Consider the following 57,671-nt stretch of genomic DNA (forward strand, 5'->3'; position numbering starts at 1 on the left):
TCAGCACGGCCCTGCCGAGCTTCCTGCGAGCGCTGTCCACGTGCTCCACCTCCTGGCTCTCTGAGGCCAGGAAAAGCCCGGGGAACACCGCGGGGACAGATCCACTCCGGCGCGCGAACCGGGCCCAAGTGGCTCAGCCGGCGATCACCCGGATCTCGAAGCCGTCGCCGCTCACCACCATGCCGTCGCGGACCTTACGGCGTTTGCGTAGCTCGACCTCGCCGTCGACCAGGACGTGGCCTTCGGCGATGAAGTGCTTCGCCTCGCCCCCGCTCTCGGTGATCGCGCAGTACTTGAGCAGGTCGCAGAGGGCGATGTAGTCGGATGCCAAGGTGAACGTCTCTCGCACCCGACCAGGATAGGCGTCACCAGGCGGTGGCCCAGGTGGCGAGGGCGATTCCGGCCACCAGCAGGCTGGCGGTGCTGAAGAAGGCCCTGATGTGGTTCCACCGGGTCCAGCGGGGGGCGAACGCGGCCCAGACCTGCGGGCCGGGGCCGGTGGCCTGGTCCAGGGCGTTGTTGAGCGGGATGTTGACGGCGATCGTGGGGATGAACGCGCCCGCGAGGTAGACGCCGGTGGAGACCAGGAAGAGGATCCCGGCGCCCGACTCGCCGTCGATCAGCAGGAGCACCCCGGTGATCACGCCGACCGGGATGGCGCCGAGGAACGACGCGAAGAACACCGGGTTCTGGATCTTGATGTTGATCTGCCGCATCGCGGGGACGGCGTGCTCAGGTCCGGCCGCGTTCAGGCCCATGATCACCGAGGTCGAGTACGTGTAGAAGACCCCCGCGATCCAGCCCGTGAGGATCAACGTCACGAAAGCCGCAATTGCCGTCAGGGCGAACATGCCCACCATCTCCCGTCGTGTCGTACCGACCCTACGAAACGATGGAACCGAACGCATCATCCCTTGGTCGCAGGATCTCTCCGACCTGGGGAGGAACCGTGAATGGCTGCTCGTTCGCGCGTGCCGAGGATCCTGTCGATCGCCCTGACGGTGCTCGCGGTCTACTCGGCGGTGATCGCGCTGATCCCGCCGCTGCGGCGGCTGCTCGGCGAGGTGACCCAGCTCGTGGACAGCTGGCTGTTCCCGGTCGCGCCCAACCTCGCGTACGCGGCGTTCACCGCGCTGCTGGCCGGGGCGCTGGTGCGGCGGAAACGGATCGCCTGGCGGCTGGTCGTGGTGCTGCTCGGGATCTCGCTGGCGCTCACCCTGGCGGGCGTGCTGGTGCTGCTGATGGTGCCGGGCGGCCGGGTCGAGGGCGGCAAGGCGACCCTGCCGGAGACCGCGTTCAGCCTGGTCGTCGTCACCCTGCTGCTGGCGCTGATGTTCTGGGCCCGAGGCGAGTTCTACGCCCGGGTCCAGCCCGCGTCGGCCCGCAAGGCGGTGCTCACCTTCGGCGGGCTGCTGGCCGTCTCCTTCGTGGTCGGCTACCTGCTGGTCACCGTGTTCCACGGCCCGCTCCCGCCCGACCGGCGGGTGCTGTGGACGCTGAGCCACACCCTCGGCGGGATCTTCGACATCCCCGGCGCGGGCCATCCGCCGGCCTGGGTGTCGTTCCTGATCGGGCTGATGAGCGCGATCGCGCTGATCGCCGCGTTCGCGGTGCTGTTCCGGTCCCAGCGGGCCAAGGCGGTGCTGGCCCCCGCCGACGAGGAGCGGATCCGCGCGCTGCTGGGGGAGCGCGACTCGCTGGCCTACTTCGCCACCCGGCGGGACCGCAGCGCGATCTTCTCCCCCAGCGGCAAGGCGGCCGTCTCCTACCGGGTCGTCAACGGCGTCTGCCTGGCCGGCGGCGACCCGGTCGGCGACCCCGAGGCGTGGGGCCCCGCGATCAGGGCCTGGACCGACCAGGCCGCCGCGTACGGCTGGACGCCCGCCGCGATCGGCGCCGGCGAGGATGGCGCCCGCGCCTACCAGCGGGCCGGCCTGAAGGTCCTCGAACTCGGCGACGAGGCGATCATCGACGTGGCCGCGTTCACCCTCACCGGCCGCGAGATGCGCGGCGTCCGCCAGGCGGTCAACCGGGTCGAACGCGCGGGCTACACGCTGCGCGTCCGCCGCCACGCCGAACTGACCCAGGCGGAGACGCACGTCATCATCGGCCGCGCCGAAGCCTGGCGCGACACCGAGACCGAGCGCGGCTTCTCGATGGCGCTCGGCCGGCTGGGCGACCCGAGGGACGGGTGCTGCGTGCTGGTGGAGGCGCTGACGGCGGACGGGAACGAGGCGGCCATCCTGTCGTTCGTGCCGTGGGGGAGTGGCGGGCTCTCGCTCGATCTGATGCGGCGCGACCGGGACGCCGAGAACGGCCTGATGGAGTTCATGGTCGCCGGGCTGGTCGCGGCTGCGCCGGAACTCGGGGTGACCCGGATCTCGCTCAACTTCGCGGTCTTCCGCGCCGCGTTCGAGGAGGGCGCCAGGCTCGGGGCCGGGCCGGTGATCCGGGCCTGGCGCCGGCTGCTGCTGTTCCTGTCCCGGTGGTGGCAGCTGGAGTCGCTGTACCGGGCCAACGTGAAGTACCGGCCCGAATGGGTGCCCCGGTTCCTCGCGTACGAGGACACCCGGGATCTCGTCAAGGTAGGCATCGCGTCGGCCATGGCCGAAGGGTTCCTGCGGGCGCCCAGTCTGCCGCAGCTGCTCAGACGGGGCGAGTCCTGACTTAGGGTGAGTTCCATGGATCTGACGCTGATGGCCGTGCACGCGCATCCCGACGACGAGGTGATCGGCACGGGCGGGGTCCTGGCGCGGTATGCGGCCCAGGGGTTCCGTACCGTGCTGGTGACCTGCACCAACGGCGAGGCCGGCGACGGCCCCGGCGGCGTGAAGCCGGGCGACGACGGGCACGACGGCGAGGCCGTGGCCGAACTGCGGCTGGCCGAGCTGCGGGCCTCCGTCGAGCATCTGGGCATCAGCGACGTGGAGCTGCTCGGCTACCGGGACTCCGGCATGGTCGGGTGGGATACCAACCAGGATCCCCGGGCGTTCTGGAACGTGCCGATCGAGGAGCCGACCGCGCGGCTGGTCGCGCTGATGGAGCACTACCGGCCGCACGTCGTGGTCACCTACGACGAACGCGGCAACTACGGGCACCCCGACCACATCCAGGCGCACCGGATCGCGGTGGCCGCCACCGAGGCGACCGGCATCCCGGCCAAGCTGTACTACACCGCCGTCCCCCGGGCCCGGGTCCGGCAGATGTTCGAGCACATGCGCGCGAACGGCGTCGACCTGGGCGACCTCGAACTGCCCGCCGACTTCGGCACCCCCGACGAGCTGATCACCACCATCGTGGACGTCTCGCCGTACGTGGACCGGAAGATCAAGGCGCTGCGCGCGCACGCCAGCCAGGGCGAGAACATCTGGCTGCTGCAGATGCCGCAGGAGGCGCAGCAGATGGCGCTCGGCCACGAGACCTTCGTCCGGGTCCGCTGCGAGGTCGCCGCCCCGGACCAGGAAGAGGACCTGTTCGAGGGTCTTACCGAGGGCTAGCACCCTGCCGGGGCCCTGCCGGGCCCGCCGAGACTGGCGGGGTGATTCTGGTCTGGCTGCGCCTCGAACTGAGCCGGCGCTGGCGATCGCTGGTCGTGCTGAGCCTGCTGGTCGCCTTCGCCGGAGCCACCGTGATGACCTCGGTGGCGGGGGCGCGGCGCGGTGAAAGCGCGGTCGACCGGCTGCTGGCCGGCACGCTGCCCGCCACCCTCGCCGTCCTGCCCAACCAGACCGGCTTCGACTGGGCGGCGGTGCGGCGGCTCCCCGACGTGGCCGCGGTGACCACCTTCCCCGGCTACACCGCGCTCCCCCTCGACGAGGCCCCCGACGACGAACTGAGCTCGTTCGTCCCGGCCGACGCCGACGCCATGCGCACGATCGAGCGGCCGATCATCCTCGCCGGCCGCCTCGCCGACCCGGCGAAGGCCGAGGAGGCCGTCGTCACCGCCGAGTTCGTCCGCGCCGCCGGCCGGGGCGTCGGCGACACGGTCACCCTCCGGCTGCCCAGCCTGGACCAGGCGGGCCCGGACCCGGACGCCAGGGACAACGCCGCGCCGCGCGGCCCGGTGCTGCGGATCACGATCGTCGGCGTGATCCGCTCCTTCTGGTACGCGGACGAGGCCGGCGGACACGGCAAGCTCATCCCTTCGCCGGGCCTGCTCGCCCGCTACCGCGCCAACCTGCTCGGCACCGCCGGCGACACCCCGCTCAACGGCCTGGTCCGGCTGCGCGGCGGCGAGCAGGGAGTGCCGCGCTTCCGCGCCGACCTGGCCAGAGTCGCCGGCGGGGCCAACATCGACATCGTGAACCGCGCCGAGGCCGTCCGGCACACCCGGGACGTCATCGGCTTCGAAAGCGCCTGCCTGCTCGCCTTCGGCCTGGCCGCTTTCCTGGCCGCACTGGTCCTGGTCGGCCAGGCCATCATCAGGTACGGCGCCGCCAGCGCCGCCGAGTTGCGCGCGCTCACGGCGGTCGGCCTGACCCGGACGCAGGGCGTGCGCCTGGCGATCGCGGGCCCGGTGCTGGCCGCCGTCGCGGGCACCGCCATCGCGGTCGGACTGGCCGTCCCCGCGTCGGCCTGGCTGCCGTTCGGCGCGGCGGCGGCGCGGGAACCCGACCCGGGCGTCGACGTGGACTGGCTGGTGCTCGGCGGGTTCGCCGTGCTCATCCCGGTGCTGGTGGCGGCCGGGACGGCGGTCGCGGTCTGGGCGGGCCTGTCCGCCCCGGGCAGGGTGCCGCCAGGGCGGCGTTCCGCCGTGGTCGCCGCGATGGCGGCGGCCGGGCTCCCCGTGGCCGTGGTGGTCGGGGCACGGTTCGCGCTGGAGCCGGGGCAGGGGGCGCGGGCGGTACCGGTGCGGCCGGCGCTGCTCGGGGCGGTCACCGGCGTGTTCGGAGTGCTCGCCGCGTTCACCTTCTCGGCCGGGGTCGCCGACGCGGCGGCCAATCCGGCCAGGTTCGGGCAGAACTACCAGCTGATGGTCATCTTCGGCTTCGGCGGGCAGGACTTCCTGCCGCCCCGGCCGGTGCTCGACACGGTGGCCGACGACGCCGACGTGCTCGGGGTCATCGACATGCGGGTCGCGGGCGGGCGGAGCGGCGAGCTCCCGGTGGTCACCTACACCTACGAGCCGGTGGGCGCGCCGGTGCCGCTGGTGCTCACCGAGGGCCGGGCGCCGGCGGCCGACGACGAGGTGGTGCTGGCCCCGGTCAGCGCGCGGCAGCTCGGCGCGGGGATCGGCGCGACCATCCCGCTGGCCGGCGACAAGGGCTCCCGCGCCCTGCGGGTGACCGGCATCGGCTTCGGCGTGGAGAGCTCCACCCGGGGCTACGACAGCGGCGCCTGGGTCACCGGACCCGGCTACGACCAGCTGTTCACCGGCTTCAAGGAACACGGCGGCCTGCTCGTGCTGCGGCAGGGCAGCTCCCCGGACGCCGTGGCCGCCCGCCTCACCCGGGCCGCGACGGGCCCGGACGGCATCGGCCCGCTGCTCACCGAGCCGTTCGCGCCGCGCCAGTTCGGCGAGATCAGGAACGTGCGGGTGCTGCCGCTGGTCCTGGGCGGCTTCCTGGCGCTGCTCGCCGTCGGCGCGGTCGGCCACGCCCTGATCGTCGCGGTCCGGCGGCGCGGCCACGACCTGGCGGTGCTGCGGGCCCTCGGGATGACCCGGGGCCAGTGCCGCCTGGCGGTGGTCACCCAGGCCGGCGCGATCACCACGCTCGGCCTGCTCGCCGGGATCCCGCTCGGCATGGCGCTGGGCCGGATCCTGTGGCGGGCCGCCGCCGGGATCATGCCGTTGCAGTACCAGCCGCCCACCTCGCCGTGGACGCTGATCCTGATCGTGCCGCTGGCGCTGCTGGTCGCGGCCCTGCTCGCGGCCGGTCCCGGCCGCCACGCCGGGCACCGCAACCTCGGCCAGGCGTTGCGAGCTGAATAACGCGCAATTCCGGAGATGCGGCAAAGATTGCGCGGGGCGAATCTGGTCAAGTCACATGATTTCGTCTGCGGAGGAGGCGTTCATGCCACACATCACCCTCAACTCTGATGAGCCTGGGATCCGTGGTCTGTTTAGATTCCGGCCAGAGACCGCGCTGCCCCTGAACGAGCTGGCGGAGGTGCTCCTGTGCGGGGAGAGCACGCTCTCCCGCGGTGAGCGCGAGTTGATCGGTGCGTACGTGTCGGCGCTGAACGCGTGCCGATTCTGCTACTCCACCCACGCGGCCATCGCGGCCGTACAGCTGGGGGAGGATCTGGTCCTGGTGGAGCGGATCCGCGCCGATGTCGCCAGCGCCCCGATCTCCGACAAGCTCAAGGCGCTGCTGGGCATCGCCAGTGCGGTGCAGGAGTCCGGCCAGAAGGTCTCCGAGCAGCACGTCACCACCGCCAAGGAGGCGGGCGCGACCGATATCGAGATCCATGACACGGTCCTGATCGCGGCGGCCTTCTGCATGTTCAACCGGTACGTCGACGGTCTCGACACATTCGCCCCAGACGACCCGGCAGTGTACGCCGCCAGGGCCCAACGCACTGACGGATATCTGGCCGTATTGGCCGATTCTCTACGTTTGGGATAGGACGCAATCTGCGGCATGAACGACCGGGGTTGACCGGTATGCGATGATCACCCACCCTGCGGGTGATGGCCTCGCCTGATCGCCTAGGAGTGTTCATGCCGCACATAGCGCTGGGGAACGAATCACCTGGAATCATCGGCCTGTTCGACTACCGGCCGGAGACCGCCCGCCCGATGAGCGCCCTCGCCGAGGTGCTGTTACGCGGCGAGAACTCGCTGCCCCGGGGTGACCGGGAATTGATCGCGGCCTACGTGTCCGCGCTCAACGACTGCCGCTTCTGCTACAACTCGCACGCGGCCTTCGCCGCCGCCCAGCTGCCCGAGGGCATGGACCTGGTCGAGCAGGTCCGCGCCGATCTGGGCGGCGCGCCCATTTCGGACAAGCTCAGAGCGCTGCTGACGATCGCCGGCGCGGTCCAGGAGAGCGGCCGCAAGGTCGGCGACGAGCACATCGCCGCGGCCAGGGAAGCGGGCGCCACCGACGTCGAGATCCACGACGCGGTCCTGATCGCGGCCGCGTTCTGCATGTACAACCGGTACGTGGACGGCCTGGCCGCGCTCACCCCGGACGACCCGGCCGACTACGCGGTGATGGCGCAGTTCATCGTGGCCGCCGGATACGCCCGGGACGAGGCCTGATGCACCGGTACCTCATCATCGGCGCGGGTCCAGCCGGTCTCCAGCTCAGCTACTACCTCAAACGGGCCGGCGCGGACTACCTCACCCTCGAACGCACGGAGTCCCCCGGCGCCTTCTTCAAGGAGTTCCCCCGGCACCGGCGGCTGATCTCGCTCAACAAGGTGCACACGGTCGAGGACGAGCCCGAGATCAAGCTGCGCTGGGACTGGAACTCGCTGCTCAACGACTCGCCGGAGCTGATGTTCCCGCGCTATTCGAGGGAGTATCTGCCGGGCGCGGACGATCTGGTGCGGTATCTCGCCGACTTCGAGCGCGAGCACGAACTCAATGTACGTTTCATGACTCCGGTCGACCGAATTGAGAAGATCGACGACCGATTCCTGGTGCACACGCCCGGGAAAACGTACGAGGCGGAATGCGTGATCGTCGCCACCGGCTGGGGCGGACCGAACATTCCGAACATTCCGGGCATCGAACTGGCGACCGGCTACGAGGACATGGAGGTCGACGGCGCCGCCTACACCGGCCAGCGCGTGCTCGTCATCGGCAAGGGCAACTCCGCCTTCGAGACCGCCCAGGCGATCCTCCCGCACGCCGCCATCGTGCACCTGGCCAGCCCGCACGGCGTCCGCCTGGCGTGGAACACCAAACACCCCGGCGACGTGCGCGGCCAGTACGGCGCCTTCCTGGACAGCTACTGGTTCAAGACCCTGCACGGCGTGCTCGAATGCGACATCAACCGGATCTGGCGCGAGGACGACCACTTCAAGGCCGCCATCACCTACACCCTCGCCAACGGCGAGCAGGCCCTGCTGGAATACGACTCCGTCCTGCGCTGCACCGGTTTCACCATGGACCGGAGCATCTTCGACGAGTCCTGCCTGCCCGCCATGGCCCCCAACGGCCGCATTCCGGCGATCCGCCCCGACTGGCAGTCCGCCAACGTGGACGGCCTCTACTTCGCCGGCACGCTCATGCAGGCCCGCGACTTCAAGCAGGCGTCCTCGGCGTTCATCGACGGCTTCCGCTACAACCTGCGCACCCTGACCGCGCTGCTCGCCGAACGCTACGAGAACACCCCGCTGGACCGCCAGGTGATCCCGCTCGACCACGAGAAGCTCGGCGCCACCATGCTCGACCGGGTCAACTGGAGCTCCGCGCTGTGGACCCAGTTCGAGTACCTGTGCGACGCGTACGTGGTCGACCGCGCCACCGGGCAGATCCAGCAGTACCAGGACCTGCCCGAGGACTACGCCGTCGAACGCTTCGGCGACCAGGCCGAGCTCTTCACCATCACGCTCCGCTGGGGCCGCCAGAACTACGGCGACGTGTTCAACATCCAGCGCGACCCCACCCCCGGCATGGCCCACGAGAGCGCGTTCCTGCACCCGGTGATCCGCAGCTGGCGGCACGGGGAGCAGGTCGCCGAGCGGCACCTGCTGGAGGACCTGCTGGCCGTCTGGCGCAACCCGGTCCGCCACGTGGAGCCGCTCTACGCGTTCCTATCCGAGCAGCTGAGCTGAGAAGTCCCTGACCAGCGCGTCGACCACGTCCGCCGCCGAACCCCGGCGGGCGTGGGCGGCGGCTTGGCGGGCCGCGCCGGTGCCGATCACCTGCAACCGGGCCAGCCGCTCAGTCACCAGGCTGAGATCGCCGGTCTCCTCCAGCGCCGGGCGCAGCTGCCGCAGCAGTTCGGCGACCTGCTCGGACGCCGGGGACAGCCGCCCGGTGACCGGGTCGATGGCGTCCCCGGCCAGGCCGTCCCTGGCCGCCTGCCAGTACGCGGCCCTGAGCAGCTCGCCGCGCAGCACAGGCCCGGGGTCGCCGCGCTCCACCCGGCCCAGCGCGGTCACCACCAGCCCCCGGACGATCGCGGCCAGCAGCGCCGACTCCCCGGCGGTGGCCGGCACGTCGGTTACCCGGATCTCCAGGGTGGGGAGCCGGGCCGAGGGCCGGATGTCCCAGAAGATGGTGCCCGGGTCGACCAGCACCTTGGCCTCGGTCAGTTTGCCGATCACCTCGTCGTACTCGGCGGCCGAGGCGAAGTACGGCGGCGGCCCGGCCACCGGCCACTTGCCCCAGGACAGGGTCCGCCAGCTGGCGTAGCCGGTGTCGCGCCCGCACCACAGCGGCGAGTTGGCCATCAGCGCGATCAGCGTCGGCAGCCACGGCCGCAGGTGGTTGCTGACCAGCACGGCGCGTTCCCGGTCGGGCAGGTGCACGTGGACGTGGCCGGCGCAGATGCTCTGCTCGTCGTGGAGTGAGCGGTAGTTGGCGATGCCGATGCCGTACCGGGGGTGGTCGGTGATGAGCGGCGGCACCACGTCGCCGAGCACGGCGGTGCCGGAGGCGACCATCCGCAGCCCCTCGTCGGCTGCGGCGGACGCGACGGCGGCGCGCATGCGGCGGAGCTGGCTCTCCAGTTCGGCGGTCCCCGCGCAGGGGCGGGTCTTGGCCTCGACCTGGTAGCGGGTGATCTCGGTGCCGACCTGCTCGCCCAGCACGGCCGCCGCCCTGGCGACCACGGCGGCCGACTGGGGGGACGCCTCCCGGGTCTCGGGGTCGACGACCAGGTATTCCTCTTCCACTCCGACGAGGGGACAGGCCGCGTCGTAGGGCACCACTTGCTCGATGTCGGCGGTGGCAGTCATGCCGCTCCTTGGCTCCGTACCTATGACGCGCGTAGGTTATCCACGCCTTCCCGGCTGACGGGCGGAATCTGGCGGAGGTGCGCACAAATTAGTGGTCCGAAAATTGCGGTGCATACCGACATATCGGGCATCTATCGTCAGGGCCATGAACAAGACCGTGACGATGGTGGACAGACGGGCGCTCGCCGCCGCCGGAGTCACCCTGGTGTTGTGGGCTTCGGCCTTCGTGTCCATCCGCAGCGCGGTGGCGTCCTACTCGCCCGGCGCGCTCGCGCTGGGGCGGCTGCTGGCCGGTTCCGTCACGCTCGTGGTCATTCTGCTGCTGCGCGGCGAACGGCTGCCTCCGAGGGCGGCCTGGCCGGGGATCGGGGTGGCGGGGGTGCTCTGGTTCGGGGTCTACATGGTCGCCCTGAACTGGGGGGAGCAGGAGGTGGACGCGGGCACGGCGGCGATGCTGGTCAACATCGGGCCGATCATCATCGCGCTGCTGTCCGGGTTCGTGCTCAAGGAGGGCTTCCCGCGCCCGCTGCTGGCCGGGCTGGCGGTGTCGTTCGGCGGGGCGCTGCTGGTCGGCTACTCGATGTCCGGCGGGGGGTCCTCGTCGGTGCTCGGCGTGGCGCTCTGCGTGGTGGCGGCCGTGACGTACGCGATCGCGGTCGTGGCGCAGAAGCCCGCGCTGGCGCACGCGTCCGCGCTGCAGGTGACCACGTTCGGCTGCGTGATCGGGACGGTGGTCTGCCTGCCGTTCGCCGGTCAGCTGGTCGAGCAGGCCGCGACCGCGCCGCTGTCGGCCACGCTCAACCTGCTCTACCTGGGCGTGTTCCCGACGGCGCTGGCTTTCACCACCTGGGCGTACGCGCTGGCCAGGACCACCGCCGGCAAGCTCGGCGCGACCACCTACCTGGTGCCCGCCATGGTCGTGCTGATGGCCTGGGTGTTCCTCGCCGAAGTGCCCGGCTGGCTCACCCTGGCCGGGGGCGCGCTCTGCCTGGTCGGCGTCGCGATCGCCCGCAGGCGGCCGTCATAGCAACTTGTCCAGCGTGATCGGCAGGTCCCTGATCCGCTTTCCGGTGGCGTGGAAGACCGCGTTCGCGACCGCGCCCGCCACCCCGGTGACGCCGACCTCGCCGATGCCGACCACGCCCAGCGGCATCGTCGGGTCGGGATCGTCCAGGTAACGCACGTCGATCACCGGGATGTCGGCGTGCACGGGCACGTGATACTCCGACAGGCTGGCGTTCACGATCCGGCCGTTCCGCGGATCGACCAGCGTCTCCTCGGTCAGTGCCAGCCCGATGCCCATCACGATCCCGCCGCGCAGCTGGCTGGCCGCGGTCTTGGCGTTGACCACCCGGCCGACGTCGAAGACGCCGAGCCAGCGGGAGATCCGCGTCTCGCCGGTGTCGGAGTCAACCAGGACCTCGCAGAACTGCGCGCCGCAGGCCGCCTTCACCCAGCGCCGCCGGTCCAGCAGGAACTTGGACATGGACCTGACCTGGTCGGCGATCTCGCCGAGCCGGGTGTCCGCGCCGACCCGGGCCTCGACCGACGCGCGGCCGGCGCGGCGCAGGATGTCGTGGTAGCTCTCGCCACGCGAGCCGTTGTAGAGGCCGCCGTCCCTGGCCGTCACGTCGGCCCGGCGCAGACCGCGCAGCGGGGAACCGGGGGTCTTCCTGGCCAGCGTGAACACGGCGCGGTCCAGTTTGGCGCAGGCGGCGAGCAGGCTGGCGGTCACGCTGGCGGTCTGCGAGGACGCGCCGGCGGTGGTCGTGTCGGGCAGGGCCGTGTCGCCGTACGCGACCGTGACGGCCGCCATCGGGACGCACAGGGCGTCGGCCGCGATCTGCGAAACAGCCGTGGCCGAGCCCATGCCCATCTCGTGCAGGCCGCACCGGATCAGGACGGTTCCGTCGTCCGACAGGCGTACCGTCAGGTTGGCGGGGAAGCGCCAGGCCGGGTGGTAGGCGGCGGCCACGCCCATGCCGATCAGCCAGCGGCCGTCCCGCATCGAGCCGGGCTCCTGCGGGCGGCCGGCCCAGCCGAACTCCTTGGCGCCCTCCTCGAAGCACTCCATCAGCAGGCGGTGCGAGAACGCCTTGCCGTCCAGCGGGTTGCGGGCGGGCTCGTTGCGGGCGCGCAGCTCGATCGGGTCCAGGCCCAGCTCGTACGCGAGCTCGTCCACGGTGGCTTCGAGCGCGAACGAGCCGATCGACTCGCCGGGAGCGCGCATGATCGTGTTGGCCAGCAGGTCCATCCCGACCAGGTTCTGCTGGACCTGGATGTTGGCGGCGTCGTACAGGTGGCGGGAGACCGAGGTCACCTGCTCGCTCCAGCCGCCGGTCCGGCCGACCTGGCAGACGCTGGTGTGGATGAGCGCGGTCATCGAGCCGTCGAGCTGCGCGCCGATGGCCACCCGCTGGATCGACGGGGTGCGCCCGCCGACCGTGCGGAACACGCCCTCCCTGGTCAGCATCATCCTGACCGGCCGCCCTGTCACCTTCGCGGCCAGCGCGGTGAGCACGGTCCCCGGCCACACGAACGACTTGCCGCCGAACGCGCCGCCGACGAACGGGGAGATCACCCGGACGTTCTGCTTGGGCAGGTCGAACCGGATCGCCAGATGGTCGCGCACCCAGGCGACGTTCTGACTGCCCTCGTGCAGGATCAGGTGGTCGCCGTCCCAGTAGGCCGTGGTGGAGTGGGGTTCGATGGCGTTGTGGTTGACCTGGGCGGTGGTGTAACGCAGGTCCAGCGCGAACGGCGCGTCCGCCAGGGCCGCCTCGGCATCGCCCTTCCGGCCGTCGGCCTCCGACAGCATGGTCGACTTCTGCGGCCGCGCGTTGCCCTCCTCGGCGGCGAAGTCCACCGCGGCCGGATACTCCGCGTACTCCACCTCGATCAGGTACGCGGCCTCCCGCGCCACGTCCAGCGTCTCCGCCACGACCACCGCGACCGGCTGCCCGTTCCAGTACACCTCGTCGGTGTTCAGGTAGTTGACCGAGGTCGCGGCGGCGAGCGTGCTCATGTCGAACTGGTTCGGCTTCGGCGCGGGCTTCATCTCGGGCGCGTTGCCATGGGTGATCACCGCCAGCACGCCGGGCGTCTTCCGCGCCGTCCCCGTGTCGATCCTGGTGATCCGGCCCCGGGCGATGGTCGCGTGCACCAGCGCGGCATAAGCCAGATTGGGGTACGGATACTCCGCCGAGAACCGGGCCGCCCCCGTGGTCTTGGCGACGCCGTCGAGCCGGTCGATCGGCTGCCCGACATACCTCATGCCGCACCCCCCGGCAGGTGCAGCTGCCGCAGCGTCGCCGTGACCGCCCGCCTGGCCAGCTCGATCTTGAAAGCGTTCTGGGACTGCGCCACCGCGCCCGCCAGCTCCGCGTCCGCCGCCCGCCGGAACGACTCCTCCGTCGCCGGCGCGCCCATCAGCGCCCGTTCGGCCGCGTGCGCCCGCCACGGCCGCGACGCCACCCCGCCGAGCGCCAGCCGCGCCTCGGTCACCACGCCGTCCCGCACCTCCAGCGCGGCGGCCACGCTCACCAGCGCGAACGCGTACGACGCGCGGTCCCGCACCTTGCGGTACCTGGACCGGGCCGCGACCGGCAGGTCGGGCAGCTCGATCGCGGTGATCAGCTCGTCCGCCGCGATCGCGGTCTCGTGCTGCGGCGCGTCCCCGGGCAGCGCGTGGAACCCGACCAGGGGGAGCCGCCGCACGCCGCGCACGCTCTCCAGCTCGATCGTCGCGTCCAGCGCGGCCAGTGCCACGCACATGTCGGACGGATGCGTCGCGACGCAGCTCTCCGACGCGCCGAAGATGGCCGCGTTCCGGTTGAAACCGCCGATCGCGTCGCAGCCGGAGCCGGGCTCGCGCTTGTTGCAGCGCGCGGCCAGATCCACGAAGTAGGGGCAGCGGGTGCGCTGCAGCACGTTGCCGCCGACCGTGGCCATGTTCCTGAGCTGGCCGGACGCGCCGGCCAGGAGCGCCTGGGCGAGCATCGGGTAGCGGGTGCGGATCAGCCGGTGCGCGGCGAGCGCGCTGTTGCGCATCATCGCGCCGATCCGGATCCGGCCGTCAGGGAGTTCCTCGACGCGGTCCAGCGGGAGACGGGTGATGTCGACCACGGTGTCGGGGCGTTCGACGTTCTGCCGCATCAGGTCGACCAGGTTGGTGCCGCCGCCGAGGAACTTGGCCCCGGGTTCGGTGATCGCGCGGACGGCGGTGGCGACGTCGGGGGCGCTGACATAGGCGAAGTCCTTCATCGGATGCCCTCCTCGATGGCGGCCACGATTCCGTTGTAGGCGCCGCAGCGGCACAGGTTGCCGCTCATGCGCTCCCTGATCTCCTCGGCGGTCAGTTCGATCTCCATGGTGGCCAGGTCGCCGGTCACCGCGCTGGGCGCGCCGGCCGCGTGCTCGGTCAGCATGCCGACGGCGGAACAGATCTGGCCCGAAGTGCAGTAACCGCACTGGAAGCCGTCGTGGCGGACGAACGAGCGCTGGAGCGGGCTGGTGACGCCCTCGATGGTGGTGATGTCGCGGTCGGCGTACTGGACGGCCAGCGCCAGGCAGGACACGATCCGCTCGCCGTCGGCCAGCACCGTGCACGCGCCGCACGCGCCCTGGTCGCAGCCCTTCTTGGTGCCGGTCAGCCCGAGGTGTTCGCGCAGCGCGTCCAGCAGGCTCACCCGTGGTTCCACGTCGAGTTTCTCGATCGAGCCGTTCACTCGCATACGGATGTCGGCCACGAGGTTCCTCCGATCGAATCCCCCTTCGACGCACGTTAACGGAACGCCGCTCTCTTAACAAGATTCAAAAGAACAGTGTTCTGTTAATTGACTGTATGCTGGCGGGGACATGGCACAGGTGACATTCATCCGGGCTCGGCGGCCGGAGCAGAAGCAACTCCGGCGTGAGGCGATCCTCCGGGCCGCGCGCGAGCTCGCCCTGGAAGTGGGCGTCCAGCAGGTGAGTCTGGGCGGTGTGGCCGCCGCGGTCGGGCTGGCCAAGTCCAATGTGATCCGCTATTTCGGGACCCGCGAGGAGATCTACCTCGAACTGGCGGCCGATGCCTGGCGGGAGTGGGCCGACGCCGCGATCCCGCTGCTCCGGGCCGGCGGCGACCCGATCCAGGTGCTCAGCGAGACCCTGGCCGCCCGCCGTCTCTTCTGCGACCTGCTCGGTCAGACCGCCGGCACTCTGGAGCACAATGTCTCGCTGGCCGCCGCGCGGACGTTCAAGCAGGTCATGCTTCAGGCCGTCGCCGAGCTGGGGGCCGAGGTGGGCGCGGCCCATCCCGGCCTGACCGGGAGCGAGGGCGTTGAACTGGTCATGGCCGCCGCCGCGCTGGCCGGAACGCTGCACCCGGTGGTCAACCCGTCGCCGGTGCTGATCGAGCTCTACGCCCAGGAGCCGGAGCTCGCCGCGGCCTGCCCCAGGATGATCCCCACCCTGGTGCGCACCCTTGCCGCGCTCGCGATCGGCCTGCCCGCGCTGCGGTGAGTCAGGGCAGTTCGGCGAAGCGTTCCAGCGATTCTGTGGGGCCGGAGACGATGATGATGTCGCCGTAGGAGAGCTCGGTGTCGGCGGTGGCGTAGGTGAACTTCTCCCCCGGGCTCTTCACGGCCACGATCGTGACGCCGTACTTGCGTCTCAGGTTGGAGCTGCCCAGCGGCATCCCGACGTACTCCTTCGGCGGGTGCGTCTTGGCCAGCGCGAAGTCCTCCTCCACCTGCATGAAGTCCAGCATCCGGCCGCTGACCAGGTGGGCCACCCGCTCGCCCATGTCGTGTTCGGGGAAGACGACATGGTGGGCGCCGATCCGGCGCAGGATCTGGCCGTGCTGGACGGTGACCGCCTTCGCCCAGATGTCGTTGATCTCCAGTTCGACCAGCAGCGAGGTGGTCAGGATGCTGGCCTCCAGGTCGCCGCCGATCGCCACCACCGCCCGGTAGAAGTCGGACACGCCGAGCTGGTGCAGCGCCTCCAGGTCGGTCGAGTCCGCGCTGGCGATCTGGGTGATCCGCCCGGCCAGCCCCTGCACCACCTTCGGCCGGCGGTCGATGGCCAGCACCTCGGTGCCCCGCCGGGTGAGCTCCAGCGCCAGCGCGGTGCCGAACCGCCCCAGACCGATCACGACGACGGGATCGCTCGACTTCTCAACCAACGATGACCCTCTCCTCGGGCAACTCGTAACGGCGGGTGCGCTCCTTGAGCGCGAGCGCGGAACCCAGGGTCAGCGGGCCGATCCGGCCCACGAACATCAGCATGAGCAGCAGAATGTGCCCGGCCGGGGAGGTCTCCACGGTGACCCCGGTGGACAGCCCGTTCGTGGAGAACGCCGAAATCGCTTCGAACAGCACCCGATCCAGACTGTACGGCGTGAGCACCAGCAGCGCATACGTCGAAACCGCCACCAACCCCACCGACACCAGCGTGATCGTCACCGCCTGCCGCTGGGTGGCCTCGGGCAGCCGCCGATGCCCCACGTTGACCCGGTTCTCGCCGCGCAACTCGGCCCAGATGATGAAGGCCAGCAGCCCGAACGTGGTCACCTTGATCCCGCCGGCGGTGCTGGCGCTGCCGCCGCCGATGAACATCAGCACGTCCATGACGAGCATGCTGGACGGATTCAGGGCGGCGATGTCCACCGTGTTGAACCCGCCCGAGCGCGGCATCACGGCCGCGAAGAAGCTGGCCATCACCTTGCCGCCGTCGTCCAGCGGGCCCATGGTCCGCGGGTTGTGCCACTCGGTGGCCAGGAAGACGAGCGTGCCGACGGCGATCAGGATGATGCTCACGCCGACGGTCACCCGGGTCAGCACCGACCAGCGGCGCGGCGTCCGCCACGAGCGGGCCAGCTCGAACACGACCGGGAAGCCCAGGCCGCCGACGACGACCGCGGTGGCGATCGGCAGGCAGATCCAGGCGTCGTTCACGAAGCCCATCAGATTGTCCGGCCAGAGGGCGAAGCCGGCGTTGTTGAAGGCGGAGATGGCGTGGAAGGCGCCCAGGTAGAGGGCCTCGCCGAAGGGCTCGCCGTACCCGATCATGAAGCGGGCGGTCAGGATGACCGTGGTGATGGCCTCGCCGGCCAGCGCGAAGAGCACCACATTGCGGACCACCCGCCGCACGTCGGAAATGCTCAGCGACTTGGTCTCGGTCTGCAGGGCGATCTTGGCGCGCAGGCCGAGCCGCCCGGACAGCAGGACGGTGAACAGGGTGGCCAGGGTCATGATGCCCAGCCCGCCCACCTGGATCAGCCCGGCGATCACCACTTCGCCGAACAGCGACCAGTGCGTCGCGGTGTCCACCACCACCAGTCCGGTGACGCAGACCGCCGAAGTGGCGGTGAACATCGCCGTCACAAGGCCCGCCGATTCACCCGTGGTGGTGGCCATCGGCAGGGCGAGCAGCACCGACCCGAGCAGGATGACAGCCCCGAAGCCGGTGGCGACCACCTGCGTCGGGTGATGGAACCGGTCCAGCAGAACGGAGCCCCAACCGCCCCGTTTCACGACCGAAGACCCTTGCAACTCACAGAGAGACGGTAGAGCACATGTGTGCTGCTTCGTCACCCTTGCTGATGGCTACCGGCGGGGGTCGAGGTGGATTTTCGGGGCGTGACCCCAGGAGGTGGGGCGGGCGCCGGACAGGACGGGGGCGAGTTCGTCCAGGCCGAGGGTGGCGGCGACCAGGGGGCGGGGGTCGACGGAGCCGGCGGCGTACAGGTCGATGGTTTCGGCCAGGCCGCCGGAGGCGCTGAGCACGCCGGCGACGGTGACCTCCTTGAGCACGGCGGTCCGGGTGTCGATCAGGCTGGGGTCGCTGGAGATGCCGATGCAGACCACTCGGCGGCCGGGTTCGACCAGGTCCAGGGCGAGGGCGGGCAGGTGTTCCGCGGTGGCGGCGTCGATGACGGCGTCCCAGCGGAGGGCGGGCAGGGTGTCGGCGGTCCAGACGTGAGTGAAGCCGAGAGAGCGGGCGAAGTCGAGGGAGGGCAGGTCGCGGCCGAGCAGGTGGACCTCGATCCCGCGGGCGGCGGCGATCTGGGCGGTGAGCAGGCCGATCGTGCCGGGGCCGAGGACCAGAACCCGTTCCCCCGCGACCACCTGGGCGGCCCGGACGGCGCGCAGGGCGTTGCCGCCCGGCTCGACCATCGCGCCCTGGACGGCGTCGACGGTGTCCGGCAGCGGGTGCAGGGCGACGGCCGGAACCGGGAGCTGTTCGGCCAGCGCGCCGGGCCAGCCGCCGCGGATGCCGATCTCGTACCGGTCGGCGCACAGGTACTGGCGGCCCGAGGCGCAACGGTCGCAGCGGCGGCAGCCGAGCATGGTGTCGCCGGTCACCCGCCGGCCGATCCAGCCGGGATCCACCTCGTCGCCGACGGCGGAGACCACGCCCATCCACTCGTGGCCGATCCGCATCGGGTACGGCGCATGCCCCGAATGGGTGTAGGCCATCTCACCCGAGAAGAACTCGGCGTCGGTCCCGCACACACCGGCCCGCTCGACGTCCACGATCACGTCGCCGTGGCCGGGGACGGGGGGCTCGACCTGCTGGACCTCGGCGGTACGCGGTCCGGTGATGACGAAGGCTCGCATTTACCGCGAACTGTGGATGATCTGGGGCACACGTGTACCGTATACGTTTGATCATCAAACTGATAGTTGGGCGCCGAATGGCCGAATTGCGCGGCTCCGGCTAGCTCTCGCGGCGTGCCTTGGCGCGGCGTTTGCCCTCGTGCATGGCCTGGACTCGGGCGACCGGGATGGTGTGGCCTTCCTCGATCAGGTCTGCCGGGAGTTCCTGCGGTTCTGGCATGCGGTCAGCCCAGGGATCGCTGTCGCCGAGTAGGCCCGGTGCGGTGTGGATGGTGAAGTCCGCAGGGACGATTCGGTCCAGGTCATCCCAGGACACCGGGAACGACACGGGGGTGCCGGGTCGGATGCGGGGGCTGTAGGCGGCCACCACGGTCGCGCCGCCCGCTCGGGTGGAGTCCAGGAACACTTTGCCGGCGCGGTCCTCGCGGATGAACGCGGTCGTGGCCAGTTCGGGGTCCACCCGTTCGGCGCGGGCGGCCAGGGCGCGGGTGGCGGCGGCCAGGTCCTCCATCGGGATGCCGGGGACGACCGGGATGAAGATGTGCACGCCCTTCGCGCCGCTGGTCTTCACCGCGCCGGAGAGGCCGGAGTCGTCCAGAGCTTGCCGTACCAGGCGGGCGGCTTGGACGACCAGCGGGAACGACTCGCCCTCCGGGGGGTCCAGGTCGAGGATCAGGTGGGTGAAGTGGGTGTCCCGGATGAGGGCCGGGTGGTATTCGACCGCGCGCTGGTTGCCGAACCAGAGCAGGGTCTGGCGGTCGTCGCAGAGGGCGTAGGAGATCTCCCGGTGGGAGGCTTCCGCCCAGACCTGGGCGGTCTTCACCCAGGACGGGGTGTATTTGGGCAGGTTCTTCTGCATGAACGGGGGCTGGCCGGGCCGTACCCGGATCACGGACAGCGGACGGGCCCGCAGGGCGGGGATGATCCGGTCGTGTACGGCGTCCAGGTAGTCGACCAGATCCCGTTTCGTCGCGTTCGATCCGTCGAACAGCGGCTGATCGAGGTTGGTCAGCGACACCCCGTCCCGCGTCTCATCGCTGGTCACCCTGTCCACTATGCCACCGAGTGTGTGATCTTTCCGGTGTAAGTCCCGGCGACCGCGCCGGAAGGCAGGTTGACCACAATGTGCGGATTCCACCGGGCTGTGTCGTTGCCTGCGCCGAGGGTGCGCGTGAACGCGGTGACGGTGCTCCTCATCGGGGCCGCCAGCAGGGCGGTGAGCTGGCCGGGGGTGAAGACGCCGGTGCCGGTCGTCCGCGTGGCCGGGCCGGACCAGTAGGAGAGCCGGGGCTTCAGGCTCGTCTCGGCCGCCGTGCCCGCGCCGGTCTTGAAGTCGGTCGCCGTGGCCTGCGCGACCCAGGCCGCGGCGAGCGCGCCCCTGGTGTCCTCCACGAGGACCGGCCCGAGCTGGGCGGTCACGGTCTGGCCGGCCGTGCCGCCGCCCAGCTGCACGGTGCCGGGCGCGCTGACCGACAGCGTGCCGGCGCGTTTCAGCCGCCTCGGCTTCCGCGTCACCCACGGAGCGGGAAAGGCCGACCGCGAGACCGACGGCGACGGCGAAGGTGTCGGCGACGGCACGGGCGACGGGGACGCGGCGGGCGGCGGTGGCGGCGACGGCGGGGGCGGCGAAGCGGATGGGGACGGCGACGGCAGCGGCGACGGCGACAGGTACTGCGTGGGTTCTTCCGGCGCCGAGGGCCTTTCGGGTGGCAGGGGCTTCTCGGGTGGCAGGGGCTTCTCGGGCGGCGAGAGCTTTTCGGAGGGCTTTTCAGAAAGCTTCTCGGAGTGCTTTTCGGAAGGCTTTTCGGTGGGCGCTGGCGACGCCGGGATGGTCAGATCCTCGGCGGCGGCGAGTCGCATCGGCTGCGACGGGAGGAGCGCGCTCATGAACGCCCCTGCGAACAGGAGGACGGCGAGCGCCAAAGGTGGCTTCATGGAGTTCCCGCGGAGATCGAGGGTGATTGGGGCACGTGCGGGTCCCGGACGGAATCCGTCCGGGATCCGCTATTTGTTCGCGCGGAATCTGTTCGCGCGGAAGCGACGGAACACGGCGAAGCCCACCATCAGCACCACCGCGACACCCCCGGCGGCCAGCGCGCCGTTGCGTGGGGTCATGGCCACGGACGTGCCGAGGATGCCGGTCAGCTTCACCACCGGAGCCTCGCCCGCCTTGGGGAAGGTGATCGTGTCGTCGGCGCTGCGCTGCGTGCTGCCGCTGGCCAGCGAGAGGGAGGCCCGCCACGGCCCGTCCGGCAGGCGCGTGTCCAGCGGAACCACGACGCGCCCCCGCCCGCCGGGCGGGAGGGAGATGCCCTGGTCGACCTGGAACGGGCCCGCGCTCAGGCCGCCAGGACCCTCCGTCAGCCGGAGCGTGCCGGACATGTCCACCGCGCGCTGGCCGCTGTTGTGGACCACCGCCCGGAACTGTGGACGCCCGTCCACGCCGCGCATCGCGATCAGCTGTTCGATCCGGAAGTCCGTCGGCGGCTCGCCGCCCGCCCCGATGTCCAGATACATCCGGACTCCGACGCGGTTGACGATTTTGACGTTGCCGCGGCCGGCGGCGGGTTCCGCCTCCGCCCACAGCACGCCGTACCGTTCGCCCCGCCAGGCCGTGCGCGGGACCTTGATGGTGGCCTTGACGATCGCGCTGCCGTGGGCCGGCAGTTCGACCGTCGACCTGTCGAACTTGACCCACTTGGTGAGTTCGTTCCCGGCCCGGTCGGGCGCGAAGACGAAGCGGTGTTTGCGCACGTCGGCCGCGCCCGGGTAGAGCTGGAGCCGCTGCGGGTGCGCGGAGGTGCTGGTGAGCTGGACCCGGCGGCGGATCGTGCTGCCCGGCGACAGGTGGTCGACGATGTAGATCCGCGCCCGCGGATCGCCGCGCCGGGTGGCCGGCGCGTCCATCAGCCGAATGCCGATCAGGCCGGGGTCGGAGCCCTGTTCAGCCCAGGCCGGGCTGACGCACAGGGCTCCGACGGCCACCAGCAGCACAAGCAAGGGGCGGCTAAGCGACAGAATGGGTCACCGTCCCGGTGTACCCCACTAGATTGCTGAAGGTTCGCAACTCAACGCCCCCGAGGCCAGAGATGTGGACATGTCTGGACGAGCGTAAGAAGCCGCGCCTGGCCTATCTCGGGGGGCGCTCCGGCACTTAGCCGGAAAATGACTAATTGACGATGGCGTGCACGGCCCGGATCTCCGGCTCGGGGACGGGCGCCTCCTTGGCGGGGCGCTGGGTGAGGGTCAGCAGGGCGACCAGCGCGAGCCCGGCATGGAGCAGCAGCCCGAGCCGCTGGTCGGCCGCCGCCGAGGGCAGCCAGTCGAGTTCGAGCCCCGGGAACCAGGCCCGCCCTTGGATCCCCCCGGCCAGCAGCTGTACGGCCAGCGCCGCCTGGACCGCGCCGACCACCGCCACCGCCGCCCACGGCCGGACCACGACGAAGAACACCACGCCGGCGGCGACCAGATAGAGCACCACCACCAGCCGAACCGCCAGCACAGATTGCGAAATTTCGTACAACGGCGTTAGGAAGAGCAGCGGAAACGGCGCCACATACGCGACCGCCGCGACCACCGGACTGACCCGCCGATACGGCATCAGCGCGAGCGGCGCCCCCAGCGCGAGCAGCACCGGCCCGACCGTCCCGATCAGCGCGTACTGCACCATGTGCACCGAGAAGATGGCCCGCGCGTACACCCCGACGCCCCCCACCATCCCGTACGCGATGACGAGCAGCCCGGCGAACCACGCGACCGTCCGCCAGCGCGGCCACGACCCCATCCGCCGCACCCCGGCCAGATACGCGATCCCGGCCGCCACCACGACCAGCAGCAGCAACGGATCCAGCCGCATCTCGGTCACCAGCCGCCCGGCCGCGAACGGCGCCAGATCGAACCCGAGCACCGCGTGCGTGGAGTCGCCGCCCGGCGGCGGAGGCGTCCGCGACAGCGCGACCGCCAGCCCCATCCCGGCCGCCATCAGCACCAGTTCACCGCCGGCCAGCCGCAGGAACGGCGCCCGCGCCCCGGCCTCCATCGCCGCGATGGTCGAGCGCCGATGCCGCCACCCGAAGAACCCGAGCACGACCAGCGCGACCACCTTGCCCAGCACCAGCAGCCCGTACCGCGACCCGAACAGCTGGGACACCGACCCGAGCCGGACCCACGCGTTCACCGCGCCGGAGATCGCCACCGCGCCGTAGCAGCAGAGCGCGATAGTGCTGAACCTGCGCACCGCCGCGAGCGGCCGGTCGGCTCTGCGCAGGAACACCAGCAGCCCGAACAGGCCGCCCACCCACAGGGTGACGGCCGCCAGGTGCAGCATCAGGCTGGAGATGGCGAAGTCGTGGTCGTTGGCCGACGCGGAATGCCCGGCGTAGGCGGGCGGCAGCAGCGCCAGCAGCGCGAGCCCGAGCAGGAACCTCGGCTTGGCGCGCAGGAAGGTGAGCAGGGTGATCGCCAGGGTCAGGCCGTACACGGTCAGGAACGCCAGGCCCTGCGGGACGTAGAGCACGAACGTGGACAGCGCGCCCGACCTGAGCGCCTCGCCGATCGGCACCCCGACGAAGTCGGACAGGGTCAGCAGCACGGTCACGGCCGCGGTCGCCGCCCAGGCCAGCGCCCAGCGCGGCACCGCGCGGCGCATGATCGAACGCCCGTCCTGGCCGAGCAGCACCGCGGCCAGTAGCGATCCGGTGGTGGCCACCGCGCACAGGTCGTGCAGCAGCCGCACCACCGGCAGTCCCCACGAGGTCAGCGGCCCCGGCGACGGCAGCCCGCGGATGGCCGGGAGGTCCCGGTCCCCGCCGAACCAGAAGGCGATCAGCAGCACCCCGAATCCGGCGAACAGCACGCCGAATCCGACCAGTCGAGCCCTCATCGTCAGGAATGCCCGCCGTGGTCGGTGTTCTCCACCCGGCCGCCGAGTTTGGCTTCGAGCGGTTCCACCATCTCGGGCAGGCCGACCACCACCCATCGGGCGCCGATCAGGTAGGTCCCGCCGTAGGCTTCCGCCGCCGTCAGCCAGTCCTGCTGGCCGCCGTCGGTGTCGAACGAGACCATGGTCAGCGGGCTGCCGGCGCCGGCGCACGAGCCCTGCCGCATGTCCTTGCCCTTGCCCTGGATGGACAGCGTGCAGCCGACCTTGCCGGCCAGCTCCTCCAGCGTGGCGGGGCCGCCGGCGGGCGCCGCCTGGTGGTGCTGGTGCGGCCCGGCGGGTAACTGGGCGGTGGCGCTGCTGTTCCCGCTGAGGGATCCGGCGATCAAGGGCACCGAGCCCACCAGCGCCACCGTCCAGGCCAGCCGGCCGACCACCTGGCGAAGAACCGTCATGAGATCACTTCCCTGCGCGGGACAGCGTTCGGGCCCCGCGCTGGAAGGTACGGCCCGTCAGCGCCTGGCGTTCACCCGCCGTTGAAGTAGCGCGCCACCACCTGCGTGTGCAGCGGGAACGCCAGCTCCTGGGCCTGGTCGATGACCAGGAACTCGGTCGCCTCGGCGGTGGCGGCGACCGGCGGCAGCGCGGTGGAGGGCGTCCACGCGGCCAGCCCGAAGATCAGCACGGTTCCGTCGGGGGCGCTCAGCGCGTCGAACAGGCGCACCCCGGCCACGTCGGTGCGCACGCCGGTCTCCTCGCGGAGCTCCCGGACCGCCGCTTCCTGCCAGGATTCGCCCACTTCGATGAACCCGCCGGGCAGGGCCAGCTCGCCCCGGCGCGGCTCGATGTCGCGCCGCTGCACGAGCAGGCCCTCGTCCACCGGGAGCAGGATGACCGCGACCGGAAGTGGGTTGCGGTAGCTCGTGTTGCCGCAGTCGGCGCAGGCCCTCGGCCAGGGCTGGTCCGGCGCGAATGCCGTACCGCAATAGGAGCAGTGGGTGTTCACGGAGAGCAGGGTAGCGTCAAGACTTGAGGGGAAGCGGTATGGTGCGCGTCAAGATGAGCGGTCCCGCCTGATTCACCGTCTTTGCTGGTCGAGTACATGATCTGACCTAGCAAAGGACCGGGGATGGCCGACGTGATCTTCCTCGCCCTGACCGTCGCGATCTTCGTGATCCTCGGGTTCGTGGTGACAGCGGTGGAGCGGCTGTGAGCGCCGTGAACGCCGCCGGACTGGGCGGCGCCATCCTGCTGGTGATCTTCATGGTGGTCGCGCTGCTCTTCCCCGAGCGGTTCTAGATGCTCGTCCTCGCCTCGCTCGTCGTCGCGCTCGTCCTGGTCCACCGGCCGCTGGGCGACTACATGTACCGCGTCTACACCGGCCCGCCCGGCCGGGAGCGGGCGCTCTACCGCCTGCTCGGCGTGCGGCCGGACACCGAACAGCCGTGGCCGGTGTACGCCCGCGCGGTGCTCGCCTTCGCGCTCGTCTCGGTCCTGGTCGTGTACGGCCTGCAGCGTCTGCAGAACTGGCTGATCCTGTCCCTCGGTTTCGACGCCGTCCCCGCCCCCGTCGCCTGGAACACCGCGATCAGCTTCGTCACCAACACCAACTGGCAGTCCTACGCCGGCGAGAACACCATGGGCCACCTGGTCCAGATGTCCGCCCTGGCGGTGCAGAACTTCGTCTCCGCGGCGGTCGGCATGGCGGTCGCGGTGGCCCTGGTCCGCGGTTTCACCCGGCGCGGCAGCGACACCGTCGGCAACTTCTGGGCGGACCTGATCCGGGGGACCGTACGGATCCTGCTGCCCATCGCCTTCGTCGGCGCGCTGATCCTGGCGGCCGCCGGCGTGGTGCAGAACTTCACCGCACCGCACGAGGTCGCCACCATCGCCGGCGGCACCCAGCACCTGACCGGCGGCCCGATCGCCGGCCAGGAGGCCATCAAGGAACTCGGCACCAACGGCGGCGGCTTCTACAACACCAACTCGGCCCACCCGTTCGAGAACCCGGGGCCGGGGACGAACTGGTTCGAGATCTTCCTGCTACTGCTGATCCCGTTCTCGTTCCCGCGCACCTTCGGCCGGATGGTCGGCCAGCCCCGCCAGGGTCACGCGATCGTCGCGGTGATGGCCACCCTGGCCCTGCTCAGCGTCATCCTCACCAACGTCTTCGAACTCAGCGGCGACGCCACCGTCCCGCACGCGGTCGGCGCGGCCATGGAAGGCAAGGAGGTCAGGTTCGGCGTATCCGACTCGGCCACTTTTGCGGCGGCGACCACGCTCACCTCCACCGGCGCGACCAACTCCGCCCACGACTCCTTCACCCCGCTCGGCGGCATGATGACGCTGCTCAACATGATGCTCGGCGAGGTCGCCCCCGGCGGCACCGGCTCCGGCCTGTACGGCATGCTCATCCTCGCCATCCTCACCGTCTTCATCGCCGGCCTGATGGTCGGACGAACCCCCGAATACCTGGGCAAACGCATCAGCGCCCGGGAGATCAAACTGGCCTCCCTCTACTTCCTGGTCACCCCCGTCCTGGTGCTCACCGGCACCGGCCTCGCGATGGCCAACCGATCCGGCCTGGCCGCCATGCACAACACCGGCCCGCACGGCTTCTCCGAGATCCTCTACGCCTTCACCAGCGCCGCCAACAACAACGGCTCCGCCTTCGCCGGCATCACCGCCGACACCCCCTGGTACGAGGTCGCCCTCGGCCTCTGCATGGCCTTCGGCCGATTCCTGCCGATCATCTTCGTGCTCGCCCTGGCCGGTTCCCTGGCCGCCCAGAAACCCGTCCCGGCTTCGGCGGGCACCCTGCCCACCCACCGCCCGCAGTTCGTCGGCATGGTCGTCGGCATCACCGTGATCCTGGTCGCGCTCACCTTCCTGCCCGCCCTGGCACTCGGCCCACTCGCCGAAGGAATCCACTGATGAGTCCCCCCGGCGGCCTGCTAGACCCCCGCCAACTGCTCTCATCCCTCCCGGACGCGGCCAAGAAGCTCAACCCGCTGACGCTCTGGCGCAACCCGGTGATGTTCATCGTCGAGATCGGCGCGGTCGCCACCACCGTCCTGGCCATCCTGGAGCCGTCCTTCTTCGCCTGGGCGATCACCGCCTGGCTCTGGCTGACCGCGCTGTTCGCCAACCTGGCCGAGGCGGTCGCCGAGGGCCGGGGCAAGGCCCAGGCCGCCAGCCTGCGCGCCGCCAAACGCGACACCACCGCCCGCATGCACGAGTCGGAAGCCGTGATCAACGCCGCCGACCTGCGCCCGGGCGACCTGGTGGTGGTCGAGGCGGGGGAGATCATCCCCGGCGACGGCGACATCGTGGAAGGCATCGCCAGCGTGGACGAGTCGGCCATCACCGGCGAGTCCGCGCCGGTCATCCGCGAGTCCGGCGGCGACAGGTCCGCCGTCACCGGCGGCACCAAGGTGCTCTCCGACCGGATCGTGGTCCGGATCACCCAGAAGCCGGGGGAGAGCTTCATCGACCGGATGATCGCCCTGGTCGAGGGGGCCGACCGGCAGAAGACGCCGAACGAGATCGCGCTCAACATCCTGCTGGCCGCGCTGACGCTGATCTTCCTGGTGGCCACGGTCACCATGCAGCCGATGGCTATCTACGCCAAGAGGGTCAATCCCGGCGTACCCGACTCGCTGGCGCTGACCGCGGACGGGGTCAGCGGCGTGGTGCTGATCTCGCTGCTGGTCTGCCTGATCCCGACCACGATCGGCGCGCTGCTGTCGGCGATCGGCATCGCCGGCATGGACCGGCTGGTGCAGCGCAACGTGCTGGCCCTGTCCGGCCGCGCGGTCGAGGCGGCCGGCGACGTCAGCACCCTGCTGCTGGACAAGACCGGCACCATCACCCTGGGCAACCGGCAGGCCGCCGCCTTCGTCCCCGCCACCGGCGTCTCGCCGGACGAGCTGGCCGCCGCCGCCCAGCTGGCCAGCCTCGCCGACGACACCCCGGAGGGCCGATCGATCGTGGTGTTCGCGAAGGAGGGCTTCGGCCTGCGCGAACGTAAGATCACCGGGGCGCACTGGGCGCCGTTCACCGCGCAGACCCGGATGTCGGGCGTGGACGTTCCCGACCGGCAGATCCGGAAAGGCGCGGCGTCGGCCGTGATGAGCTGGGTGCGCCAGCACGGCGGGCATCCCGGTGAGCAGATCAAGGAACTGGTGGACGGGATCTCCGCGTCCGGCGGCACGCCCCTGGTCGTCGGCGAACGCGTCGGCGGGACCTCCCGCGTGCTCGGTGTCATCCATCTGAAGGACGTCGTCAAGCAGGGCATGCGGGAACGATTCGCTGAGATGCGCCGGATGGGCATCAGGACCATCATGATCACCGGTGACAATCCGCTGACCGCCAAGGCCATCGCCGACGAGGCCGGGGTGGACGACTTCCTGGCCGAGGCCACGCCGGAGGACAAGCTCAAGCTGATCAAGAAGGAGCAGGAGGGCGGGCGGCTGGTCGCGATGACCGGCGACGGCACCAATGACGCGCCCGCGCTGGCTCAGGCCGACGTGGGGGTGGCGATGAACACCGGCACGTCGGCCGCGAAGGAGGCCGGCAACATGGTCGACCTGGACTCCAACCCGACCAAGCTGATCGAGATCGTCGAGATCGGGAAGCAGTTGCTGATCACCAGGGGTGCGCTGACCACGTTCTCGATCGCCAACGACATCGCCAAGTATTTCGCGATCATTCCGGCCATCTTCGCGGCGGTCTATCCGGGGCTGGACGCGCTCAACGTCATGCGCCTGGCCAGCCCGCAGTCCGCGATCCTGGCCGCGGTGATCTTCAACGCGATCATCATCGTGTTGCTGATCCCGCTCGCTCTGCGCGGCGTGCGCTACCGCCCGTCCAGCGCCGCCGACCTGCTCGCCCGCAACCTCTACCGGTACGGCCTGGGCGGGGTTGTCGCCCCGTTCGTCGGCATCAAGATCATCGACCTCTTTGTGCAGCACCTTCCGGGGATCTCGTGATGAAACGCCTGCCACGCTGGGTTCGTACGCATCTGGCCGCCGTCCGGGCGGTCGCGGTGCTGACCCTGATCACCGGGGTGCTCTATCCGCTGGTCGTGATGGGCGTCGCCCAGGTCCTGTTCCCCCGGCAGGCGAACGGATCTCTCGTCGAGAAGAACGGCAGGACCGTGGGGAGCGCGCTCGTAGGTCAGCTGTTCACCGGCCCGGACGGCAAGCCGATCCCGGGGTACTTCCAGAGCCGCCCATCGGCGGACGCCTACGACATGCTGTCCACGACGGCCAGTAACCTGGGACCTGAGGACGTAGTGGACACCCTTCCCGCACCAGGAAAAACCGGCACAAAAAGCCTGCTCACCCAGGTCTGCGCCAGGAGCCGTTCCGCAGGGGAGCTGGAGGGTGTCTCAGGCGCGCGGCCCTACTGCACGAGCGAGGGGGTGGGTGCGGTGCTCAAGGTCTTCCCCAACCGGGTGGTGAGCGTCAACCAACCCTGCCCCACCACCCCCTTTATCCCGAAATATCAGGGCATGGTGGTGGAGTGCGCCCGGCCGGGCGAGGACTACGCGGCCGGCCGCACGGTCCCCGTCCGCGGCGACATCCGCAACCCCGCCGTCCCCCCGGACGCGGTCACCGCCAGCGGCTCCAGCCTAGATCCCGATATATCCGTCGAATACGCCCGCCTCCAGGCCCCCCGGATCGCCCGCGAACGCGGCCTCCCCCTCGACCGCGTCCACGCCCTCATCCAGGACCACACCACCGGCCGCACCTTCGGCTTCATCGGCGAGCCCGCCGTCCAAGTCCTCCCCCTCAACCTGGCCCTCGACCAGGCCAGATGAGCACCATGATCCGTGGCCGCCTGCGCGTCTACCTCGGCTCCGCACCCGGAGTCGGCAAGACCTACGCGATGCTCGACGAGGGCCGCCGCGGCGTCGAACGCGGCCGCGACGTGGTGGTCGGCCTGGTCGAAACCCACGACCGCCCGCGCACGGCCGCGCTGCTCGACGGACTGGAGATCATCCCGCGCCGCGACATGATCCACCGCGGCGCGGCCTTCACCGAACTCGACGTGGACGCGGTCATCCGCCGCGCCCCCAAGATCGCCCTGATCGACGAACTGGCCCACACCAACGTCCCAGGCTCCCGCAACGTGAAGCGCTGGCAGGACATCGAGGAACTCCTCGAAGCCGGCATCGACGTCATCTCCACGGTCAACATCCAGCACCTGGAGTCCATCAACGACGTCGTCCAGGCCATCACCGGCGTACCGCAGCGGGAGACTGTACCCGACGAGGTCGTCCGCCGCGCCGACCAGGTCGAACTCGTCGACATGGCCCCCGAGGCGCTGCGCCGCCGGATGGCCCACGGCAACGTGTACGCCCCCGAGAAGGTCGACGCCGCCCTGTCGAACTATTTCAGGGTCGGCAATCTGACCGCGTTGCGGGAACTCGCCCTGCTCTGGGTCGCCGGAAAAGTCGACGAACAACTCGACCGCTACCGCGCAGAACACGGCATCGCCGGAACCTGGGAAGCCCGCGAACGCGTCGTCGTCGCCCTCACCGGCGGCCCGGAAGGAGAGGTGCTCATCCGCAGGGCGGCCAGGATCGCCGACCGTTCCAAGGGCGCCGACCTGCTCGCCGTGCACGTCACCCGGGCCGACGGCCTGGCCGACGCCGACCTGGCCACCCTGGTCCGGCAGCGCACCCTGGTGGAGAGCGTCGGCGGCACCTATCACCAGGTCGTCGGCGACGATGTGCCCGGCGCGCTGCTCGACTTCGCCGGTGGCGTGAACGCGACCCAGCTGGTGCTCGGCGCGTCCCGGCGGGGCCGGTTCGCCCAGCTGTTCTCGCGCGGCGTCGGCATGGAGACCACCTCGCGGTCCGGCACCATCGACGTGCACATGGTCACCCATCCGCACGCCAGGCAGGGCAGGTCGGGCGCGCGGCAGCGGGCGGCGCTGACCCGGGCGCGCCGGATCGGCGGCTGGGTGCTGGCCCTGCTCGGCCTGCCCCTGCTCAGCGCCGTGCTGTTCCCGTTCCGGGAGACGCTGGCGCTGCCGAGCGAGATCCTGCTGTTCCTGCTGCTGGTGGTGGCGGTCGCGCTGGTCGGCGGGATGTGGCCGGCGGTGACGGCCGCGGTCCTCGGCTTCCTGCTGCTCAACTACTTCTTCACGCCGCCGACCAACCGGCTCACCATCGCCGATCCGGAGAACCTGCTCGCCCTGTCCGTGTACGTGCTGGTGGCGATCATGGTCAGCATGGTGGTGGACGTCGCGGCTCGCCGTACCAGAGAGGCGGCCCGAGCCAGCGCCGACGCCGAGGCCCTGTCGGCGCTGGCCGGTTACGTGCTGCGCGGTGAGGCGGCACTGCCCTCGCTGCTCGGACGGCTCCGCGAGATGTTCGGCCTGACCTCGGTGACCCTGCTGGAACGCGGGGCGGCGATCGCCCCCGACGACCAGGGCGACCCGGCCGCCTGGCGGATCGTGGCGACCTCGGGCGGTGAGCCGGCCACCTGCCCGGCGCTGGCCGAGACCGATGTGACGATCGACGAGGACCTGGTGCTGGCCGCGCGGGGCCGGCTGCTGGACGCCGCCGACCGGCGCATCCTGGAGGCGTTCGCGGCCGAGGCCGCCGTCGCGCTCCGGCAGCAGCGGCTGACCGAGCAGGCCGAACGGGCCAAGCCGCTGGCCGAGGCCGACCGGATGCGTACCGCGCTGCTGGCCGCCGTCAGCCACGACCTGCGCACGCCGCTGGCCTCCGCGAAGGCGGCCGTGGAGAGCCTGGGCAACACCGGGATCGACTGGTCGCCGCAGGACCGCGCGGAACTGCTGGCCACCGCGGACGAGTCGCTCGCCAAGCTGGACCGGCTGATCGCCAACCTGCTCGACATGAGCCGCTTGCAGGCCGGGGTGCTGGGCGTGGTGCTGCAACGGGTGGCTTTGGAGGACGCGGTGCCGCGTGCCGTCGACGATCTGGGGCCGCTGCGCGAGCGGGTGGAGGCGGACGTCTCGTTCGACCTGCCGGAGATCATGGCCGACCCCGGCCTGATCGAACGGGTGCTGGTCAACCTGATCACCAACGCGGTCCGGTTCAGCCCGCCGGACGCCAAGGTCCTGGTCACGGCCAGCTCACACGGCGAACAGGTGGAGATCCGCGTCATCGACCGGGGGCCCGGCCTGCCGCCCGACGCGCACGAGCGGGTCTTCCTGCCGTTCCAGCGGATCGGCGACCGCGACAACCACAGCGGGGTCGGCCTCGGCCTGGCCCTGTCCCGCGGCCTGACCCAGGCCATGGGCGGCGAACTGACCCCCGACGAGACTCCGGGCGGAGGGCTCACGATGATCCTGACCATGCCGATGGCGACCCCGTGACCCGCATCCTGGTCGTCGACGACGAACCCCAGATCCTCCGCGCGCTCCGGATCAACCTGGTCGCCCGCCACTACGAGGTCGCCCTGGCCGCCGACGGCGCCGCCGCCCTGCGCGAGGCCGCCCAGTGGCACCCCGACCTGGTCCTGCTCGACCTCGGCCTGCCCGACCTGGACGGCGTGGACGTGATCCACGGCCTGCGCGGCTGGACCGAGGTCCCGATCGTGGTGCTGTCCGGCCGGGCCGGCAACCAGGACAAGATCGAGGCCCTGGACGCCGGCGCCGACGACTACGTCACCAAGCCGTTCAACATCGAGGAACTCCTGGCCCGGGTCCGCGCGGTCACCCGCAGAACCCGCGTCCAGCAGGCAGACCTCGCCTCGGTCCAGCTCGGCGACCACACCGTCGACCTGACCGCCAAGACCGTCTCCGGCGGGGTACGGCTCACGCCCACCGAATGGCACATCCTCGAAATCCTGCTCCGCAACCCCGGCCGTCTGGTCAGCCAGCGCCAGCTGCTCACCGAGGTCTGGGGCGAGAAGTACCTGAAGGAGACCCACTACCTGCGGCAGTACATGGTGCAGCTGCGCCGCAAGCTCGAACGCGACCCCGCCCACCCGGTGCACCTGATCACCGAACTCGGCATGGGCTACCGCTACCTGCCCTGAGGGGGCGTGCCGGTTCGCGGCACGCCCCCGGAGGTCAGCTTCCGAACGCCCTGACCTCCAGCAATCCGACGGAACTGGTCCCGTTTCCGGTGAGCACCACCCGCAACCGGGTCGTGCTGGTCGCCGTGAACGTCACGTTGTTGAACGCGTTCTTGGTGAGCGGGTATCCGCTCGCCCCGGGCACGTCCACATACGCGGTGCCGTTCCACGACTGCAACTTCCACGACGCCGGCATGTCGATGCCCTGCTCGTCGTCGAAGAAGTACACCTCGGCCCGGTTCAGCGACTGCGCCGAGGACCAGGTCAGGTCCACCCACTGCTCCCCGGTCTGCGGCCAGCAGCCCCAGCGCGGGTTCACCGTGTCGTTGGAGGACGGCGGCTGGATGCCATCGTTGACCGCGGCCACGCTCTCCCAGGCCGAAGTGAACGACGCCGACGGCACGGCGGACAGGGCCAGGTTGCCCGTCGGCGGCTGCACCACCCCGCCCCGGTTGAAGATCTTCACCTCGGTCAGGCCGCTGCGCGACCCGGACGCGTTGGTGGTCACGATCCGGACCCGCTGCGCGCTGATCGCCGGGAACTGCACCAGGTTGTAGTTGGCCCGGGGCGCGGCCGGGGTCTTGGTCTGGCTCGGCACGTTCGTCCAGGTGCTGCCGTTGAGGTACTGGATGTTGTACGACGCGGGCGCCCGGTAGGTGGCGTTCGCCGGGCGGCTGTCCTTGAAGTGCACCCGCAGCTCGTTGAACGTCCGCGCGGCCCCGAAGTTCACCTCGTACCAGTCGGTCGCGGCCGTGTTGCCGCCCCAGAACGGTTCGTTGGTCGGGAACCCGTCGATCGCCCCGGCCACGTTGCTGCCGGACGCGGTCGAGGACGCCGTGGCGGTCGCCCCTGCGGCCAGGTTGGTGAGGTTGGCGGTCAGGTCCACGCCCGCCTTGGCCAGCATGTCCACCATCCGGGCGCTGGACTGGGTGACCTGGGTGGGCGTCTGCAGGCTCGGGAAGGCCGCGTTGAAGCCGACCGTGCCGGTGGTGGTGACGGCGCCGGTGGCGGCGTCCCAGGTGAAGGGCACCAGCGAGTTGACGGTCGCCACCCGGGTGCCGTTGAGGAAGATCGAGTAGCCCTGCGGCACGCCCGGGTAGCGGGTGATCCCGTCCGCCGGGTCGTCCCAGACGATGGTCAGGTCGGCGTTGCGGTAGCGCAGGTTGTCGACCATGAAGTGGGTCCAGCCGATGTTGATCGGCGAGAGCTCCACCTTGGCGTCACTGCGCGGGCGCAGCCCGGCCACGTCCTCGATCACGGTCCAGTTCGAGCTGCCCAGGATGTTGTGGTGGATCCAGGACCGGTAGTTGATGGACGAGCCGTTCCAGTCGGCCCAGAACTCGTTGGCGTCCGGCCACTGGGTGTTGCCGCCGACGTACTGCGCCCAGGCGTTCCAGTAGAGCAGCTTCTTGTAGTCGGTCGCGTTCATCCACGCGTTCGGGTAGTTGCGCAGCACCGAGGAGTAGAGCCGGAACTGCACGGTCGAGTTGATGGTGGAGAAGTTGTTGGAGCCCGGGTTCCCCGCCGCCGCGGCGGCCGCCTTGTCGACCTGGTTGGCGGTGTAGTACGGGAAGATCGGGTATTCGGCCGGGCTGTCGTAGAGCCGCAGGGCCTGCCGGTAGGTCGCCGTGTTCGGGATCGCGCCGACCGCGAACGGGTAGTAGTTGTTGATCTCCTTCCACGGCACCCACTCGTTGGTGGACTTGAGCCGGTGCTCGAACAGCTGCCGGTTCGGGTTCCACAGCACGTTGACGATGGCGTTCTGGATCTGGGTGGCCAGCGTCCGCATCTCGGTGCCCTTGGCGGTGTTCCCGATCGCCTCGTACGCCTGCGCCGCCGCCAGCGCCCCGCTGTACTGGTACGCCGACTCGGCCCGGTCCATGTTCCCCGGCTTCCAGTGGAACGACACCGCGTCCGCGTCGTTGCCGGTCAGGGCGCCCCAGTCGTACTCGATCAGCTTGTTGTTGTCGTGGTCGTAGAAGGACAGCTGGCCCTTGACGTCCTGCTCGGCGTAGCGGGCCAGGTTGCCGGCGATGCCCGGCTGGCCGCCGTGGATCTGGTAGCTCTTCCAGGCCGCCTCGGCGATGTACTGGGTGTAGCTGTTGGACCAGTTCTCCGGATCACCCGGATTGTCGAGGAACCGGCCGTTCTTGGAGATCTGCCCGACGCTCAGCCAGTCGCCGTACGCGTAGATGGGATTGCGCAGGTACTTGAGGTCGTCGATGTGCATCGGCTGGGTGAGCGCGATCGCGTTGTTGTAGCCGAGCACGCCCTCGGTGGACGTCGGGAACTGGAACGTCTGCCCGGGAATGTCGGCGTCCAGGTTGTTGAAGCGCATCAGCCACCAGCGGTAGTAGATGTTCTTCTTGATGGCCGGTTCCGGCACGTCGATGTAGGGCACGTTCTGCGCCCACCACAGGTTGTAGGCCCGGACGTGCGTCGTGAACGCGGTCGCGTTGCTGTAACCGGCGTAGGCGTTGTACTCGGTCAGCGACTCGGGGATCTCGTTGGTGACGAACCCCATCACCACCTTCGCGGTCACCGTCGCCCCGGCGGCCACCGTCACCGACCGGTTGAGCCCGCCGCTGGTCACGGTGAACCCGTCCCCGGTCAGCCTCGGGAACAGCGTCGTCAGGTTGTTGTACGCGTTGACCTGGCCGGTCAGCGTGTTCCCGGTGCCGCTCGTCGCGTACGGCGAGGTCGCCCGCAGCTGCAACGTGGTCGACGCCGACCCGTTGTTGGTGATCGACAGGTTGGCCACGGCCACGTTGTTGTCGGTGATGAACTTGGTCTGGTTGACCGTGACGGACCCGCTGGTGTGCACGCTCCGCCAGTAGCTCGGCGCCTGCCAGCGGGAGGCCACCTGCTCGGTGAAGGCGCCCGGCGTGATCGCGACCGTGAACGCGCTGTTGTTGCTGATGCTCTCCCAGTACGCGACCTGCCCGGCGAACCCGAGCGTGCCCGGAGTGTGGGTCTTCATGAAGACCGCCCGGCCGCGGGTCATCAGCCAGGTCCCGGCCGGGTCGTTGCCCGGCCGGGCCAGCAGCCGGTCCATCCAGAAGTCGGTCCCGCCGCTCTCGGCGTTGTAGATGGCCTGCATCGAGTTGGCGGGCGCGGCCGGGATGGCCGGGCCGCTGAAGGTGGGGAAGCCGATGGTCTGCGCGGCCGACGCGGGAGGCCCCGCGACGATCAGGCCCGCGACCAGGAGTAAGGCGGCGCTGATCCGCTTCATGAGTGTGCCGTCCATTCGAGCACGCCGGTCGAGAAACCGGTCCTGGAGGTGATGTTGAGTCGCAGGCGGGTCGTGCTGACGGGGGTGAACGTGGTCGAGTTCGCGGTGTTGGCGGCCACGCCGCAGGCCGACTGGCCCGGCACGTTCACGTACGCGGTGCCGTTCCAGTACTGCACCTGGCAGGAGGCGGGCAGGTCGATGCCCTGGTTGTCGTCGAACCAGTACGTGGTGACCCGGCGGACGCTCTGCGCGGTTGGCCACCGGTACTCGATCCATTCGGTGCCCTGGTGGTTCCAGTTGCCGTACGCGCCGTGGCTGTGGTCGGCCGAGCTGGTCGGGGTGAACCCGTCGTTGATCGCGCCGAGGGTCTCCCACGGGGAGACGTAGGAGGTCGAGGCGGTCGCGCTGAGCGCGAGGTTGCTGCCTCCGGTGCCGCCGCCGGTGGTCTGCACGACCTTCTGCATCGTGCCGTCGGCGTTCCAGAACAGCTTGTCGATGGTGACCGAGCGGCGGAAATTGCCGCCGCCGGGGGCCGCGGCGTTGTGGTAGACCATGTACCACTGGCCCTTGAACTCGATGATCGCCGGGTGGTTGGTGGTCGAGCTGACCTGGTCGAGGACCACGCCGCGGTGCGTCCACGGGCCGAGCGGGTTGCCGGCGGTGGCGTACCGGATGCACGCGTAGCCCGGCGCCGAGCAGGCCGAGTCGTTGGCGGCGTAGGCCAGGTAGTAGGTGCCGTTGCGCTTGAACATCCAGGGCGCCTCCCAGAAGTTCGAGACGCCGGTGGGGGTGACCACCGAGCCCACGGTCTGGGTCATGTTGGCGTTGAGGCGCACCGCGCGCAGGCCGTAGTAGGAGCCCCAGTACATGTAGACCTGGCCATCGTCGTCGCTGAACACGGTCGGGTCGATGTTCAGTGGCGAGGAGTTCGGGGTGCTGTCGCTGATCAGCGGGCCGCCCCTGGCGTCGGTGAAGGGGCCGGTGGGGGAGTCGCCGACGGCGACGCCGATGTCCATCCAGCCGGCGCCGTTGCCGTTGACCGGGACGTACCAGTAGTACCGGCCGTTGGCGCCGCGCTCGACCTCGCCGGCCCAGGCGTCGAGCCCGGCCCACGGGAAGTTGGCCAGCGACAGCCGGGCGCCCTGGTCGGTGAAGGTGGTGGCGTCGGTCGAGCTGAACACGTGCCAGTCACGCATGACGAAGTTTCCGCCGCCGGCGGGGGCCTCGTCGTGGCCGGTGTACAGGTAGAGGGTGTCTCCGACGACCAGGGCCGACGGATCGGCCGTGTAGATCGCGGTGGTGATGGGGGCGGCCGCTATCGCCGGGCTCCCGCTGGTGAGGATGAGGACAACGGTCGCCGCTAAGGCCCATCGTCTTTTCATGGGGGGGACTCCTCAGGATGTTAGCGTTAACATTCTTGCGGAGGGACATGAAGGAGTGGGAGTAAAGGTTTTCGGAAACATAAACTTTACTTGGGAGACTGTCAAGAGAGACGGCTACGTAAAGGTTTTAGGCCCGTACCGTCGACTCGCGAATGACCAGGCGGCACGGCATTAGGTGCACACCGGAAGTGGCTTTTCCGTCTATGGCCGCAAACAGGTGCTGCGCGGCCGTCCGCCCCAGCCGTTCCAGGTTCGTGTCGATCGTCGTCAACGGGGGCCTGGTCTCGGCGGCCAGCACCTCCCAGTTGTCGTAGCCGACCACCGCGATGTCGTCAGGAATCCGCTTCCCGCGATCCCTGGCCGCCTCGATGAACCCCGCCGCGATCTGGTCGCTGCCGCACATCACCGCGTCCACGTCCAGCTTCAGCACGATCTCGGCCGCCTGCCGTCCCCACCGCTGCGACCACACCCCGAACATCGGCTCCCCGCCGACCAGCTCCAGCCCGGCCTCGGCCAGCGCCGCCCGCGTCCCCTCGGCCCTGTCCTGCGCCGCCCGGTAGTGCGTCGGCCCTGTGACGTGCGCGATCCGCCGCCGACCCATCGTGACCAGGTGTTGTACGGCGGTTCGCGCCCCCGCCACGTCGTCAGGCACGAACGACACGTCGTCCGGATCCTCGGAGGGCCCGTAGGCGTACACCACCGGCACGGGCAGGTTCCGGCTGATCGACGGTCGCGGGTCGGTGCTCTCGCCCACCACGATCAGCCCGTCGACCCGGCGCGCTAACAGTGTCCGTAAATGGTGCTGTTCGCGGATCGAATCCCCGCGCGCGTCGCACAGCATCACCGCCATCTCGCCGGCTCCGAACGCGTCCTCCGCGCCGAGCAGCACCGGGATGCCGAACCGGCCCACGCTGTCGCTGGTGAGCAGCCCCACCGTCTTGGTCTGCCCTGAGATCAGGCTTCTGGCCAGCGCGTTCGGCTGGAACGAGAGCTCCTCGGCGGCCTGTAATACTCGCCGCCTGGTCTCATCCTTGACCTGCCCGCGCCCGTTGAGCGCCTTCGACGCCGTCGCGATGGACACCCCGGCGAGCGTGGCCACGTCGGTGAGCGTGGCCGCTCGGGGCCGCTGGGAAACCATCAGCGAAAGCCTTTTCTGTTGGTCCGGAATTGTTATGGGAACGGTTTTTTCGGACGATTCCGCAGAACATATCCTTGACTGTCCGCAGAGGCAAGCGAAGGATGTTTTCCGCATTGCGATGAGGTTTCCGAAAGCCTTTTTACCGTGCATTACCGGATAAATGCGAAATATCAGCTCTCGCGGGCCGGTTCCGCGATCAGGTTGTGGATCCAGGAAAGATGCCCCTGGATGTCGGCCCGCCGCCGATCCGCGTGGTGCCGACGCTCCTCCAACTCGCGAACATGCTCCTGATGGCTCTCGGTGAGGATCTCCGCCGCCTGGCGCAGCCGTTCGCGCAGCTCACGATCGAGCTCCCGGGCGTGCGCCTCGGCCTCGGCGACGATCGCCTCGGCCTGCTGCTGGGCCATCGAGATCACCTGGGTCGCGCCCTGCCAGCCGGGCGCGAACGCGGTGCTGCACAGGCCGCAGCGCGCCTTCAACTGGTTGAACTCCCGGTGCAGGATGCTCAGGCTGGTCTCCACCCGGCTCAGGAACACGTCGACCTCGGTCAGGTCGTAGCCCTCGCGGAGCCGGCCGGTCGAGAAGACCTGGTTGCGGACGTCTTCAGCGGTCAGCACGCGGTCGTGCCCTTCGCTCATGGTTGATCACCTTTCGAGGAGCGCTACGACAGTTCCGCCAGCAGGCCGGCCCGCTGCCGCTCGTCCAGATCGCCGACCAGGTTCCGGTCGCCGACGCCGACGGAGTGCAGCAGATCGGCCAGGAAGTCCTGGTCGTAGCCCGGATGCGCGTTCAGCAGCCAGGCCACCCTGGTCCGCCTGGTCAGCCGGTCGGTCCTGGCGAACACCTGCGCCAGGCTCAGCGCGCCCGACGCGAAGGCGACCCGCAGGTGCCGGCGGTTCCGCAGCGGGAGCGGGGCGTCGGACGGGACGGGGCTCGGCGAGGCGCGCGGCCGGACCAGGACCCGCCCCAGCACCGCCTGTTTCTCCGCGCCAGGCGGCTGCCCGGGGATCCACTGCAACGCGCTGATCCCCAGCGCCACCGTGGCGGCGATGCCGGCCGCGGTCAGCACATGCGCGCGGGGCACCCGTCTGGCCTCGTGCCGGAGCGCCGCCAGCTTCACGCCCAGCACGGCCGTACGCAACAGGATGCCGGTGGCGACCGCGAGCAGGATGGGCACGATCCGGCTGGGCATCGGGCTGAACGTGCCGATCACCATGCCGACCACCGGGCTGACGCAGGCCACCACCAGCAGCGGGGCCAGCCGCTGCCCCGCCATGTCCAGCAGCGCCACGATGGCCAGGCCCTCGCTGGCCGAGTGCACGATCAGCACCACCACGACCACGGTCGAGGCGCTCAGCGCCAGGGTGGCCCCCTCGATCGCGCGGTGCACGGTGAGGGCCGCCGCCGTGCCGACCCCGCCGAACAGGGCGGCGCTGGCCATCTCCGTGACCCGCCGGTGCAGGCCAGGCGCGTGCCGCCGGGTGAGCCCGTTGCTCACCTGCGCGTGCTCGTTCCGGGTGAAATAGGTCACCACCATGAACCCCAGCCCGATGGCCACCCCCATCACCCACAGCGGCACGCCCTTTTCGACCGCCTCCCGCCAGGCGTCGGGCAGCACGTCCACCAGAGCCGTGATCAGCATCAGCGCCGAGGCGATCGCCAGCCAGATGGTGACCCGCCGGGCATGCCGCCTGGCCAGCCACGCGCCGACGAGGGTGGACAACGAGACCAGGGCGACGGCCACCCACGCCGCTGCCCCCGGCGATCCCCCCTCCATTCCACTCCCCCCAACCTTTACCTGTTCCACCTGCAATGATTACGCAGAGTAGATATCCAGCCACGCGGGTTTCACACCCACGCCGCGCGCCTTGACTGAGACGTGATCGGGCCGTTTTGAGAGCGGAGCCCTGGCCGTGCCAGACTCGATTTGCCGAGGCCGGAGCATTCCGACATCCTCGGTAGGAAATCCCGCGTAGGTCCCCCGGAGGCCACTTTGTCCCGTTCCGCACTGTTCCTGGCTGCCGGTGCCCTCGCCCTGGCGGCCGTCGCCTGCGCCCCCGAGCCGCAGCCGCCGACCGCCACCGCCACCGGCGCGGCCCCCGCCAGCCCGTCGGCCTCGGCCACCTGCGCGAAGGACCAGCTCAACCTGCTCACCCCGGGCAAACTCACGATCGGGACGGACAAGCCCGCGTTCGAGCCGTGGTTCAAGGACGACAACCCCGCCAACGGCCAGGGCTTCGAAGGCGCGGTCGCCGCGGCCGTCGCCACCACCCTCGGCTTCACCCCCGCCGAGGTCGCCTGGGAGGTCGTGCCGTTCGACTCCTCGTTCGCGCCCGGCCCGAAGAAGTTCGATTTCGACATCAACCAGGTCTCGATCACCCCCGAGCGGGCCAAGGCCGTCGACTTCAGCGACGGGTACTACGCGGTCAAGCAGGCCGTCGTCGCGCTCGAAGGATCGGACTTCGCCGGGGCGACCACGCTGGCCGCGCTCAAGTCGGCCAAGATCGGCGTACAGGTCGGGACGACCGCGCTGTCGGCCGTCCAGGACGTGGTCAAGCCCGAGAACGATCCGAGCGTCTTCAACCAGCAGATCGACGTGGTCAACGCGCTCAAGAACAAGCAGATCGACGCCATCGTGCTCGACCTGCCCACCGCCTTCTACGTCACCGCCGCCCAGATCGAAGGCTCCAAGATCGTCGGCCAGTTCGCGGCGAGCTCCGGCGCGCCCGAGGAGTTCGGCCTGCTCTTCGAGAAGGACAACCCGCTGGTCGGCTGCGTCAACCAGGCGCTCGCCACCCTGAAGAGCTCCGGCGAACTCGCCAAGATCGAAGCCGAGTGGCTGACGTCCACGGCGGGCGCCCCCGAACTCTCGTGACCACCGACTGGGTCAAGAGCGACCGCCAGCTGGCCCGCGAGACGCTGCTGCGCGCCCGCGGCCGGCGCTCGCTCTCCGCCGCCACGACCTCCACCGTCATCGTGGTCGTCGTGGCGGCCGTGGCGATCACGGCCTCGCCCGGCTGGCCCCGGGTCCAGGAGACCTTCTTCAACTGGGACGCGCTGGTCAACTCGCTCCCGGACGTGCTGCGCGGCTTCCTGCTCAACGTCATGCTCTTCATGATCGCCGAGCCGATCGTGCTCGTCCTCGGCCTCGGCGTCGCCCTCGTCCGCGGCCTGCGCGCCCCCGTGTTCTTCCCGCTCCGCGCCCTCGCCGTGCTCTACACCGACATCTTCCGCGGCATCCCCGTCATCCTGCTCATCTACCTGGTCGGCTTCGGCGTCCCCGCCCTGCAACTCCAGGGCGCCCCCGCCGACCCGTTCACCCTGGGCATCATCGCCCTGGTCCTGTCCTACACCTCCTTCGTGGCCGAGGTGTTCCGCTCCGGCATCGACTCCATCCACCCCAGCCAGCGCGCCGCCGCCCGCTCCCTCGGCCTCTCCCACGGCCAGACCATGCGGTACGTCGTGGTCCCCCAGGCCATCCGCCGCGTCGTCCCGCCCCTGCTCAACGACTTCGCGTCACTGCAGAAGGACACCGCCCTGGTCGCCCTGCTCGGCCCGCTGGAAGCCCTCCGCCAAGCCCAGATCCACGTCGCCAAAACCTTCAACTACACGCCGTACGTGGCCGCCGCGCTGCTGTTCATCGCGCTCACCGTCCCGATGGCCCGATTCACCGACCACCTCGCCGCCCGGGCGGCCCACCGGCGCGGAGGCGGCTGATGGCCCTGCTCACCATCGACGGCGTCTGGAAGCGCTACCAGGACCACAGCGTCCTGCGCGGCGTCGACCTCACCGTCAGCTCGCACGAAGTGGTCTGCCTGATCGGCGCCTCAGGCTCCGGCAAGTCCACCCTGCTCCGCTGCGTCAACCTGCTCGAAACCGTCGACGACGGCGCCATCCACCTGGACGGCCAGGAGATCACCGACGTCCGCGCCGACCCGGACGACATCCGCAAACGCATCGGCATCGTCTTCCAGGCCTACAACCTGTTCCCGCACATGACCGTCCTGGACAACATCACCCTCGCCCCCCGCAAGGTGCACGGCGTCCGCCGCGCCGAAGCCGAATCCCAGGCCCGCGACATCCTCACCCGCTTCGGCCTCGCCGACAAGGCCGCCACCTACCCCGACCGCCTCTCCGGCGGCCAGCAGCAACGCGTCGCCATCATCCGCGCCCTCGCCACCCACCCCCGCCTGCTCCTCCTCGACGAGGTCACCTCCGCCCTCGACCCCACCCTCGTCAACGAGGTCCTCGGCATCATCCGCGAACTCAAACAGACCGGCATGACCATGATCCTGGCCACCCACGAAATGACCTTCGCCCGCGACATCGCCGACACCATCTGCTTCCTCGACCAGGGCACCCTCGTCGAACACGGCCCCCCCGCCCAGATTTTCGACGCCCCCCAGAACCCCCGCACCCGCGAATTCCTGTACGGCTGACGCGCATCGGGACGTGCCGGTCGGCGTCGATGACCATCGGGATGTGCCGGGCGGTGTCGATGGCCGCGGCGGCCCCTCAGGCGATCGACTTCATCCCGCCGAGCCCGTCCAAGATCTCCGCCCGCAACGCGACCGCCTCCGGCGGCGGCTGCGCGGCCAGATCCACCACCCCGTCCAGCACCGCGAGCGCGTCCCGCACCCGCCCCGCCCGCCACAGCGCCTGCCCGAGCGCGAGATGCACCGAAACGCTGTTCGCGTCCCAGTCCAGCGCCGACTTGAGCACACTCACCGCCTTACGCGGCTGCCCCTGCGCGATCCACACCCGCCCATCGGCCGCCAGCACCCTGGCCACCGCGTCGAACCGCTGCATCGCCGCGAACGAGTTGGCCGCCTCAGCCAGCAACCCGTGCGCGGCCTCGGCCTGCCCCAGCGCAGCCGCCGCCTCCCCCATGATCGCCTTCCCCTGAGCGTGCACCCAGGTCGCCTCCCGCCCCGCAGCCTGCATCGCCACCAGCGCGAGCCCACGCGCGAGGTCCCAGTTGCCCTGCGCCAGCTCGGCCTCCGCGTCACCCAGCAGCGTCACCGGATTCTCCGCCTTGCGGATCGCCAGGCCCAGCCGCTGGTGCTGGAGCTCATACCACCGCACGCCCAGCCGCTGCTCGGTCCTGAGCAGATGCCGCTCCGCCAGCGCCCTGGCGATGGCGTTGGGAATGCCCGCAGTCGTCGGGTATCCCTCCGACACGGAGATGCCCGCGCTGTGGTCGGTGACGAACACCTCGTGCAGCCATATCAGGATGGTGCCGCCCGAGACGCCCTGCTCTTCGGCGACCTCGCCGATCACCTGACGGCAGAACCCGGCGAGGAACCGGTCCACCTCCACCAGACCGGGCACGTGCTCCAGCGTGATCTCCCGGACATCCGCCGGCAGCGATTCCCACAGAGCCGAACACACGATCTGCAACTGGCCCGGCTCGAACTCCGGTCCGGACTCGTCGGAACCCCGCAACACACCCGAGGCGTCGACCACCGCCTCGGCCGCCCCCGGCCCGAACACCCGGCCACTCGCTTCAACCGGCCGGGTCACCGCGGCCAGCGCGGCCTCCCGGCCGAACGGCCGCAGGTGCAACCGCCCGCGCGAACCCTGCCCGAGCAGCCGCTCATGCGGCAGCACAGCCGCCAGAAACTCCTCGCGAACACAGAGCAGCAGATGAAGACCATGATGCCGGACGACTGCGCTCGCCAGCTGCTTTAGGCATTCTTCCCGCTCCCTCCGCCATTTCGGCGGCCCGCCGAACAGCTCCTCCGCCTGGTCGATGGCGATCAGCACAGAAAGCGGATCCCCGTATTCGTCGAACCTGTCCACCCGCCGATCCAGGAACTCACTGATCGTCATGTCGGCCGGCCGGCCCGGCGCCCAAGCGGCCAGCAGACTCGCCACATAGGGATTCCCCGCCGCCGCCTCACGCCGCGCTTCGGCGACCGGCAGCACGTCGGCCGATTCGGCCTCGATTCTGGGCAGCACTCCCGCGTGCAGCAGCGACGTTTTGCCCACCTTCGCCGGGCCGAACACCACCGTCAATCCGGTCCCCTGCCAGGAGGTGGCGACATCCTGCGCCTCCTGCTCCCGCCCGAAGAACCACCCGTGCTCCGCCGACCGGTACGGCCGAAAGCCCACGTAGGGCGTCACGACAGGTCCCTCGTTCGCGCTTCCAGTTCCGCGCAGAAGTCAGTCGCCGTGCCGAAGAAGGTGGATATATTCCAGCCGTGCAGATAATGCGCCAGATAACGCTCGGCCTTCGCTTCCACATCGGTCGCGGAGTCGTTCACTCCCGGCATGATCTGAACACTTACGTGACGTCGATGATTGCTACGCGGCGTGCTTCGTGCCAATCCATGGAAGAGCACGCGGAAGGTCCAATCCTGGAGGCTGTAGCCGAGAAAGAGCAGCGGTTTCATGGTCAGCGCGCGCAGTACCGGAGTCGGCAGCGGGAAACGCCCGGTATACGCGGACGCGTCGACCATGTTGACCAGGTAATTCAGATAGTCGGCCTCGGTGAGCACCAACGACCGGGGCATCGCCCAGCTTCCATGCAGATAATATACGAGCGGTTTCTCCCAATCAGGGGTCGCTACCACCGGGACGTCGGTGGAGCCGCCTTCCCACCAGGCCGAAACTTCCTCAGTCGGCTGTTTCCCGCGGCGGCGCAGCGCCTCGGCGAGGAAGTTGTCATAGTTGGTGGTGAGAAAGGTATCCAGCGGAAACCGGGCCAGAACTGCATGCGGATCGTTCGGGCCGGCAGACCGAGTCCGGCCGCACTCCTGCAGGTACTCACATACTCGGGTTTTAAGGTCAACCGAATCGCGTAATTCCGCGGCTGCGTATTGCATGACCCGCGCGAGATTGTGATCGTCCGTAAAGGGATATCCATGCTCGATGGCATAGCGAGTGCTGAGCTCGGTTCCGGTGGGAAGTGCGCCGACGCACGCGCCCGCGCCGAGGAAAGGCGTGCAGTCACCCCGGCGGAGCTGGCTGGTCAGCCTTTGCCAGTCCGCCTCGTCCACGCCACCACCACGACAAGTGAAATAGAATGCGTTAATTCACTGTATATGTCGTGTGAGGATGTGTCACAGTAAAGTTCAGAGTGCCGCGTCGAACGCGGCGATCGCCGTCGCGTCCCGGTCGTCGCGCATACGTTCCAGCGCATGATCCAGCGCCGCGTCGCCAACACCCATGCTCAGCCCGGAAAGACTGAACTCGCTGAGGTCGATAAGGCCCTTTCCCCGCAGCGCCTTTACCTCGACTGTGTCAGCCATGCAACTCCCTTGACGGTCTCACTGGGGCTGACACACGAAACAGCCTCAGCCGATCCCGGCCATCTTCCCACGGCGTCCTCCACCTGTCCGCCACCGGGGGGTAAACTTGACCCACTCGAGACGAATTCTGCACGTTGGAGACTAGAGCCACTCAAAGGGCGTCGTATGTCGATTTCGTCAGGGCGACCCCGGCTGCCTGGGAACGTGCCCGCGGTCTGGGGAAAGGTGCCTACCCGCAACAAAAACTTCACCGGGCGTGATGAACTCCTGCGCGAACTACACGCGGATGTCCGCTCGCATATTACCGCGGTCGTTCCGCATGCGCTGCATGGCATCGGTGGAGTGGGCAAGACGCACGTGGCGATCGAGTACGCATGGCGCTATCGCCACGAATACGACATCGTGTGGTGGATTCCAGCAGATCAGCCTATTTTGGTGCGTTCGTCATTGGCTGGATTGGCGCCCCACCTCGGCCTCGCCTCACCGGCGAGTGTGGGCATTGAGGAAGCGTCCGCCGCGGTACTCGACGCGTTGCGGCGGGGGGACCCGTACACGAGATGGCTGCTTATCTTCGACAACGCGGACCAGCCTGCGGAGATCAACGAGATGCTCCCGAGCGGCGGTCCGGGACAGGTGCTCATCACCTCGCGGGACCACACCTGGCAGGCGAGGGCCGCCACAGTGGTGGTCGACGTGTTCACCCGGCAGGAGAGCATCGATTTTCTCCGCAAGCGGGTGTCCGCCGCCATCCCGGACGCGGATGCCTCGCGGCTGGCCGAGGCGCTGGGGGATCTTCCGCTCGCGCTGGAGCAGGCCGGGGCGCTCCAGGCTGAGACAGGCATGTCCGTGCAGGAGTACGAGCGGCTCCTGAACGTTCAGGCGGCGCACCTCCTCGGCGCGAACAAGCCGCCCGACTACCCGCTTTCGATGACAGCCGCCTGGTCGCTGTCGGTATCCCAACTGGCCGAGAAATTGCCCGTCGCGCTCGAACTCCTGAGATGCTGCGCGTTTTTCGGTCCCGAACCCATCCCGCGGATGGTCTTCGAGTCGCTGACCGAGAGCCAGTTGGCCAAGTCCAAGCTTCGCGCACTGCTGTCCGACCCCATCATGTTGAGCAAGGCGATCGGGGTGCTGGCCCGGTTCGCCTTGATCCGCATCGACGCCGACACTCGTACGATCCTGGTGCACCGGCTGGTCCAGACGTTGCTGCGGAGCGAGTTGTCGGCCGAGGAACGGACAAGTTTCCGTGCGGAGGCACATCGGCTGCTGGCTGCCGCCTCGCCTGACAAAGCAGACGACAACGCGACATGGCCGCGCTACGCCGAACTGCTCGGTCATGTGGGGCCGTCAGAGCTGAGCGAGTCGACGGAGCCCGAGATCCGGCATTTCGCATTGTCGATCGTGCGTTTCCTGTTCTCCTCGGGTGAGCCGAAGTCCGCACTCGACCTGGTCAGGAAGTTCATCGCCGCCTGGGCGACCGATGACAAGCCCCCGACCAAGGACGTCCTGGAGGCTAGGCGCCATCACGGGACGATCCTGTTTCAGCTGGGCGACTACAAGCAGGCGTTCGAGCTGAACCGCGAGACGCTCGCCCTCATGCGCGACATTCTCGGCCCTGACGACAACGAGACGCTCGCGCTCACCAATGTCCACGGTGCCGACTTCCGTGCGCGGGGCGACTTCACCACCGCGCTTGAGCACGATCTCGAATCGCTGCGTCAGCATGAGGCCAAATTCCAGGACCCACCCAGCCAGCGGACACTTCGGGCGATGAACAATCTCGCGGTCGACTATCTCCTGCTCGGCGACTACGCCAAGGCACGCGAGCATTACGAGCGGACCATTCGGCTCTCGCGCACGGTCAACGCCAACCAGAAGAGCCTGCTGATCTGGAAGAGCGGTCTGGCCCGGGTGGTCTGCCTGAGCGGTGACTATGCAACCGCCTGCGACATCGGCGAGGCGGCCCACGCGGACGCGGTCGCGGACCTCGGCCCCAACCATCCGACGACATTGCGCATTCTCAGCGACCTGTCCATTGCCAAACGCCGGGCCGGGATGATCGACGAGGCGTACGAGTTGGCCGAGTTGGCCTTTGAGCGGCAGCAGGGGAGTTTTGGCCGGGACCATCCAGATTCGCTGGCTGCCGCGTTGTGCCTGGCGAACGCGCAGCGTACGAGGGGGGAGACCGCTGAGGCGCTTGTTCGGCTGCGGGACACGGCTGTCCGGTTCCCTGATGTCTACGGGGAGCGGCATCCGTTCAAATATGGCTGTGACACTAACCTGGCGCTGCTGCTGCGGGTCAACGGGGATGTGGCGGCGGCGCGTGATCTCGACCGGCAGTGTCTCGAAGGGCTGGCGGACGCGCTGGGGCACGACCATCACTACGCACTGACCTGTGCCATCAATCTGGCCAGCGACCTGGCCACGCTCGGCGACATCGGGGCGGCCAGGGAGCTCGGTGAGCAGACCCTCGCCACCCTTCGGGAGGCACTCGGTCCCGAGCATCCGCTGACCCTCGCCTGCGCGGCCAACCTGATCCTGGACCTGCGCTCTCAGGAGGACGTCGAGGAGGCCGAAATTTTGGAAAGGGACACCTTCGAACGCTACGAGCGGGTGCTCGGCCATGATCACCCCGATGTGCGGGTGGCGCATGACCGGCAGCGTCTCGACTTCGACTTCGATCCGCCGCCGCTCTGACGGTCAGCTGTTCCTGGCCCGCCAGCGGGTGCGGTGCTGGTCGGCGCGTTCCCAGGAGAGCAGGCGCGCGTCCTCGGGCACGGACTCGTCGGCCCACGCGTCCAACTGGCTGATCATCTGGGCGACGAATCTGTCCCCCCATTCGGTGAGGCGACCGCTGTCCAGGATCGTGCCCGCGACCATCCGGGACGCCGCCCGCCACCGGGCGAACTCCGCGTTGGCGTGCACCTCGGCCGGCCCGGTTTCGACGGTGCGCTGCCGCCGCCAGAAGTCGGTCACGCCCAGGTGCGCGTAGACACCCTGGAGCAGGCCGGGAACCGGCCGAGGGTCTTCGCGCCAGGGCGCGTAGTAGCGCGATCCGTCGTCGGGCTTGGTCAGGTCCATGATGTCGAGCAGGGCGGAGAGTTTGGCGTGCGCGACCTCGTGCGCCAGTGTCAGCGCCAGCCAGCAGGCGTCGGGCGGGGTGGACAGCGCCACGCAGCCGAACGTCTCCCGGGAGGTGGCGCTGACCAGGCCGTGCGCGGGCGCGGCCAGCGGGGTGAGCACGGAGATGGCGCCGGCGACGTCGTCGGCCACCCCGGTGTGGTGCTCAACCAGGAGCTCCCACATCGGCGGCAGCACGGCCTGCCACTGCGCGAACTCCGCCGCGCTGAGCCGTCCGGCCAGGTTGGGCGAGCCCGGCATGCGGAAGGGGTCCAGGTCGTCGACCGTGAAGCGGATGGGCGTGCCGCTCGACTCGGTGGTCAGGGTGCGCAGTCCGCGCCAGCCGGGAGCGTCGCCGCCGGGGTTCGCGGGGATCCTGATCACGGTGCCCGCCGCCGAGATCTCGGCCCCGGCCGGGTGGGAGTGCACGGTCGCGGTGGTCACCGTGGGCGGCAGCATCGCCTGGCCGAGCGACGGCAGCGTGACCACGCCCTCCGGCGCGGGGACGTCGATGTCGCATTCGGTGCCGGAGACGATGGCCGCGGTCGCCGCGATGGCGGCGAGCTGGCCGGGGTTCGCGCCGGCCCGGCCGGTCTCCAGCGCGTCCACCGTGTGCCGGGCCCAGGCCCCCACGGACGGGTGGCGGAGCGCCCGGTCCACCGAGGCGGGGTCGCTGTGCTCGATCGCGGCGAGCAGGTCGAAGGCGCGCCTGGCCAGGCCGGCGTCGGGGTGGCCGGTGGCGCGGGCGGTGGTCATCACGCCGCGGACCAGCAGGACGTGCTTACTCCGCTGCGCGGCGGCCAGCTGGGTGATTACGGCGGGTCCGCCGCCGCCCGAGGCCAGCTCGTCGAAGACGTCGGTGGAGACTTCGTGCATCCGAAGCTCTGTCATAGCCCCTCGGATCGGGCCGCAAGGTCGGCCTCGACGGTGTCTTTGATGTGGTGGATGAAGCGGAACAGATCCCGGCAGTAGATCGACGGGTTGGCGAAGCCGTTTTCTTCCTTGTAGCGGTGGGCGTACAGGCCGGCGCCGCAGACCGTGTGCACCGGGCAGTCGAGGCAGGTCGCGCAGAGCGCTTCGACGCCGATCTGGCGGGCCGCGATCGACGGGAGCTTCAGCACGTCGTCGAGTGAGTCCCGGCTGACGTGCAGCCCGGTGTACGGCGCGCCCTCGTACGCCGACTTGAGCAGGTCGGACTGCTCGATCGAACCGTCGGTCTCGATCACCACCATGGCCACGGGCGAGATCCCAATCTGCTCGGTACGGGACGCCCCACCCAGCAGCAGATGAATGATCTCCCCGAACAGCCGCACGTAGGTGGCCCGCCGCGGACTGCCGTACCAGCGATCGAAGATCGGAATCAGCCAGTCCGCGTACGGCGTCGCCGTCGAAGCGGGATATAGCGAGGGCGGCGGCACCACCCAGTTGCCGTGCGGAAGCAGGAAGTCGATCGCCGGCGGCCCGAACTCCAGCAGCGCCTGATAGGCCCCGACCGGATCATTGCGCAGATCGACCGTGCAGAGCAGCCCGCTGAACAGATGCCGGTACCCCTCGGTCAGCCGGGTCAGCGCCGCCATGACGTCACCATGGCTCCCCCGGCCGTTGGCGCGCTTCCTGCTGCGATCGTGCATGACCTGGTCACCGTCCAGGCTCACCCCGATCCGCACGTCCAACTCGTCCAGCACCCGCAGGAACCCGTCCGTCAGCAGGACGGCGTTGGTCTGCAGGGTGACCTTGACCCGGACCTTGTCCCCGGCTGCGGCGCGGACCCGGCTGACGATGCTCCGAATCCGGTCCTGACCGGCGAGAAGCGGTTCACCCCCGTGCAGGATGACCTCGATGTCCCGGAGGCCGTGGCGCGCCGCATGCTCCCCGATCCGCACGGCTGCCGCGTCAATTGTCGCGTCGTCCATATAGAGCGGACGACCCCGCCAACTGGAATCGGCCATTTCGTACATATAGCAGTAATCGCACGCAAGGTCGCATCTGCTATAGATCTTCAGAATGAACTGCCGGAACGGCGTCGGCTGCCAGCCGCCCGTCATCAGCCTGGTGACATCCAGGGTGGACGGCCACTCGTGCACCGTTGATCAGCCTCCAAACGTGGACTCCAGAATATGAGGGTCCAGCGGGCTGGGCGGGCGATTTCCTTTGTTGAGGCATTGTCGAGCGCATGATTCCGGTGTGCACCCGCTGGAATACATTGATCACTTGGAGCGACCGTCCGGGGCTCGGGGCGATTTGCCGCAAGTGATGAGGAAGAGGCCCATGACGATTACTGACAGGCGCTCGATCGACTATGACGGCGCGTCGCCGTTCCCCGGGGCCGCCGAGTTGGCGCCGGTCGGCCGGGTGCGGGCGGGGCTGACGGCGGCGATCGTGGTGCTGCCGTTCTTCGCGCTGGGGGCGGGGATCTGGCTGAGCGGGGTCACGGCCGTCGATCTCGTGCTGGCCGGGGTCTGCTACGTGGTCACGGGGCTGGGGGTGACGGTCGGGTTCCATCGGCTGCTCACCCATGGGTCGTTCCGGGCGCCCCGGTGGCTGCGGGTGATGCTGGCGGTGGCCGCGTCGATGAGTTTCCAGGGCAATGTGGTCGACTGGGTGGCGGTGCATCGCCGCCATCACGCGTTCACCGACCGGCCGGGGGATCCCCATTCGCCGTACCGGTACGGCGCCGGCTGGCGCGGGCAGCTGCGCGGGCTGGCCCACGCGCACCTGGGCTGGCTGTTCACCGACGCGCAGAGCCCGCCCGCGCGGTATGCCCCTGACCTGCTCGCCGACCCGGCGATGGTGCGGATCGCCCGCGCCTTCCCGGCGCTGTGCGCGCTCTCGCTGCTGCTCCCGTCCGCGGCCGGCTGGCTGATCAGCGGCAGCCTGTACGGCGGTCTGACCGCCTTCATCTGGGCGGGCCTGGTCCGGGTCGCGGTGCTCCAGCACGTCACCTGGAGCGTCAACTCGCTCTGCCATCTGGTCGGCAGCCGCCCGCACGCCACCCGCCGGCACGACCGGTCGACCAACCTGTGGCCGCTGGCCCTGGCCTCGTTCGGGGAGAGCTGGCACAACGGCCACCACAGCGAGCCCACCTGCGCCCGGCACGGCCGGGGCCGCCTCCAGATCGACCTGTCGGCCAATCTGATCGCCCTGTTCGAGTGGCTGGGCTGGGCCAAGGACGTCCGCTGGCCGGACCCGAAGCGCACACCCCGATAGCGGCATTCCGGTGGCCTCATGCTGCAATGGAGTGATTGCGCAGCGTGAGGGAATCGGGGGCGGCGATGGCGGGCACGATGCGGGTGGTCGGATTTCGGGAGAACCTGCCGGTGGGGGATCCTTCGTGTCTCATCGACGCGGAGGTCCCCATTCCGCGGGCCACAGGGCGGGATCTGCTGGTCCGGGTGAAGGCGGTCTCCGTCAATCCCGTCGACGTGAAGGAGCGGATGAGCCGCCCGGCCGGCGGCGAACTGCAGATTCTCGGGTACGACGCGGCGGGGGTCGTCGAGGCCGTCGGGGACGAGGCCGGGCTGTTCCGGGTGGGGGACGAGGTGTACTACGCGGGGTCCATCGCCCGCTCCGGGAGCAACGCCGAGTTCCAGCTGGTGGATGAGCGGCTGGTCGGGCGCAAGCCGTACATTCTGGACTTCGCGGAGGCGGCGGCGATGCCGTTGACGGCGATCACCGCCTGGGAGACCCTGCACGACCGGTTCCGGCTCACCAAGGACAGCGAGGGGACGCTGGTCGTGGTGGGCGCGGCGGGGGGCGTCGGGTCGATGATGCTGCAGCTGGCGCGGCGGCTGTGCCCGGACCTGACCCTGATCGGTACGGCGTCGCGGGCCAAGTCGCGGGTGTGGGCCGAGGAGATGGGGGCCCAGCACGTGGTCGACCACCACGGCGATCTCGCGGCGGCGGTGCTCGCGGTGTCGCCAGAAGGGGTGGACTACATCCTCAGCCCGTATTCGGCGGCGAACCTGGAGGCGTACCAGAAGATGCTGAAGCCGGGGGGTCAGGTCACGGCGATCGACGACCCGCACGGGCTGGACATCTCGGGGCTGAAGAGCAAGAGCCTGACCTGGCACTGGGAGTTCGTGTTCACCCGGCCGTTGTACGCGCCGCACGACACCACCCACCATGACCTGCTCAACGTGGTCGCCGAACTGGTGGACGGGCAGCAGGCGCGGAGCACGCTGACCCAGCGGATGCGGCCGATCAATGCCGCCACGCTGCGGGAGGCGCACGCGACGCTGGAGCGGTCGGGGACCATCGGCAAGGTCGTCGTGGAGGGCTGGTGACCAGCGGCCGCACCGCCGGGTGACGGCGGTGCGGCCGGATCGGCAGGTCAGTCGCCGAGGTCGATGGAGCCGAGGACTTCGGACGGGAGGGTGAGGGAGGTCGTCAGGTCTTCGACCAGGCGCTCGTCCGGCGCGTAGATCCAGACCTGCTTGCCCCAGTTGGTGAGGTAGGTGTCAGAGCTCAGCTGGAGCCTGAACGGCTTGACCTTGCCCTCGGGATCGCGCATGAGGATGTTCTCGTTCGAGGCGATCCGCCGGATCAGGCCGTCGGAGTTGCCGATCCACAGCTTCCAGTTCACCTTGAAGCTGACCTTGAAGCCCAGCAGATCGGTACGGAACAGGTTGGATCCGCTGTACACCGTGGTGGGCACGCCGTCGACGACGCCGCCGGCCTTCTTGACGTCCACGTCGGCGAGCAGCAGCTTCAGCTCGCGCGGGGAGAGCACGTTGATGGCCGAGCCGCCGAGCCCGGCCTGGGTGCCGAAGCCCTTGGACTTCAGCCAGGTCTTGCCCGGGGGCAGCAGGATGTCGGTCAGGCCACCGGAGATGTAGCTGGTGTCCTTGATGGTGATCGTGTGGGTCGGGCCGGTGAGCTTGTCCGGCTCCAGGCCGAGGAGCTCGGCGACATCTTCGGTCACCCGGGTGGAGACGCCGTAGTCGATCGTGCTGATGATGCTGCTGGCCGCCACCTGGGAGCGGCCGAACTGCAGGTCACCGTACGAGCGGGTTTTGATGCCGTAGCTCGGGTTGGTTTTCGAGACGGACGTGAAATGCACGCCGTGAGCGCTTTTTAACTGTTTTGCGAGGGCGGCGACGGGATCTGCTGCCCGCGCCTGAGCCACTCCCGATGTCAGTGCGGCGGTTACCGCCACGCACATGAGCACCGTGATCAAACGCCTCATGTGAGGCCCTCCGTGTGAGATCCGGTTTCCCCGTGGATGCCCGCAATTCGGGCATCTTGCGAAACTGTGACCTATGCCCGGATGGCCTGACAAGCGGTTCACCGATCTTGCGACCGTTTTGAAAGGAAGCGTTCCTTACGGCGCCGGGCGGCGCAGAGGGCGGGTGGGGGCATACCGGTCCTCGTTGATCAAAGTGAAATCGGCCCCCGATCCCGGGCTTTTGGGGCATGCTCGGGTGGTGCTCGACGTGGCTGATGTGACTGCTCCGTCCCTGGCGGAGCCGAGACGGCGTTGGGTGAGCGTGCTCGTCTGGCTCGGCGTGGCGCCGTTCGGGCTGTGGGCGGTGCTGCGGATCTGGCCGCACGACCTGGACTTCCTGTGGGTGCAGCTGGTCGCGTTCACGCCGGCGGTCGTGGTGGTTTCGCTGGTCGCGCCGCTGGTCGCGCTGGTGACGCGGCGGTGGATCGCGCTCGTGGTGGCCGTGGCGGTGTCCGGGATGCTGGCGGCGGAGGTGCTTCCCCGGGCGATTCCGGGAACGAATACCGCCGTGTCAGGGCAGCCGCTCCGGGTGCTCGCGTCGAACTCTGAAGTCGGCTCGGTGCCGCCGGAGGCGTTGGTCGGGTTGGTGGCCGAGTTGCGTCCTGATGCTCTCGCGCTGCAGGAGTTGACGCCGCAGGCTGTGGAAGGGCTCAGGACGGCCGGGTTGGGGCAGGCCCTGCCGTTCTACGCGGGTGAGGCGCGGGAAGGGGCCGGCGGATCCGGCATCTATGCGCGGTTCCCGGTGAAAATGACCAACAACCTGGATTACGGTGGATTCGGCCAGGTCAAGGCGACGGTGGACAGGCCCGGCGGTGCGTTCGACGTCGTTTCGGTGCATCCGTGCGCGCCTGTTGAGAAATCCCGCCACTGGTGCTGGGCGACCGGGCTCGACACGTTGCCCGCGCCGGACAACACGATTCTGCTGGGCGACTTCAACGCCACCCTGGACCATGCCGGGATGCGGCAACTCCTCAACCTCGGCTACCGGGATGCCGCCGACACCACCGGCGACGGCCTCGCTACCACCTGGCCGGTCACCTGGGATTTCCGTGGGCTGCCCATTCCGGCCGTGACGCTCGACCACATCCTCGTCGACCAGCGGACCGCTGTTCACGGGTTCAGCACGCACGTTCTTCCTGAGACCGACCATCGAGCCGTGTTCGCCGTTGTCACGACTTTCTAGGTCATTTGCGTACGTCTACGACCATGCTGACGACGAAGAATGTGAACAGTAGGACCGCGCCGAGGATGATCAAGAGGGGTCCGGTCAGCAGTCCGGTCGTCAGGGCGACTGCGGTGATCGCCAGGGCCGTGACCACCGCTGTCGCGATCTTCCAGTCGTCGCCGATGACGAAGTCGTACCAGAACCGTACGAAGCCCTTGAGGTACTTCATCGGGTCACCTCATTTCGCAGTCTGGGCAGGGTGGCGACGAGGATTCGGGAGAGCAGGAGCCAGGCGGCCAGTAGGACCAGGATCGCCAGGTCGCCGCCGGGCCATTCCAGGCTGTGGTGCTCGGTGGTGAGCACGCCCAGGCCCTCGACCGCCCAGTAGGCGCCGAACGCGGCCAGTAGTAGGCCGACGCCGTACTTCAGGGTGTTCTCCGGGATCATCGAGAGTGGGCGGTGCAGCAGTGCGCCGAGCAGGAGCACGATGGCGCCGGCCGAGGCCGCGCCGAGGACGGCGCCGGTCATGTCGTCGGCGCTGAGGCCGAACGTGATGACGATGAAGACCACTTCGACGCCTTCGAGGAAGACGCCCTTGAAGGAGACGGCGAAGGCGAAGGAGTCGAAGCCGAAGCGCCGGCGGGTGCCCGCGGCCTGGGCGGCGGCGGTCTGGCTGGCGAACTCCTCGGTTTCGTCGTGCATGGCCTTGAGGCCGCCGGCGCGCAGGGTGGCCTTGCGTAGCCACTGCAATCCGAAGATCAGCAGCAGGGTGCCGACCACGAGTTGGAGCGCGGCCTCGGGGAGCCAGGTGGTCAGCGCGTAGCCGACCGCGATGGTGAAGGCGGTCAGGGCGATCAGCGCGGCCACCGTGCCCGCCAGGGCGGATCGCCAGCTGCGGGTGAAGCCCATGGCCAGCACGATGGTCAGCGCTTCGACGAACTCGACGAACGAGGCGAGGAAGGTGGAGCCGACCAGACCGAGGGTCGTCCCTTGCACCGTTGACTCCCTACTGATGTATCAAGTGTTTCATTGGGACCATAGTTACAGTGTGCTCGGCATGTCAACGGCTGCTAGCCTGGGCCGGTGGCGAAGGATTCCGAGGCCGAGCGGCGGTGGTTGCTGCTCATCTACCGTGTGCCTTCCCAGTCCTCCAAGGCGCGCGTCGCCGTCTGGCGCGATCTCAAGCGGCTCGGGGCGCTCTACCTTCAGCAGGCGGTCTGCGTGCTGCCGGACCGCGAGGAACTGCGGGCCGCGCTGGATCGGGTGCGGGAGCGGATCGCCGAGCTGGAGGGGTCCAGTCACTTCTTCGTGCTGGATGACGTGGACGAGCGCGAGCAGCGGCAGATCACCGACGGCTTCCGCGCCAACTCCGCGAAGGAGTATGACGAGATCGTCGAAGAGTGCGAGACGAAGTTCTTCAAGGAGATCGAGTTCGAGCGATACCGGGAGAACTACACCTTCGAGGAGGCTGAGGAGATCCGGCAGGATCTGGAGAAGCTCCGACGGTGGCTGCGCAAGGTGGAGGCCAGGGACTGGATGGGTGCTCCCGGAAGGGAACACGCCCATGACCGGGTGGCCGAGTGCGAGCGCTTGCTGGAGGAGTTCGAGATCACTGTCGCCGAGCGGGTGGGCGAGGCGGGCTGAAATGGCTTCCTGTGCGGCCGATATGGCCGAGTTGTGGCGTCCGTCCTATGTGGCTGGAATGGCCGAACTATCGTGCCCGCCCAGTGCGGTGGCCTGATATGGCTGAGTTGTGGTGCCCGTCCTGTTCGATGGCTCAGGAGCCGCTCGCTTGGCGTTGCGCGCGTTGTGGCGGCGTAATCGAGGTGACCTCGGCCCCTGCTGATCCGCTCATTTCGGACGGGCAGGGGGTCTGGAGGTATCGCGGGTGGCTGCCCGTGGACACTCCGATCTCGCTTGGTGAGCCGACCACGCCGCTGCTCCGCCAGACCTGGCACGGCTTGGATGTCGGTTTCAAGCTGGAGGGCGCTCTGCCCACCGGTTCGTTCAAGGATCGTGGCGTCGCCGTACTGGCGAGTTGGCTGGTTCAGCACGGCGCTCGGGCCGCCGTCATCGACTCCTCCGGTAACGCGGGCGCGTCCCTCGCCGCCTACTGCGCCAGAGCCGGACTGGCCTGCCACGTCTTCGCCCCCCAGTCGGCCTCACCTGGCAAACTCCGCCAGATCGCCGCCTACGGCGCGGAACTCCACTCGATCGCCGGCTCCCGCCAGGACGTCTCCGACGCCGCCCTCGCCCACGCCCTCGCCACCGGCGACGTCTACGCCTCCCACGCGTGGAACCCGCTCTTCCTCGCCGGCACCCAGACCTTCGCCTACGAAGCCTGGGAACAACTCGGCGGCACGGCCCCCGACGCGGTCGTGCTCCCCGTCGGCGCGGGCACCCTGCTCCTCGGCATCATCCGCGGCTACGCCGCCCTCCACACCGCCGGCCTGATCGACCGAATTCCCCGCGTGTACGGCATCCAGTCCACCGCCTGCGCCCCCCTCGTCACCGACACCACCGAACCTGCCCCTGTCACCGTGGGCGACACCGCCGCAGAAGGCATCCGAATCGCCCGCCCCCCACGCGGCCGATCGATCCTCAGCTCCGTACGCGACACCGGCGGCCAGATCATCGCCGTCGACGACGAAGCCCTCTGGCGCGCCCACGACGAACTCCGCCTATCCGGCATCTACGTCGAACCAACCTCCGCCATCGCGGTCGCCGGCCTGGCCAGCCTGACCAATCAGCTCACCCC

At 69.6% G+C, this 57,671-nt stretch carries 52 protein-coding genes (2 of these 52 cut by a window edge); 23 read left to right on the forward strand and 29 right to left on the reverse strand.

What is annotated here, in order from left to right; all coding sequences use genetic code 11:
• From Acor_RS16280 to Acor_RS16290, 3 genes are all read right to left on the reverse strand, one after another.
• On the reverse strand, nt 1-40 hold the 5' portion of the coding sequence (locus Acor_RS16280) for an FG-GAP-like repeat-containing protein (RefSeq protein WP_155337501.1). It extends 2,243 nt beyond the left edge of the window; only the first 40 of its 2,283 coding nucleotides appear in the window; the start codon lies at nt 38-40; its stop codon lies beyond the left edge, outside the window.
• A gap of 93 nt (nt 41-133) precedes the next feature.
• Nucleotides 134-349 carry an RNA-binding S4 domain-containing protein gene (locus Acor_RS16285; RefSeq protein WP_155337502.1) on the reverse strand — a complete coding sequence of 72 codons (216 nt, stop codon included), beginning with the start codon at nt 347-349 and terminating at the stop codon, nt 134-136.
• 16 nt (nt 350-365) lie between these two features.
• Nucleotides 366-851, reverse strand: a complete 486-nt coding sequence (locus tag Acor_RS16290) for an anthrone oxygenase family protein (RefSeq protein ID WP_170316957.1) — start codon at nt 849-851, stop codon at nt 366-368.
• Nucleotides 852-953: 102 nt separating this feature from the next.
• Between Acor_RS16290 and Acor_RS16295 the strand changes: the two genes are divergently transcribed.
• The 6 genes from Acor_RS16295 (at nt 954) to Acor_RS16320 (ending at nt 8,730) form a co-directional block, all read left to right on the forward strand.
• Entirely contained in the window at nt 954-2,666 is a 1,713-nt protein-coding gene (locus tag Acor_RS16295) for a phosphatidylglycerol lysyltransferase domain-containing protein (protein WP_155337504.1), read from the forward strand.
• Nucleotides 2,667-2,681: 15 nt separating this feature from the next.
• Nucleotides 2,682-3,497 (forward strand): PIG-L family deacetylase, encoded by an 816-nt coding sequence (locus tag Acor_RS16300; RefSeq protein WP_174876152.1) that lies wholly within the window; start codon nt 2,682-2,684, stop codon nt 3,495-3,497.
• A 41-nt stretch (nt 3,498-3,538) separates the two neighbouring features.
• Nucleotides 3,539-5,932 (forward strand): ABC transporter permease, encoded by a 2,394-nt coding sequence (locus Acor_RS16305; protein ID WP_155337506.1) that lies wholly within the window; start codon nt 3,539-3,541, stop codon nt 5,930-5,932.
• Between the two features lie 82 nt (nt 5,933-6,014).
• The gene (locus Acor_RS16310; protein WP_155337507.1) at nt 6,015-6,569 is read left to right on the forward strand and encodes a carboxymuconolactone decarboxylase family protein; all 555 of its coding nucleotides are present in this window, start codon (nt 6,015-6,017) and stop codon (nt 6,567-6,569) included.
• A 95-nt stretch (nt 6,570-6,664) separates the two neighbouring features.
• The gene (locus Acor_RS16315; protein WP_155337508.1) at nt 6,665-7,207 is read left to right on the forward strand and encodes a carboxymuconolactone decarboxylase family protein; all 543 of its coding nucleotides are present in this window, start codon (nt 6,665-6,667) and stop codon (nt 7,205-7,207) included.
• Entirely contained in the window at nt 7,207-8,730 is a 1,524-nt protein-coding gene (locus Acor_RS16320; protein ID WP_155337509.1) for an NAD(P)-binding domain-containing protein, read from the forward strand. Before Acor_RS16315 ends, Acor_RS16320 begins: the two co-directional genes overlap by 1 nt.
• Here the strand turns inward: Acor_RS16320 and Acor_RS16325 are convergent.
• Entirely contained in the window at nt 8,710-9,858 is a 1,149-nt protein-coding gene (locus Acor_RS16325) for a carboxylate-amine ligase (protein WP_155337510.1), read from the reverse strand. The genes Acor_RS16320 and Acor_RS16325 overlap by 21 nt on opposite strands.
• Before the next feature lie 145 nt (nt 9,859-10,003).
• On the opposite strand from Acor_RS16325, the gene Acor_RS16330 reads away from it, so the two are divergent.
• Nucleotides 10,004-10,885 (forward strand): DMT family transporter, encoded by an 882-nt coding sequence (locus Acor_RS16330; RefSeq protein ID WP_174876153.1) that lies wholly within the window; start codon nt 10,004-10,006, stop codon nt 10,883-10,885.
• Here Acor_RS16330 and Acor_RS16335 read toward each other — a convergent pair.
• From Acor_RS16335 to Acor_RS16345, 3 genes are read right to left on the reverse strand one after another with little or no spacing between them, the layout of a single operon-like run.
• Nucleotides 10,880-13,132: a xanthine dehydrogenase family protein molybdopterin-binding subunit gene (locus Acor_RS16335; protein ID WP_155337511.1), complete on the reverse strand. Its 2,253-nt coding sequence runs from the start codon at nt 13,130-13,132 to the stop codon at nt 10,880-10,882. The two genes, Acor_RS16330 and Acor_RS16335, sit on opposite strands and share 6 nt — an antisense overlap.
• Nucleotides 13,129-14,121: an FAD binding domain-containing protein gene (locus tag Acor_RS16340; protein ID WP_155337512.1), complete on the reverse strand. Its 993-nt coding sequence runs from the start codon at nt 14,119-14,121 to the stop codon at nt 13,129-13,131. The genes Acor_RS16335 and Acor_RS16340 overlap by 4 nt, the downstream gene beginning before the upstream one ends.
• A complete protein-coding gene (locus Acor_RS16345) occupies nt 14,118-14,591 on the reverse strand; it encodes a 2Fe-2S iron-sulfur cluster-binding protein (protein WP_174876157.1) in 474 nt (157 codons plus the stop codon). The genes Acor_RS16340 and Acor_RS16345 overlap by 4 nt, the downstream gene beginning before the upstream one ends.
• Before the next feature lie 124 nt (nt 14,592-14,715).
• Here Acor_RS16345 and Acor_RS16350 point away from each other — a divergent pair, with 124 nt between their 5' ends.
• Nucleotides 14,716-15,360: a TetR/AcrR family transcriptional regulator gene (locus Acor_RS16350; RefSeq protein ID WP_155337514.1), complete on the forward strand. Its 645-nt coding sequence runs from the start codon at nt 14,716-14,718 to the stop codon at nt 15,358-15,360.
• Nucleotide 15,361: 1 nt separating this feature from the next.
• Here the strand turns inward: Acor_RS16350 and Acor_RS16355 are convergent, their stop codons facing one another.
• The 9 genes from Acor_RS16355 to Acor_RS16395 form a co-directional block, all read right to left on the reverse strand.
• A complete protein-coding gene (locus tag Acor_RS16355; protein ID WP_155337515.1) occupies nt 15,362-16,024 on the reverse strand; it encodes a potassium channel family protein in 663 nt (220 codons plus the stop codon).
• On the reverse strand, nt 16,017-17,375 hold the full coding sequence (locus Acor_RS16360; protein ID WP_155337516.1) for a TrkH family potassium uptake protein: 1,359 nt from the start codon (nt 17,373-17,375) through the stop codon (nt 16,017-16,019). The genes Acor_RS16355 and Acor_RS16360 overlap by 8 nt, the downstream gene beginning before the upstream one ends.
• Before the next feature lie 72 nt (nt 17,376-17,447).
• On the reverse strand, nt 17,448-18,461 hold the full coding sequence (locus Acor_RS16365) for a zinc-dependent alcohol dehydrogenase (RefSeq protein WP_155337517.1): 1,014 nt from the start codon (nt 18,459-18,461) through the stop codon (nt 17,448-17,450).
• Between the two features lie 100 nt (nt 18,462-18,561).
• The gene (locus tag Acor_RS16370; protein ID WP_155337518.1) at nt 18,562-19,506 is read right to left on the reverse strand and encodes a DNA polymerase domain-containing protein; all 945 of its coding nucleotides are present in this window, start codon (nt 19,504-19,506) and stop codon (nt 18,562-18,564) included.
• An 8-nt stretch (nt 19,507-19,514) separates the two neighbouring features.
• Nucleotides 19,515-19,976: a hypothetical protein gene (locus Acor_RS16375; RefSeq protein WP_155337519.1), complete on the reverse strand. Its 462-nt coding sequence runs from the start codon at nt 19,974-19,976 to the stop codon at nt 19,515-19,517.
• A gap of 489 nt (nt 19,977-20,465) precedes the next feature.
• A complete protein-coding gene (locus tag Acor_RS16380; protein ID WP_422664813.1) occupies nt 20,466-21,455 on the reverse strand; it encodes a hypothetical protein in 990 nt (329 codons plus the stop codon).
• Between the two features lie 175 nt (nt 21,456-21,630).
• Nucleotides 21,631-23,343 carry a cytochrome c oxidase assembly protein gene (locus Acor_RS16385; RefSeq protein WP_155337521.1) on the reverse strand — a complete coding sequence of 571 codons (1,713 nt, stop codon included), beginning with the start codon at nt 23,341-23,343 and terminating at the stop codon, nt 21,631-21,633.
• A gap of 2 nt (nt 23,344-23,345) precedes the next feature.
• The gene (locus Acor_RS16390) at nt 23,346-23,795 is read right to left on the reverse strand and encodes a hypothetical protein (RefSeq protein ID WP_155337522.1); all 450 of its coding nucleotides are present in this window, start codon (nt 23,793-23,795) and stop codon (nt 23,346-23,348) included.
• Nucleotides 23,796-23,866: 71 nt separating this feature from the next.
• Nucleotides 23,867-24,346: an NUDIX domain-containing protein gene (locus Acor_RS16395; protein ID WP_246238684.1), complete on the reverse strand. Its 480-nt coding sequence runs from the start codon at nt 24,344-24,346 to the stop codon at nt 23,867-23,869.
• Between the two features lie 203 nt (nt 24,347-24,549).
• On the opposite strand from Acor_RS16395, the gene Acor_RS16400 reads away from it, so the two are divergent.
• The 6 genes from Acor_RS16400 to Acor_RS16425 are packed head-to-tail and all read left to right on the forward strand — an operon-like array spanning nt 24,550 to nt 32,360.
• Complete coding sequence (locus Acor_RS16400; protein ID WP_155337524.1) at nt 24,550-24,639, forward strand: K(+)-transporting ATPase subunit F; 90 nt, start codon at nt 24,550-24,552, stop codon at nt 24,637-24,639.
• The gene (kdpA, locus tag Acor_RS16405) at nt 24,640-26,274 is read left to right on the forward strand and encodes a potassium-transporting ATPase subunit KdpA (protein WP_155337525.1); all 1,635 of its coding nucleotides are present in this window, start codon (nt 24,640-24,642) and stop codon (nt 26,272-26,274) included.
• A complete protein-coding gene (gene kdpB / locus Acor_RS16410) occupies nt 26,274-28,331 on the forward strand; it encodes a potassium-transporting ATPase subunit KdpB (RefSeq protein WP_155337526.1) in 2,058 nt (685 codons plus the stop codon). Before kdpA ends, kdpB begins: the two co-directional genes overlap by 1 nt.
• Nucleotides 28,331-29,164 carry a potassium-transporting ATPase subunit C gene (locus Acor_RS16415; protein ID WP_155337527.1) on the forward strand — a complete coding sequence of 278 codons (834 nt, stop codon included), beginning with the start codon at nt 28,331-28,333 and terminating at the stop codon, nt 29,162-29,164. Before kdpB ends, Acor_RS16415 begins: the two co-directional genes overlap by 1 nt.
• Before the next feature lie 5 nt (nt 29,165-29,169).
• Nucleotides 29,170-31,695 (forward strand): DUF4118 domain-containing protein, encoded by a 2,526-nt coding sequence (locus tag Acor_RS16420; RefSeq protein ID WP_155337615.1) that lies wholly within the window; start codon nt 29,170-29,172, stop codon nt 31,693-31,695.
• A complete protein-coding gene (locus Acor_RS16425; RefSeq protein WP_155337528.1) occupies nt 31,692-32,360 on the forward strand; it encodes a response regulator in 669 nt (222 codons plus the stop codon). Before Acor_RS16420 ends, Acor_RS16425 begins: the two co-directional genes overlap by 4 nt.
• Nucleotides 32,361-32,394: 34 nt before the next feature.
• Here the strand turns inward: Acor_RS16425 and Acor_RS16430 are convergent, their stop codons facing one another.
• From Acor_RS16430 to Acor_RS16450, 5 genes are all read right to left on the reverse strand, one after another.
• A complete protein-coding gene (locus tag Acor_RS16430; protein WP_155337529.1) occupies nt 32,395-35,631 on the reverse strand; it encodes a discoidin domain-containing protein in 3,237 nt (1,078 codons plus the stop codon).
• Nucleotides 35,628-37,013, reverse strand: coding sequence for a glycoside hydrolase family 43 protein (locus Acor_RS16435; RefSeq protein ID WP_155337530.1), 1,386 nt, complete (start codon nt 37,011-37,013; stop codon nt 35,628-35,630). Before Acor_RS16435 ends, Acor_RS16430 begins: the two co-directional genes overlap by 4 nt.
• A 127-nt stretch (nt 37,014-37,140) precedes the next feature.
• Nucleotides 37,141-38,151 (reverse strand): LacI family DNA-binding transcriptional regulator, encoded by a 1,011-nt coding sequence (locus tag Acor_RS16440; protein WP_155337531.1) that lies wholly within the window; start codon nt 38,149-38,151, stop codon nt 37,141-37,143.
• A gap of 170 nt (nt 38,152-38,321) precedes the next feature.
• Entirely contained in the window at nt 38,322-38,789 is a 468-nt protein-coding gene (locus Acor_RS16445; protein ID WP_155337532.1) for a DivIVA domain-containing protein, read from the reverse strand.
• A gap of 23 nt (nt 38,790-38,812) precedes the next feature.
• Nucleotides 38,813-39,928, reverse strand: a complete 1,116-nt coding sequence (locus Acor_RS16450; RefSeq protein ID WP_155337533.1) for a ZIP family metal transporter — start codon at nt 39,926-39,928, stop codon at nt 38,813-38,815.
• Nucleotides 39,929-40,144: 216 nt separating this feature from the next.
• Between Acor_RS16450 and Acor_RS16455 the strand changes: the two genes are divergently transcribed.
• The 3 genes from Acor_RS16455 to Acor_RS16465 are packed head-to-tail and all read left to right on the forward strand — an operon-like array spanning nt 40,145 to nt 42,590.
• Complete coding sequence (locus tag Acor_RS16455; protein WP_155337534.1) at nt 40,145-41,026, forward strand: ABC transporter substrate-binding protein; 882 nt, start codon at nt 40,145-40,147, stop codon at nt 41,024-41,026.
• Entirely contained in the window at nt 41,023-41,868 is an 846-nt protein-coding gene (locus Acor_RS16460) for an amino acid ABC transporter permease (RefSeq protein WP_155337535.1), read from the forward strand. Before Acor_RS16455 ends, Acor_RS16460 begins: the two co-directional genes overlap by 4 nt.
• The gene (locus tag Acor_RS16465) at nt 41,868-42,590 is read left to right on the forward strand and encodes an amino acid ABC transporter ATP-binding protein (RefSeq protein WP_155337536.1); all 723 of its coding nucleotides are present in this window, start codon (nt 41,868-41,870) and stop codon (nt 42,588-42,590) included. Before Acor_RS16460 ends, Acor_RS16465 begins: the two co-directional genes overlap by 1 nt.
• A 76-nt stretch (nt 42,591-42,666) precedes the next feature.
• On the opposite strand, the gene Acor_RS16470 is transcribed toward Acor_RS16465, so the two are convergent.
• The 3 genes from Acor_RS16470 to Acor_RS16480 all read right to left on the reverse strand — a co-directional run bounded on the left by Acor_RS16470 (nt 42,667) and on the right by Acor_RS16480 (nt 45,404).
• Nucleotides 42,667-44,277: an nSTAND1 domain-containing NTPase gene (locus tag Acor_RS16470; protein WP_155337537.1), complete on the reverse strand. Its 1,611-nt coding sequence runs from the start codon at nt 44,275-44,277 to the stop codon at nt 42,667-42,669.
• Nucleotides 44,274-45,152 (reverse strand): SIR2 family NAD-dependent protein deacylase, encoded by an 879-nt coding sequence (locus Acor_RS16475; RefSeq protein WP_155337538.1) that lies wholly within the window; start codon nt 45,150-45,152, stop codon nt 44,274-44,276. Before Acor_RS16475 ends, Acor_RS16470 begins: the two co-directional genes overlap by 4 nt.
• Nucleotides 45,153-45,227: 75 nt before the next feature.
• Nucleotides 45,228-45,404: a hypothetical protein gene (locus Acor_RS16480; RefSeq protein ID WP_155337539.1), complete on the reverse strand. Its 177-nt coding sequence runs from the start codon at nt 45,402-45,404 to the stop codon at nt 45,228-45,230.
• 225 nt (nt 45,405-45,629) lie between these two features.
• On the opposite strand from Acor_RS16480, the gene fxsT reads away from it, so the two are divergent.
• On the forward strand, nt 45,630-48,101 hold the full coding sequence (gene fxsT, locus Acor_RS16485) for an FxSxx-COOH system tetratricopeptide repeat protein (RefSeq protein WP_308805658.1): 2,472 nt from the start codon (nt 45,630-45,632) through the stop codon (nt 48,099-48,101).
• A 3-nt stretch (nt 48,102-48,104) separates the two neighbouring features.
• Here fxsT and Acor_RS16490 read toward each other — a convergent pair whose 3' ends face one another.
• Together Acor_RS16490 and Acor_RS16495 are read right to left on the reverse strand one after the other, a co-directional pair.
• Nucleotides 48,105-49,415: an HEXXH motif domain-containing protein gene (locus Acor_RS16490; protein WP_155337541.1), complete on the reverse strand. Its 1,311-nt coding sequence runs from the start codon at nt 49,413-49,415 to the stop codon at nt 48,105-48,107.
• A complete protein-coding gene (locus Acor_RS16495) occupies nt 49,412-50,569 on the reverse strand; it encodes an FxsB family cyclophane-forming radical SAM/SPASM peptide maturase (RefSeq protein WP_155337616.1) in 1,158 nt (385 codons plus the stop codon). The genes Acor_RS16490 and Acor_RS16495 overlap by 4 nt, the downstream gene beginning before the upstream one ends.
• Before the next feature lie 223 nt (nt 50,570-50,792).
• Between Acor_RS16495 and Acor_RS16500 the strand changes: the two genes are divergently transcribed.
• Together Acor_RS16500 and Acor_RS16505 are read left to right on the forward strand one after the other, a co-directional pair.
• The gene (locus Acor_RS16500; RefSeq protein ID WP_155337542.1) at nt 50,793-51,731 is read left to right on the forward strand and encodes an acyl-CoA desaturase; all 939 of its coding nucleotides are present in this window, start codon (nt 50,793-50,795) and stop codon (nt 51,729-51,731) included.
• A 44-nt stretch (nt 51,732-51,775) separates the two neighbouring features.
• Nucleotides 51,776-52,807, forward strand: coding sequence for a zinc-binding alcohol dehydrogenase family protein (locus tag Acor_RS16505; protein WP_218034322.1), 1,032 nt, complete (start codon nt 51,776-51,778; stop codon nt 52,805-52,807).
• Nucleotides 52,808-52,854: 47 nt separating this feature from the next.
• Here Acor_RS16505 and Acor_RS16510 read toward each other — a convergent pair whose 3' ends face one another.
• Nucleotides 52,855-53,583, reverse strand: a complete 729-nt coding sequence (locus tag Acor_RS16510) for a hypothetical protein (RefSeq protein ID WP_155337543.1) — start codon at nt 53,581-53,583, stop codon at nt 52,855-52,857.
• Between the two features lie 361 nt (nt 53,584-53,944).
• Here Acor_RS16510 and Acor_RS16515 point away from each other — a divergent pair, with 361 nt between their 5' ends.
• Nucleotides 53,945-54,931, forward strand: coding sequence for an endonuclease/exonuclease/phosphatase family protein (locus tag Acor_RS16515; protein WP_170316958.1), 987 nt, complete (start codon nt 53,945-53,947; stop codon nt 54,929-54,931).
• Between the two features lies 1 nt (nt 54,932).
• On the opposite strand, the gene Acor_RS16520 is transcribed toward Acor_RS16515, so the two are convergent.
• Nucleotides 54,933-55,142 (reverse strand): hypothetical protein, encoded by a 210-nt coding sequence (locus Acor_RS16520; protein ID WP_155337545.1) that lies wholly within the window; start codon nt 55,140-55,142, stop codon nt 54,933-54,935.
• The gene (locus tag Acor_RS16525; RefSeq protein WP_155337546.1) at nt 55,139-55,909 is read right to left on the reverse strand and encodes a COG4280 domain-containing protein; all 771 of its coding nucleotides are present in this window, start codon (nt 55,907-55,909) and stop codon (nt 55,139-55,141) included. The genes Acor_RS16520 and Acor_RS16525 overlap by 4 nt, the downstream gene beginning before the upstream one ends.
• A gap of 87 nt (nt 55,910-55,996) precedes the next feature.
• Here Acor_RS16525 and Acor_RS16530 point away from each other — a divergent pair, with 87 nt between their 5' ends.
• Together Acor_RS16530 and Acor_RS16535 are read left to right on the forward strand one after the other, a co-directional pair.
• Nucleotides 55,997-56,557 (forward strand): Chromate resistance protein ChrB, encoded by a 561-nt coding sequence (locus tag Acor_RS16530; RefSeq protein WP_155337547.1) that lies wholly within the window; start codon nt 55,997-55,999, stop codon nt 56,555-56,557.
• A 254-nt stretch (nt 56,558-56,811) separates the two neighbouring features.
• Nucleotides 56,812-57,671, forward strand: partial view of a threonine synthase gene (locus Acor_RS16535; protein ID WP_170316959.1) — the 5' portion only. It continues 55 nt past the right edge of the window; 860 of the gene's 915 nt are visible here — the first part of the coding sequence; it begins with the start codon at nt 56,812-56,814; its stop codon lies off the right edge, out of view.

Source organism: Acrocarpospora corrugata (assembly GCF_009687845.1).
In the GTDB taxonomy this organism is placed as follows: domain Bacteria; phylum Actinomycetota; class Actinomycetes; order Streptosporangiales; family Streptosporangiaceae; genus Acrocarpospora; species Acrocarpospora corrugata.

Bases quoted from the DNA above. Each gene is read 5' to 3' on its own strand.
- Acor_RS16290 (WP_170316957.1), bottom strand. From the start codon at position 851: ATGTTCGCCCTGACGGCAATTGCGGCTTTCGTGACGTTGATCCTCACG.
- Acor_RS16295 (WP_155337504.1), top strand. From the start codon at position 954: ATGGCTGCTCGTTCGCGCGTGCCGAGGATCCTGTCGATCGCCCTGACG.
- Acor_RS16300 (WP_174876152.1), top strand. From the start codon at position 2,682: ATGGATCTGACGCTGATGGCCGTGCACGCGCATCCCGACGACGAGGTG.
- Acor_RS16310 (WP_155337507.1), top strand. From the start codon at position 6,015: ATGCCACACATCACCCTCAACTCTGATGAGCCTGGGATCCGTGGTCTG.
- Acor_RS16315 (WP_155337508.1), top strand. From the start codon at position 6,665: ATGCCGCACATAGCGCTGGGGAACGAATCACCTGGAATCATCGGCCTG.
- Acor_RS16320 (WP_155337509.1), top strand. From the start codon at position 7,207: ATGCACCGGTACCTCATCATCGGCGCGGGTCCAGCCGGTCTCCAGCTC.
- Acor_RS16325 (WP_155337510.1), bottom strand. From the start codon at position 9,858: ATGACTGCCACCGCCGACATCGAGCAAGTGGTGCCCTACGACGCGGCC.
- Acor_RS16330 (WP_174876153.1), top strand. From the start codon at position 10,004: ATGAACAAGACCGTGACGATGGTGGACAGACGGGCGCTCGCCGCCGCC.
- Acor_RS16335 (WP_155337511.1), bottom strand. From the start codon at position 13,132: ATGAGGTATGTCGGGCAGCCGATCGACCGGCTCGACGGCGTCGCCAAG.
- Acor_RS16340 (WP_155337512.1), bottom strand. From the start codon at position 14,121: ATGAAGGACTTCGCCTATGTCAGCGCCCCCGACGTCGCCACCGCCGTC.
- Acor_RS16345 (WP_174876157.1), bottom strand. From the start codon at position 14,591: ATGCGAGTGAACGGCTCGATCGAGAAACTCGACGTGGAACCACGGGTG.
- Acor_RS16350 (WP_155337514.1), top strand. From the start codon at position 14,716: ATGGCACAGGTGACATTCATCCGGGCTCGGCGGCCGGAGCAGAAGCAA.
- Acor_RS16365 (WP_155337517.1), bottom strand. From the start codon at position 18,461: ATGCGAGCCTTCGTCATCACCGGACCGCGTACCGCCGAGGTCCAGCAG.
- Acor_RS16385 (WP_155337521.1), bottom strand. From the start codon at position 23,343: ATGAGGGCTCGACTGGTCGGATTCGGCGTGCTGTTCGCCGGATTCGGG.
- Acor_RS16390 (WP_155337522.1), bottom strand. From the start codon at position 23,795: ATGACGGTTCTTCGCCAGGTGGTCGGCCGGCTGGCCTGGACGGTGGCG.
- kdpA (WP_155337525.1), top strand. From the start codon at position 24,640: ATGCTCGTCCTCGCCTCGCTCGTCGTCGCGCTCGTCCTGGTCCACCGG.
- kdpB (WP_155337526.1), top strand. From the start codon at position 26,274: ATGAGTCCCCCCGGCGGCCTGCTAGACCCCCGCCAACTGCTCTCATCC.
- Acor_RS16415 (WP_155337527.1), top strand. From the start codon at position 28,331: ATGAAACGCCTGCCACGCTGGGTTCGTACGCATCTGGCCGCCGTCCGG.
- Acor_RS16420 (WP_155337615.1), top strand. From the start codon at position 29,170: ATGATCCGTGGCCGCCTGCGCGTCTACCTCGGCTCCGCACCCGGAGTC.
- Acor_RS16430 (WP_155337529.1), bottom strand. From the start codon at position 35,631: ATGAAGCGGATCAGCGCCGCCTTACTCCTGGTCGCGGGCCTGATCGTC.
- Acor_RS16435 (WP_155337530.1), bottom strand. From the start codon at position 37,013: ATGAAAAGACGATGGGCCTTAGCGGCGACCGTTGTCCTCATCCTCACC.
- Acor_RS16440 (WP_155337531.1), bottom strand. From the start codon at position 38,151: ATGGTTTCCCAGCGGCCCCGAGCGGCCACGCTCACCGACGTGGCCACG.
- Acor_RS16445 (WP_155337532.1), bottom strand. From the start codon at position 38,789: ATGAGCGAAGGGCACGACCGCGTGCTGACCGCTGAAGACGTCCGCAAC.
- Acor_RS16450 (WP_155337533.1), bottom strand. From the start codon at position 39,928: ATGGAGGGGGGATCGCCGGGGGCAGCGGCGTGGGTGGCCGTCGCCCTG.
- Acor_RS16465 (WP_155337536.1), top strand. From the start codon at position 41,868: ATGGCCCTGCTCACCATCGACGGCGTCTGGAAGCGCTACCAGGACCAC.
- Acor_RS16480 (WP_155337539.1), bottom strand. From the start codon at position 45,404: ATGGCTGACACAGTCGAGGTAAAGGCGCTGCGGGGAAAGGGCCTTATC.
- Acor_RS16490 (WP_155337541.1), bottom strand. From the start codon at position 49,415: ATGACAGAGCTTCGGATGCACGAAGTCTCCACCGACGTCTTCGACGAG.
- Acor_RS16495 (WP_155337616.1), bottom strand. From the start codon at position 50,569: ATGACGGGCGGCTGGCAGCCGACGCCGTTCCGGCAGTTCATTCTGAAG.
- Acor_RS16500 (WP_155337542.1), top strand. From the start codon at position 50,793: ATGACGATTACTGACAGGCGCTCGATCGACTATGACGGCGCGTCGCCG.
- Acor_RS16520 (WP_155337545.1), bottom strand. From the start codon at position 55,142: ATGAAGTACCTCAAGGGCTTCGTACGGTTCTGGTACGACTTCGTCATC.